Below are 57671 nucleotides of genomic sequence, written 5' to 3'. Positions count from 1 at the left end.
TATTTTTCATTGAAGTAAGTTGTTTTTGAAGTAAATCTTCGATAAATTAATTAAAACTTGTCGCAAAATGCACAGATTTAAGATACATGATGACATGATGTGTGAATTAAGATTTTCAAGATTAAAAAACCACAAATCCTACATCAAATACCGTCTATCTTAAATCCTCATTTAATATCCAAGTATTCTTAGCATATCCTCCGCTGTTTGCTGTGGCGCATGTTGCCAATGTCGAAGTTGGCCATTTTCATCTAAATCTGCAATGATGTGCTGAGGAGAAGGAATCAAGCAATGCTGAACGCCTCCATAACCACCCAAAGCTTCCTGATATGCTCCAGTATGAAAAAAGCCCAAATAAAGTTGTTCGTCAGTCCCTTTATACCGAGGCATATATACCTGACCTACATGCACTTCTGAATTGTAGTAATCTGCATTGTCGCAGCTCAAACCGCCAATATTGACCCGACCAAATTCATTGTTCCACTTATTGATAGGCAATAAGATGAAGCGTTCGCCAATTCCCCAAGTATCTGGGAGTGTGTTGATTAGCGAGTTGTCAATCATATACCAAAGTTCAGAATCATTTTGTTGTTTCTGTCCTAAAACCGAAAAAATCGCTGCTCCGCTTTCTCCAACGGTATATTTGCCAAATTCGGTAAAAATCTCGGGATGAGGGATATTTTCTTCATCACAAGCATCTTTGATTTGTGACACAATTTCTGAAATCATGTATTCGTAATCGTATTCAAATCCCAAAGAATTTTTGATGGGCATACCACCACCAATATTGATAGCTTTTAGAGTAGGACAAACTTTTCGCAAAGCACAATAAAGCTTCAATGTTCGCTTGAACTCCCCCCAATAGTACATGTTGTCTCGAATACCTTTGTCCACAAAAAAGTGCAACATTCGCAAGCGAAACTTGGGATTGTTGGCGATTTTGTTTTGATAGAAAGGAATCACTTCTGAATGTCGAATCCCCAAGCGAGAGGTGTAAAATTCAAAATTCGGTTCTTCTTCTGTTGCGACTCTCAACCCTACATTGCAGGGAGATTTTTCGACCATCTGCTCATACGCATTCAATTCTTCGGCATTGTCGCAGACAGGCACAACATTATAAAAACCATCGTTTATTAATTCACTGATTTTCCTCAAATAACGCTCATTTTTGAAGCCATTGTTAACGATAATCGTGTTTTTTTGAACCTTCCCTTCTATATAGAGTTTTCGCAGCAAATCTATATCAAAGGCAGAAGAAGTCTCCAATTGTACACCATTTTTCATCACCTCTTCCAAGACATGCTTAAAATGACTACTTTTGGTGCAATAACAATAGCGGTAATTCCCTTGGTAATTGTGCTTTTCGATAGCTTTGTTGAACAAGCCTTTGGCTTTCTGTATCTGACTGGTAATCTTTGGCAAATACGTCAATCGAAAAGGTGTGCCATAGGTATCTATGAGTTCCTTCAATGGCACATCATTGAAGTACAAGTATCCATCTACTACTTTGAATCCATCTTGTGGGAAGTAGAAAGTTTGGTCAATTAAATCGGCATATCTATTTATCATTGCAAATATTCTAAGTTTTACTACATTAAGGGGCGCAAATATCCATAAAACCACTTGAATTGAACACATTTATTATGATTAATTCCACTTCAAATTTCATATTTTGTTTGCTACTAATAGGAATGACTTCCTGCAATCAACCTGTTTCTGAGAGCATTCCACTCGAACAAATAAAAATCGTCAGAGACCAATGGGGCGTGCCGCATATATTTGCCCCAACTGATGCGGAGGTCGCTTATGGTTTGGCATGGGTACAATGTGAGGACGACTTCAAAACGATGCAGGAACAAATGTTGGCCATCAAGGGAATGTTGGGCGAAGTGAAAGGACAAGATGGTATTGTTGCGGATTTTGGCGTGAAATTTATGGGTTTGCGTGAAATCGTGGAAGAACGCTATGAGCAAGACTTGGCGGCAGATTTTCGGAACGTGCTGCAATCTTTTGTGGATGGTGCAAACGCTTATGCCGCTTTGCATCCCGAAGAAATTTTGTTAAGTGATTTGTTTCCGTTGAGGGGACAAGATGTAATTATGGGTTATTTGCTTGGCATGGTGGACATTTCGGGTGCAGGCAACGATTTGCAGCGAATTATGGGCGGCAAAATCAAAAACGATATCAAATCCCTTCCTTTGGAGGGGACAAAAGGGAGGCCTAAAGGCTCAAACGCCATCGCCATCAGCCGCAAAAAAACCACAGACGGCAAAACCTATCTCGCCATCAATTCACATCAACCCCTTGAAGGTTGGTACTCTTGGTATGAAGCGCATTTGGTGAGCAATGAGGGCATGAACATTTTGGGCGGAACTTTCCCTGGTGGTGTGAACATTTTTCACGGCACAAATGAAAACTTGGGCTGGGCGCATACGGTCAATCATGCTGACTTTTCGGATGTCTATCAACTAACTATGAACCCCGACAATGACCTTCAATACCGCTTTGATGGTGAATGGCTCACCTTGGAAACAACACATTATTGGTCGTGGCTCAAACTTTGGAAATTCATCAAAATTCCCATCCGAAAGACCATTTACCAAAGCAAATACGGGCCGACTTTTGAGACCGATGACGGCTTTTTTGCGTGGCGATATACGGTCAATCTCGACATTCGTGCTGCCGAACAATGGTACAGAATGAACAAAGCGAAAAATTTTGCGGACTTCAAAAAGGCTTTGGAGATGCAGGGAATCCCGTGTACCAACATCGTTTATGCCGACCGAGAAGACAATATTTTCTACATCAGCAATGGTCGAATTCCCGTCCGCAACCCCAACTATGCTTGGCAAGAAGTATTACCTGGCGATACTTCTGCTACACTTTGGAAAACAAATTACTATCCTATTGATAGTTTGCCACAAGTTTTGAATCCCGCTTCGGGCTATGTCTTCAACACCAACAATACGCCTTTCTCTTCAAGTGATAGCATCGGCAATCCTGTAGAAACGCCTTTGAATAAACTCATGGGCTTCCAAGCGACTCATGCCGAAAACAACCGTTCGAGCCGATTCATGGAATTGATTACACAATATGACAGCCTTAACTATGAAGATTTCAAACGCATCAAATACGACCAGCAATATCCTTCAAAACTCACTCAACCGACCATTCAAAACCTCGAACTCCTCCTTCAATTGGACGCTGCAAAGTTTCCCAATATTGCAGATGCCATCCGACTTTTGAATCAATGGGACAGAAAAAACAATATCGAAAACACGACTGCTGCGCTTTTTATCTTGTCTTACAACAATTTGAAGGATTCTCTAAAGGCGGCAGATAGGTTTGTCATTGGCAATGTGGTCAGCGAGGAAGAATGTGCGGCTGCGGTTCTAAAGGCTAAAACGGAATTGTTGGCGGACTACCAAAAGCTGCAAATACCTTTGGGTTCGCTGCAAAGGCATATTCGAGATGAGGTGAATATTGCGCTCGGTGGTGCGCCCGATGTGCTGGCGGCGATGTACTCCAAAAAACAGGAGACTGGGCAGTACAAGGGCTATGCGGGGGAATCGTACATCGAGTTGGTGCGATTCAGTGAAAATGGGGTCGAGATTGAGAGTGTCAACGCCTATGGTACTTCGGCTAAACCGAATCGTCCGCATCACACTGACCAGATGGAAATGTTTGCAGAACAGCGATTGAAGGTCATGACTTTGGATAAAAAACGGGTATTTGAGGAGGCAGATACGGTGTATGTGGCGTTGGGAATTCGATAGCTGTCCTTTCGTTCAAATGTCGGCGAACTTTTCAAGTGTCGCCGAATTCGCACTCTATGCAGTGTAAATGTTCTATTGGCAGAACTAATTTCTATATTTTCAAGTTGAATACTAAAAACCTTGTATTATGCTAACTATTGAAAGAACAAATCAAGAAATCATTATCAGATTGCCTTTGGATTTAGAAGTGAGTGATATTCAAAGAATGTTGGATTATTTATCTTACAAACAAGCCATCAAAAACAGTAAGGCTACTCAAAATCAAATTGATGATTTGGCTAAAGAAGTAAAAAAAGGTTGGTGGGAGAAGAATAAACACAGATTTCCAGGTATTGAAGAATCTTAAATTGTGAAACATGAAAATCATTATTTTAGACACCAATATTGTTTTCAGTGCAATACTCAACCCCAAAAGTAATATTGGTGAAATCATCTTCAACAATAACGAGCAGCTTGAGTTTTTTTCTACTGAATATTTGAGGCAAGAAATTGATAGGCATAGAGATAAGATTTTGAAATTGGCTAAAACTTCTGAAGAAGATGTTGATGAAGTAATTTTTCAAATTTACAAGAAAATTGATTTTATCTCTGATATACAAATTCCTATGAGAATTTGGGCTGAATCTGCGTCCCTTGTTCGAGATGTAGATATCGATGACCTACCTTTTGTAGCGGTAACAAAATATTTGGATGGTGTTTTGTGGACAGGAGATTTAAAATTATTGAGGACACTCCTTTCAAAAGGATTTCTAAATTGTATTACAACAGATGAATTAATGGAATGGATTGAAAAAAGAGAGATAGAAAAATGAAGTAGTCCTAAAAAAATCGAGCCTCGCTTCGCTCGGCAGTAAAAGAAAAAAAGCGGAAAAGGGTAAAAGTGAAAAAGAGCCAAAGCTAAAAGTACCAGGATAAACGACATCCGATGTTGTAGCTTCGAATGTAGTGGATGTCCCTGAAGCGGTTAGCCACACGGCAGCTGTGGTCATCGTTGATCCAAGACCCGCCACGAACCAAGCGCTTACTGCCTCTTGAAGTCTCTACCCAAGCCCTTCCATCCTTCGGAGCATGTTCATAATTCTCATGCCAATCGTCTGCACACCACTCCCACACATTTCCGCTCATGTCGTACAAACCCAATTCATTGGCTTTTTTTCTGCCAACAGGATGTGTTTTATCACCCGAATTTTTACCGTACCAGGCCACTTCTTCCATATCATTACTTCCTGCATACACGAAACCTCTACTTTTGTTCCCACCTCTTGCTGCAAATTCCCATTCTGCTTCACTCGGCAGTCGAAAGTTTTTGCCCGTTAGTTCGTTTAATTTCTGAATAAACTCTTGGCAATCGTCCCAACTCACCCTTTCCACAGGACAATCGTCACAGCCTTTGAAGCCCAGTTTAGGTGGGTCGCTGCCCATCACTGCCCGCCATTGCGCTTGGGTGACGGGGTATTTTGCCATTCCAAAACTGGGTACGGTGACAGTATGGACAGGTTTTTCATCTTCATATTCTTTTCCTCCCATTTGAAAGCTACCCCCTTCAATGGCTACCATATCTTGAAGCAGTTTTTGGATTGGAAGCGGGAGTTGGGAGAGTTTTTCTTGTTCCTTCAATCGTTTGGCTTCTTCTACCGCTGCTTTTCGCTTCGCTTCCCTCTCCTTTTGAAGTTTTTCCTCTATTGCAGCCTTTTCTTTTGCCTTCAATTGTTTGGTTCTTTCTTTTTCTTCCTCCGCTTTTCGCTTGGCTTCTCTTTCCTTTTGAAGTTCCTCCTCTGTTGCAGCTTTTTCTTTTGCTTTGAATTCTTTGATAGAGAGGTGTATGCCTCTGACTACATTGTGGTAGGCTTTGTTGGGTTTGTCCCAGTCTTCGATGGGAATACCATCTTTGGGAAGGGCTTGTAGTTGGGCAAGGGGCGTGAAGTCCCACATACAGTGTTCGAGAATAACGGGAATCACAATTACTTCGCCCTTGTTGTGGCGCTCCAATGCCTGTTTCATTTCTTCTTCGTAGAAATATTTGGAATTGAGCGAATTAACGCTGACCAAAAGCAGGATGATTCTCGCTGCTTTTAGGTTGTTTTTGATGTGTTGTTCCCATTTTTGACCAGGAGCGATCACTCCATCGTACCAAACTTCAACTATTCCGTTCAGTTCCAGTGGATAGAGATGCCTTCTTAGTTGCTCCAAATAGGGCGTGTCTAATCGGGCGTAGGCGATGAATATTTTGATGGGAATGGCTTGGCTCATCTTGTATTTTAAACTGAATAATTGATGAATATACAGCAAATATAAGAAGTTTTGGCATTTTTGAGACATCGGAAATCTTGAAGGCTTCCGATGTCTTTATCCGATGTCCGATGACAAATAGAGTGGAGTCTTCTTTTTCTTGCTTTTGTCATGCTGCAAGCATCTTGTTGAAGGAAATGACGGTTGTGAAAAATGCTTACAACGATGTACTTCAAAAAACAAGAGAATGGGTAGTACAAGGGTTATGCAGGGGAATCGTATATCGAGTTGGTGCGGTTCAGTGAAAATGGGGTCGAGATTGAGAGTGTGAACGCCTATGGTACTTCGGCTAAACCGAATCGTCCGCATCACACCGATTAAATTAATCCAAAGCTGATAATGCTCACAAATCATAGCCATCAAGTTTAGTAATTAACATAAGCATTAAGTATTGAACAAGAACAAATAATAGAAAGGGAGTTTTCTTATAGTTCATGTGTATAGTGTGCTTCTTTTTTATTAAAACTTCCTGTTCAATGCTGTATGAGAAACAAGCAAACCTTAGCTTGATGGCTATGGCTCACAAATACAAGTTTCTGTATTGATGATATTCCGTAGTAATAGGAAGAATTGATTCCGTTTTAGCTCATTTTTGAATTTATTTTTTCACCATAGAGGATAGAAGGTGGATAGTAACAAAAAAATTGTATTTTAGAGCAATATAAAAATCTTAAAAAAGAAAATTATGAACAAAATTAGATACATAATAATCAACTCGCTCATAGCTGCAATAGGCTATGTAGTATGGCAAGCATGGAGAAGCAAACAATACGACGAAACGGGAGAAGAGGATATAGATGATTTTATTGGTGAGCCATCTCCTATCTTTGAAGAAGATGACGAAGATTTTTCTGAAGACTTTGAAGACTTTGATGATTTTGATGATTTTGATGACGATTTACTATTTGACGAAATAGAGGATGAGATTTTAGAAAACGAAATATTTGACAGAGGATTAGATGATGATGACGATATAGAGAACGAAGATTTCGACATGTTTGAGGACGATGAAGAACCAGAGGCTGCTGCAATGGAAGATGAAGATTGGGAGGAAGTGCCTCAACCGTCGGAGGATAGGGAGATTTCGGAAGAAGACGAAGAACCTGTTCCTGCTCCTGATATCGCTTTAGAAGAAGGGCTGGCATGGCAGATTGCAGATTACCATATCAACGAAATATGGGCAGACGCCAAAGGCGAAAAGGTGAAAGTAGCGATGTTGGATTCGGGAATATGTTTGACGCATCCTGACCTAAGCTTTGAAGCGACCAAAGATTTTACTGCTGACACTGGAGATGCCAACGACAATGACGGTCATGGAACGCATTGTGCAGGAATCGTTTGTGCAAAAGGGCAAGAAAATGCAGAAGTGCTGGGCATTGCGCCAAAAGTGAAACTCTATGTAGCCAAAATTGCAGAATCGGATTTTGATGTGACCAATGAACGGATTTATGCAGCTTTGAAATGGGCCATCAATGTAGCGAAAGCAGATATCGTGTCCATGAGTTTTAGCGTGCGTGTCGAACACGATGGCATCAAACAGCTTTTGAATAGAGCCAAAGACAGGGTGATTTTTGTAGGGGCTACCAGCAAGTACCCCTATCCTGCTACCTATGACAACTGTATTGGCGTGGCAGATATGGATCAAGAATGTCAAACCAATGAAAATTTTCACAAATACAAAGCAGTGGACATCGTTGCGCCTGGCATCAACATCCAATCCACTTTCACCGACCCACCCTACAAATTGGATTCTGGCTCGAGTATGGCAACTGCTTATGTGACAGGTGTTTTGGCATTGCTGAAAAGTTATGCCATAGCCAACAATTTGGAGGTCAGCCCCGAAAAATATGCTCAAATCATCGAAGAAACAGCTACTGCAAACAATGACTTCAAAATCGTCAATCCTTTGGCTGCTCTTAACCAACTCAAAACCCTAATCGCATGAAATCCTACTTCCTACACTTCAATTTTTTTCTTGTACTTTTTCTCTGCCATGTCCATCCTTCAATGGCTCAAAATGCGTATTACGATGCCATTGAACTCGCCAAATATTTGAAAGAAGATGGCTCAGGTTTTCAGACCAAAGACGTGGCAACCGTTGAAAAGTGGTCATCAATACTGGCTAAATACTTGGATACCAACGAGGATTTGACCACTGAAATGGTGGTGGATTCTTATACAGGATTTGGCGATGCTCCGTATGATGTCAAAAATCCATTTTTAGAACCATTAATGCCCGAAGGACTTTTAATGAGCAATGCCGAATCAGCAGAGGCAGTTTTGAAGGTCAATCGGCAAAAAAAATCTGCTTTTTCGGCCATTGGCGGCATGAAAGTGAGCCGTTTTGCAGACGGGTTGGCGCAGTTTTTAATTGAGCGTTCTAAAGAAGAAATCTATGTGTCCTATTTTGAACGGCTGCAAGAAACCTTCAAAGACTATCCCGAATTTCCGCTTTTGCTGTCCCAATCTTCTGAATTTCTGCAATTGTTTGAGTCCTATCAATACGCTGCAATGGTGCCTGCACTGCGAGAAGCGGTCAAAAAAGACATGGAAAACATTCCGAATAGATTGTTGTCATTGAAGCGTTTGACCGATTTTGACTGCGGCAATGACGAACCGAATTGCAAGGAACGCATGGCAGAATACCAACGTTTTTTTGAGCAAGGAGAAAGCAAGTTGTTCATTGCAACGACTGTTTTGTTGAATCAATTCATTGAAGGAGCAAACCCTGCGGAGATGTTGGAGGTGTTGGCAACGCATGAAGATTTTACAGAAGTATTGGAGAATCCTGCTTCTGAAAATTTTGTCAATGGTATCAAAATGCTGCATTTTTTTTCTGACAATTTGCGGCAAGCAGTGGCAGGTGAAAGTTATGAAGAAGATGCAGAAACAATTGAAGTTGAACGGCTATGGATTACCAAAGCAGATTGGAAAAAACTCGACCGTCCGACCCTTCGAATTTTCTTGGGCTTGATGTATCAAAAATCAGAAGCGGCTACTATTGAGTTTTTTGTGGAGGGCGAAGCCAAAAGTTTGCAGGCCATTTTGGGGGGTTTTGCGGAGGACTTCAATCCCATCGAAAGTTTTTTGACGGGCATGGTGGACAGAGTGGAGATTTTGGACAATCACCTGAAAACGGTGAGGGAGAAAAAAGCACTTTCGGAGGATTTTTCTTACCGTGACTACCACACCTATTATGCGGCTACCGTCAATTTGTTGAAGCACTTGCTGACGATTGACAAGGCGGTAAGCGGCATCAATGTAAGTGGTGAAGTCCACAATTTTGTGGACTTGGCGGACATTGGCGGCGAGGTGTATTACGATTTGCATACCCGCAATTTTAGTACGGCGGTGTTGAATTTGATTGTGATGTTGGACAAAAGCATGAAGGACGATTTTGAGAACTCTCAGTTTAGAAAGCAGTTTTTGAAGTATGGCACTTTCATGGCGGCTTTGGCGGAGGCGGAGGATGCTGTGGGCGTGAAAACGGTAATCGAGGCAACGGTTTTGCCTGTGGGTAGTGCCCGCATCAAAAGAGATACGAAAAGCAATGTGGCCTTGAATGCCTATTTGGGCGGTTTTGTGTCGGGTGAATATTTGACCGAATTGAACCAATGGAACAGCACGATTGGCATTTATGCTCCTGTGGGCATGAGTTTTAGCAAGGGAATTCGCAAGCGCAAGGAGGGCTTGGACTCCAAAAAAGAATACAAATCGGGTGGTTCTTGGTCTGTGTTTTTGTCGGTGATTGACATTGGTGCAGTGACGGCGTTCCGAATGAACGACGATAGCACCGAAGCTTTGCCCGAATTGCGGCTGGAAAATATCTTGGCTCCTGGGCTTCAAATCATCAAAGGTTGCGCCAAATCTCCGATGTCGTGGGGCATTGGTATTCAAGCAGGGCCGATGTTGCGGACGATTCGAGGCGAGGAAGGCATCAAACCGTCTGCTATTTTCAATGACAAACTGAACTACCGTATTCAAGCGTTTTTGGCGGTAGATATTCCGTTGATTAACTTCAAAACTGAGCCGTGGTAAAAGATGAACACGGAGGCACTGAGATACAGAGGTTTTTGTTTTTTGTAGGCAAAACTTTTGAAGTTCTACAAACAGAGTCAGGAGCTAGGCTCCTGATACGCACTTTCTTAGGAGCATAGCTCCGACCCTGTTTGTAGAGCCTATAAGATAAAAAGTTTTGGTTCTTTGACAATTTTTGTGGGAGCGCTAAAGACTTCGGAAGTTTCATTTTATAAGAGATTCATTTTTAGCGAAATAGTTTACTGATTTTTTAAGCGGCAAACTTCCGAAGTCTCAAATCACAGATTTTGTCAAAGAACCAAAGTTTTTAAGGTGCGTAGCACCGTCACCAGTTGCCAAATAATTTTTCAAAGCATGACAATTTAGGATGCACCCGGTAGATTGAACACAGAGTTGTTTGGGAAATTTCATTAACGGATTACATCAAAAGTACCAGATATAGGGAGATACGTTTCACTTCCATAAACTTTATCTCGTACCTGCCCCTTAAAAGTACCTCTAATTCTGCCTCCTAAATTTTCGCTAAAGTGGGTAATTTCCATGCTTGTAGTAGATTCAATAAAAAGGAAATTATAAATTATAGTTGCCGAATTATTGCTAACCACAGACCCCCTGACATTTTGGTAAGTACCTGTACCTGTTACATTATCAATTTCTATCCTTATCCCGTCGTAGTAGTGTTCAGTACCCAATCCTTTAATTAAAATGGAATAACCTCCTATGTCACTGGGAGTAACAACCGCTGTTGCCAAATCAAAGTAAAACTCTAATCCACTACCAATTAAGGCTACAATACTAGGAGGAAGTATTTCTTCGCAAGCTTCCATTTCACCTATATTCGTGGGATTGGAAAATAAGGAAATTGGTTGAAATCCATTAGTCTTATTTGTGGTCAAATCCACCAAACTAATCTCCCCTTCCGTTTCATTACATACATTCACCACAAACTCAAAAGCGCCATCTTCTTTCAATGGATACAACAAAGTAGAATTTCCATTCAGCTTAAATAGCACATAACCATCCGTCACCACATTCCCATCACAACCCACTCCTGAACCTGTAACTGTCACAAAATTATTAGGTTGTGCCAATACCGCCAATGTTCCCAAATCTGTATCTACTGAGAAACCTTCAAATTCTTCTTCAAAAATCACTTCTGCACATCGGTCTAAAACGGTCAAAGTGAAAGGTGTATTTGAAGGGAAATTGTAAAACTCAAATTCACCACTTTTGTCCAAATATCCGCCATATTGCCCCATTCCTTCAATTGTGACCAAGACCTGCAAATAAGGTGTCACCAAATCCACTTCATTTATTTGGGTAAAAACTGTTCCTCTCACTGCGATGCGTTCTGTTTTAACATCCACATTCCAAGAACTGAAATGACTTACTTCACCAACATAAAACCCATCTTGCAGTGTTGCAGACCCTTCTTCGACCCACGTTCCCAATTCTTCGTCGTAGTACCAAAGTGGAATCGTGGGAGGGGCTTGCGCCAAAATTTCGGTGGGAACAGGAAACGAAAGCATGGCAGTTTTTCCTTCCTTCAACTGCAATTCTTCACCATTGTTTGCCAACAATTCTACCGTCAACATCCCAAAAGTCTGCAATGCAACTTGTTTGCCATCTGAATCTATGCCACTCAAATCACCCACCATTTGAGTCGTCAAATCCTGTGAAGTTGGGTCAATCCAAGACATGACCACTTCCACACTTCCAGTATAGGTTGCTCCATTTTGATAGCGAACTCCATTGGCGGGAAGCTCTATTTGTGCGCCACTTTCATGCGTAAGTTTTCCTCCTACAATTGAAGTCACCGAACCCACCGCTTTTTTATCCAACAGTTTGATTTTGGTGTAATTGTAGCTGTTTTCGGTCACATTTATTTTCCGAAAACCTTCAAATTTATCTACCTTGCGAATTTTCACAAAGGCCCCTTTTCGCAATACGAGCGCATTGAAGTAGGTAAAGTTTCCGAATTCATCGGTTGTTGTCGTTTTGAAACCGTTGATTGTTTTCAACAAAACTTCGCAGTCGCCAATTGGATTTTCGTTTTCATCGACCACCAAACCGAAAATATTGGTGTAAATGAGTTGGTCATCATCAGTTGGAGTGATGTAACTGTTGTGTACCGCAGAGCTTTCTTTGATAATGTCTTGCTCTTTCACACAGGCATGAAAAATTGCAGCAGTGCTGAGGAAAACGAGGAGGATTAGTAGCGATTTTGAAGGAGAAAAGTAGGGAGTTTGCATAAGATTTGTTTTTGTGTATTGTAAGGGATAGCAATATACAAAAACATTTTGACTCAACAAACAAAAAGATTGCCACACATCTACTTACAGGGAGATGGCGGCAATCTTTCGTATTCTTTACACATTTTTGTTTGTTGTGGGGCTTTTCTCAGAATTAGCCTTCGGGTAGTTTCGTGTCGTTTCAAACGATAAGCTACCGAAGGTTTTGATCCAAAGTTCGCTTACAACTTATACCTCAATCCCACTCGCAAACCCGCCAAGTTGTATTTTGCAGAAAGTGCGTAATCATCTTGCATCCAACTTTTTGGATAAATACGAACCGTCGGATTGAAGTAGAGTTCTATGCTGTTGCCGATGTTGCGACCGAGGTGTATGCCAGCAAAGGCAGAAGCACCAAGTTTGTTTTTGTAAACGGTTTCGTAGTTGTCTGCATCTAAGGTGACGAAGGCATTGCTGCTGTTGATGATTTTTCCTTCAAACTTGTGGGAAAGGTTGAGGTTTACCCCTCCAAAAAGTCCGATGTTCCAGTTGTTGGCGTGTATGTTGTAGCCCAACATGATAGGCAAGTTGAGGATGGTATGTTCTTTCCCAGATTTGACGCTGCGCTCATAGATGGATTGTGTGGTGACGGAATCGGCTACAAAAACTTGATTGCCTGCACCGTCCAAATAGAAATAGGCTTCTTCGGACCAAACAGTAACCCTTTGAATCACGGTTTGTTGGTACTCCAATTTCTCTACTGTTTTTTGGTATTCCAGCCCCAAACCTGCATACAGTCCATTGTCGAACTCGTAACCCAACAAAACACCCAGTTCATAACTTCCGAGAGGAGTATCGGTATCGTTCCATGCGTTTTGGTAGGCATTGGTTTCGCTGTTTTGCGATTTGATGGTAGTCATGTTCACATCTCCTTCGCCATACAGGTCAATGAACCCATGCCCTTTCATTTGTGTGCGTTTTTTGCCGCCAAACAAGGGGCAATCCAAATCACCATCTCTAAGCATGGTTTCTTTTTGCAGCAAATTAGGGCTTGTCATAGCAGCATTTGCAGCCAAAGTAGGCAACAGACTGATGTGGTTTTGAAGTCTTTCGGCATTTTTTTGCACCGATTTTATTGCAGTCAAATCACCTATTTTTGCATCCGAAGCAAACATTTGACTGGATTTTGGCGAAGGTTTTACTGCTGCAAAAGATGGCTTAGGCTTAGAAATAGGTTTTGAAGCCTCCTCTCCTACTCTTTCATAGGCGGAAATTTCTTCACTGGTCAAAGTTGTGTTTTTCTCCAAAAGGGAATTTTCGGTATTAGATGGAATTGACTTCCCTTCTTTTTTGGATTGAAGTGCATTTGCAGCATTTAGGTCAACTGCATTGCCGTCTGCGATTGCAGTAGCATCTATTTCAGTTGCTTTTTCAATCACCACATCACGCACAAAGTTTGCTTGTGTAGTGTCGTGATTCACCCACAAAGCACCTGCTAAAATGCTGACCACAAAGGCACTTGCCAGCGCAAAGGCCGCTATTTTGGGTTGCGACTTTTGGGGCAAGGTGGCATCAAGACTGTGCCACATGGCAGCTTGGTCAAAATCGTGTTGGTAATCGTCGAATTGACTTTTATACTGCTGTTCTATGTTGTCGGATATTTTTTTCATATACGGTTTCAGTGATATTTAGTAATTGTTTAAGGGTGTTTTTGGCTCTCGTTAGTTGCGAACGAGAGGTGCTTTCGGTGATGTTTAAGGTTTTGCCAATTTCTTTGTGCGAAAATCCTTCGATGACATAAAGGTTAAAAATCACTTGATAACCTTGTGGAAGGGTTTGCAGGGCTGTGAGTAAGTCCTGCGTGTATAATTCGGACAAAATGCTTGGGTTTTTGGAGGTGTAAGCTTCATTGTGTGTGCTTTCTTCGACTTCCAAAAAATGGTTGTTGTATTTTTTGAGCCAGCGAATGGCTTCGTTGATGGTGATGCGTTTGATCCAAGCCATGAAAGCGTTTTCGTTTTGATAGTCAAATTTTTGAATAGAGGTGAAAATACGCAAAAAGGATTCTTGAACAATGTCTTTTGCGCTGTTTTCGTCTTTCACATAGCGAATCGCAATCCCCATGAGGTATTTGGAGTAAGCAAAGAACAATTGCTGCTGTGCTTGCCTTTGTCCTTTTCGACATCCATCTATTATTTTTTTTAGCTTCAAAGGGTTGTTGTTTAATGGTTAGATGCAATAATTCGTTTAAATGCTGCCTGTGTTTCTAAATAAAGAGGAATGAGAGAAGTCAAGCTCCCCCCATTCCTTGCAAACTAAATTTAATATCACTGTAACATTGTATTCCTCACTGGCATAAAGACTTTTGAAGTTTTCTTTTGAGAACATACTGATTTTCAAACTTTCTATCTTTTTGAGAATAAACTTCAAAAGTCTAAATCGGAAAGACAAAAGATATAAATGTTTGACTAACAAAATCTTAAAATCTTACATCTTTAATCTTTTGTCTAAAGTCTAATTGCTTCAAAGTCTGCAATCCTTATTGTCGTATGGCTTTGAAAGTACCCGTTGCAGGCACAAGAACCGTAACTCCATTTTGAATACCAGTTACCTCCGCTTCAAAAGTTCCCCTGATGATGTCGCCAGTGTTCAAGCCAAATTCGGTAATCTCCATTGTTCCCGACTCAAATTGATAGAATTCGTCTTGGGTTTCGATTCCGAAATAGCCACTTACATTGGTGTATGTACCTACTCCTGTCACATTGCCCACATTGATATTCGCAAAGTAGTATTTTTGGCTCGTTGTGTCAGATTGTTCAGAAGATATGGCCAGAAAATCATTGCCGCCTTGAGAGGTGATGTTGGCTCTGACATCAAAGAACAATATGAAATCTGCTCCATCTAGGTCAATGTCAAGGAAGGAAGGAAGTTCTTCACAAGCTTTTAGAATACCTGCATTTATCGGATTATTGGTGAGGTCTAAAGCCATCGGCATACTTGCTTTTTCGTTGGCTATGTCAATCACATTGATGTCGCCAGTAGTTTCGTCGCAGACATTGACCACGATTTCAAATGTGCCATCTGATTCCAATGGATAAATCATGTTGAAGTTGTCCAATTCAAACTGTACATATCCATCTGCAATGGCATTGTCATCGCAGTCCAAGGCGGTGCCTGTGATGGTGATGAAATTGTCGGAAGTAGCTTGTACGATGATGGTTCCCAAGTCGGTATCGCTGGCAAAAGGGCCAAATTCTTGCTCAAATATGATGTTGTCGCATCGGTCTTTGATGGTGAGGGTGAACACCTCGTTGGCGGGGAAATTGTAGAATTCAAACTCACCGCTGTTGTCTAAATAACCGCCTCTTGTCAAAATTCCTTCAACGGTGACATAGATTTGAAGGAAAGGCGTTTCGACATCTTGTCCCATGCTGTTGCGAGAAACAACCTTGCCCGTCAATGAAATGCGCTCGCCTTTGTAGTCGCAGTTCCACGAACTGAAATGCGCTACATCACCCACATAAAATCCTCCCTGCAAAGTCGCACTGCCTTCTTCGAGCCATGTGCCGAGGTCTTCATTGTAAGACCAAAGGGGAATCGTGCTTGGTGCTTGACTGCGAATTGAAGCAGGTACAGGGAAAGAAAGCGTTGCAGGGCTGCCGTCTTTTAGCTGCAATTCGTCGCCATTGTCTGCCAACAATTCTACGTTCAACATGCCGTAAGTGCCTAAATAGACTTCTTCGCCCACATTGTCAACGCCACTCAAATCGCCGACCATTCTTTCGGGTAAATCGCTGGCTGTTGGGTCAATCCATGACATTGCTACATTGACATTGCCTGTATATTCGCCTCCATTTTGGTAGCGAACACTGTTGGCAGATAACTTCAATTGTGCATTGCTCGAATGACTGACTGTTCCGCCTGTCGTTGAAGAAACAGTACCCACGATTGTTTTGTCCAAGAGTTTGATTTTGGTGTAGTTGTAGCTGTTGGGTGTGACATTCATTTTGCGAAAACCTTCAAATTTGCCCGCTTCTCGCACTTTGAGGAATGCGCCTTCTCGCACGACTCGCACATCGAAGTATTTGAAGTTGCCGTTTTCGTCTGTCGTTGTAGCTTCAAAACCATTGTCGGTTTTCAGCAAGACTTCACTGTTGATGACTGGCGCATCGTTTTCGTCAACGACCAATCCAAAGATGCTGGTCGTGATCATTTCTTTTGCACTTGGCAATACAATGGTGTCTTTGGTGATGTAGTCCTCTTCTTTGACACAGCTATGGAAGAAGGTAGTCACCGCTAATAGGAACAATAGGGTGAATGTTTTTTTGGAGTTGGAGAAAAAGTTTATTGTGTTCATAAGTCAATGTGTTTTTGCGTTAGTTGTATATGGGTATAAAAGCCCCAATGGCGAAAACGCTGCATGGAAAGTGGCTTTTTTTTCTTTTTTGTGTATTTTTAGGCTATGAGTACTTCTAAAAACGTCATTATCAGTCCGCTTCAACATCGAGGCGAAAAACGCATCAAGGTCGTATTGCCCTACGAAAAATCGTATATTCAGAAAATCAAGCAGATTGAAGGGCGAAAGTGGAGTCAAACGCACAGTTGTTGGCATCTGCCCTACAATAAAACTGCTTGGCAAGAACTTCAAACGGTTTTTGGCAATTTATTGGAAGTGGAAAAGACTCTGAATAAAAATCCTATTGAGCCTTCAAAATCTCCAATAGTAAATGAATCGCCTGTAAGACAAGAGGATACCCCATTGGAGTTGCCAAAATCCAATCCCCAAAAGCTTCAAATTGCAGAGCAGGCTTCTTTCCCAAGGAGATTGCTTGTTTTGATTCCTCACGAAAGGATAGATTGGGTCAAAGCGATTAAAACAGTTGTAGGAAGAATGTGGCATCCTGAACAAAAATTTTGGACAGTGCCTTACACCAAAGATACGCTGACAAAACTGCAAGGTTTATTTGGGAGCGAATTGGAACTGACCTTTAGACCTAAAACAACTATTCCCGATTCCTATACTGCCCCTCCCAAAAAAGAAAAACCCAAAGCAAAGAAAAAGGCAAAGGAAAAACTTCCTCTCAAACATCCTGAAGCATTGATTGCTTTGGAACAACAACTGATGTTAAAAAGATATAGTTTTGCGACAATCAAATCTTACAAGTCGCACTTCAGTCTTTTTCTCCTACAATACAATGACACGAAACCTGAGGACATTAGCGAGCAACAAATCATCGAATATATCCTCCAACAAATAGAGGAACGCAAAATATCGGAATCTACTCAAAATAGCATTATCAATTCGATTAAGTTTTATTATGAATCTGTATTGAACAATCCTCGAAAAGTATATAAAATCCCAAGACCGAAAAAACCCAAACAATTGCCCAATGTATTGAGTGAGCAGGAGGTAGTGGAATTGATTAGAGTAGTTGATAATCTGAAACATAAGTGTATTTTGTTGTTGATTTATTCAGCGGGATTGAGGCGAAGTGAAGTCATCAATCTAAAGGTAAAGGATATTCAAAAAGCACGAAATTGTGTATTTGTAAAAGGCGCGAAAGGAAAAAAAGACCGATATACTTTGTTATCTGAAAAAGTTTTGGGATATTTGAGAGAATATTATAAACAAGAGAAGCCTGTGGATTGGTTGTTTGAAGGTCAGTATGGTGGACAGTATTCTCCTACTAGCGTTCAGAAAATTTTTACAGCAGCCAAACTAAAATCAAAAGTGAACTCCTATGCTACGGTGCATACACTTCGACATAGTTTTGCGACTCATTTGTTGGAAAGAGGCGTAGATTTGCGGTACATTCAAAAATTATTGGGACATGATTCCATTAAAACGACAGAAATTTATACCCATATTACCAAAAAAGGAATGGAAAAACTCCAAAGCCCTTTGGATAATTTGGACATATAGAAATATCAACTATTTGAGGTTTTTTCCTCATTTCTTTTTATTGATATTGTTGATTGTCAAAAAAGTACCCAACAAATATCAACTAAATTGTCTAAAAATCACTTGCGATATATGTGCACCTAGGTGTACATATTGACGAGTTCTCTGCAAGCAAAAAAGAAAATCCAACCAAAACCAATAGGATTATAAAAAGAAAACTCAGATTAGAAAACTTTTTTTGCATATCTTTGTTAGTGAATACTAACTAACATATTTTAAATATCATAAATTATGAATGGAAAAAATAACATTGCAATCGGCTTCATGACTATGGGGCTATTTATGGCTTACGGTTTCTTGCTTATCTATTTAAGAGACTTTGCTCCCAACGCCAAAGAATGGGCAGAATCTTATAGTATAGGAAAACACTTTGAAGCTCGATTGGCTCACGTGCATGGCAACTTGTTCGCCTTTCTAAACATACTGATAGGCTACTTGCTAATGCACTTTAAAGACAAAATTCAAAATACCAAAACTATCTCTTGGTTGGGACTTACGGGATTGCTTATGCCAATTGGAATCCTTGCGGAGGTATATCTCGGATTGCCGCCTTACTTAGTTTTGTTAGGTGCTGTAGCCATGACTGTATCCGTCGTTTGGATGGGTATTTCTTTTTTAAATTTTAAAACAATAGAAAAATGAAAAGCAACACAAAATTACACTCGCTTATCAAATTACGCCATTTGAAAAAAGCTTCTCAAAATAATTGGGAAATGTTGAATAACACCAAACAAATGGTAAGGGGTATCGTTTCAGATGTAAAAAAAATAATGGAAGAATATGGTCACGATGAGGCAAAAGCTCAATTTTCAAGTGACACGAAATTATTCTTTGGACATATTGATGAGATGCAAAAATCCCTAAATGCGTTTGGACTTTTTTTGCAAAAAGAGAAATCCATAAACATTAGAAAGTCTTTTGAAAAATTCAAAGATACCATAGAAGCTATTAGCAACCTTTTTGACAGAATAGCGTCCTATCCCGATTCTTACTTTGAAAATCTTGAAAAAAATGAATGGCGAGAAATATGGGAAGTGATAAAGTCAAATCTTTTCGTAGTGCAAGGCGTAGGAGAATCTGCATATATAAAATCATTAATGATTGAAAATTTCACAGATTTAGAAACAGACTTGCTTACAAATGAAATTGTAAAGCATATTCCTCAATCATTTAGCCTTTTAGAATCTGATAAATACAAACAAGAATATCTACAAGCTGTGGAGGAAATAGAACAAGAAAGCAATGCAAAAGATAATCTTTGGGACAGATTTCTTAATGTTTTAGCAGGAAATATTCCTTTTCAACAAACCCCAGAGGAACGGGTAATGATGAGAAGGTGGCTTGAAGGTGAAAAAGGAGAATTATAATAATCAAAACTAATAATTATGAACACAAACAGAATAGGTCTTGAAAAGGCACAGGCTAAAAAATTAGCGGAGCAACTCAATGTATTGCTTGCCAATTACTCTGTATTTTATCAAAATACAAGAGGCTATCATTGGAATATCAAAGGTGAAAAATTTTTTGAACTGCATCTGAAATTTGAAGAATTGTATGATGACTTACTTCTAAAAATTGATGAAGTAGCGGAGCGAATCCTTACTTTGGGACAAACTCCTGAACATAGTTATAGTCAATATGCCAACTTATCGACAATAAAAGAAAGTGAAAAAGTATCTGATGGCTTAATAGCGGTTGAGCAGATTTTAGAAGCCTTCAAGACAATTATTTTACTGCAAAGAGAAATTCTTAAATTTTCAGCAGAAGCAGATGACGAAGGGACAAATGCTTTAATGAGTGATTATATCCGAATGCAGGAAAAATTGGTTTGGATGTATTCTGCCTTCCTAAACTAAGACCAAATGACCAATACAGATAGACAACTTGAAATCATTGAGGCAGCAGGCAGAATTATGACCGATGAAGGCGTTAGCGGTTTGACCACGAAAAAGCTATCCAAAGAAATGGGTTTTTCAGAAGCTGCTCTTTATAGGCATTTTAACAGTAAAGAAAATATTATTGTTGCTATGCTCGAATATGTGGCTAAAAGAATGGATGAACAATACACCCTTGCTTTGTCAAAGAATGAGAATATAGAGCAAAAATTCATTTCGATTTTTCAGAATCAATTTACCTTTTTTGCTCAAAATCCACATTTTGTAATTGCTGTCTTTTCAGATGGTTTATTAGAGGCAAGCCAATTGATAAATCAAGCGATACTGAAAATATTGGCGGTAAAAGTCAAACACCTCAAACCGATTATATCGGAAGGTCAAAAGAAAGGAGTTTTTACAAATATCATTGAGATAGATGATATACTTCACATTGTTATGGGAAGTGTTAGACTCCTGATGTACAAGTGGCGTGTAGCTAATTTTCAGTTTGATATTTCCCAAAAGGGTGACGAACTAATCAAATCATTATTAAAACTTATAAAATCAGAATTATGAAAATCTATATTATTTCTATTGCCGTGCTTATTGCACTATTGGCTACAAGTTGTGGGAACTCCCACAAAAGCCATAATCAAGAAGCTGTACAAATAGAGTTAAACAACGGGCAAAAATGGAATGTAAATTCTGAAATGACACCGTATATTTTGGATGCAGAGCAAATACTCATGAATTATAATGGCAGCAACCCCAAAGGACTTGCCGAGCAGTTGAATGCAAAGAATAAAGGTTTAATTAAGAGCTGTACCATGAACGGTAAAAGCCATGAAGAACTTCATAAATGGCTACACCCTCATATGCAATTAATAGAAAATTTGGACGATGCGGAAAACACAGAAGAAGCTGACATAATAATTGATGAACTAAAAACGTCTTTTCAAAACTATCATAAATATTTTCAATGAATATAAAGGCATTACATACTATAAATAAAGAGGTTTCAGCAAAACCTCTTTTCAAAGGTGAAATCGGTTCTGCAACTGTAATTCAACTACAAGAAAATGGCATTTTAAAAGAACATATCACTAAAACCCCTGCACTTTTGTTGTGCATTGTTGGAAAAGTAATTTATCAAGATGAAACTGAAAAAATTATTGAATTAGCAGGAGGAGATTATGTGAATATTCAGCCTAATATCAAACATTGGTTAAAGGGACAATCTAATTCTCACTTAATCCTGTTAAAGTGATATTTAAAATAAAACCATTTGGAGCGAATGAAAGCCTGCAGAGAACAAAGGCTAAAACGGCAATAGCCCCTATGCGGGGCTACTGCGTTTGCACCGACCGTTCTCTGCAAGTAAAAGGAAAAAAATCACCAAAGAATAAATTATCCATGCTAAATATAGAATGGTCTATGTTTTAGAATACTTGATGGAAGTAATTTTGTGAATAAATAATTAAAACAATTCAACATGAAAAATTTAAAAGTTTATTCACTTGTTTTTGGAGTTGCAGTTTTTGGACTCCTTTCACTTTTTTCTTTCACAAATCAAAATTTTAAATCAATGGAAAATTCAGAAAAATTAGGATTATTTGTAATTGTCAATGCTAAACCTGAAAAAGCAAATGATGTCAAACAATTCCTAATGGGAGCCTTACCTCTCGCCAATCAAGAATCGGGCACAAAATCTTGGTATGCTTTCCAAATTGACGAAACCACTTTTGGTATTTTTGACACCTTTGCAGATGAAGATGGACGAAATGCTCACTTAAATGGAGACATCGCAAAAGCTTTGCTGGAAAATGCGGACGACTTATTGGTAGGTTTCAAAGTAAGCGATATTAACAAGCATGAGATTATTGCTGTAAAGTAGGATTTCTCAAAACATTTATTGCATATCTGGAGTAAATTCAATTGCTCCAGATATGATTTTTAATTTTAATACATATGGGATTTCAAAGCATCAATTCTACAATTCTTACTAAGAGTACCAATGAATTAGCGTTTAAATTAACTTCGTTTAAAAATTTAGATGTCTTTGACCATTTGGTCCGTTATAATTATTATTCCATCATATTAATCGAAAAGGGTGGTTTTCAGTTAAAAATAGATTTGGACACTTACGATGTTCTTCCTGAAACAACAATCTGTCTTTCTCCCTATCAACCCTTCATGATGACAAGTAACGAAGAAACTGTTGGGTATATGCTAAATTTCCATCCTGATTTTTTTTGTACTTATCGTCATCAGAATGAGATAGAGACAGAAGGGGTGCTATTCAATAATTTTTCTTCAGAACCATTTTTTTCAGTTAATAACATATCCAAATTCATTGGACATATTCACAATATGAATTCTGAGATTAAAGAAAATGGAATTGGAATCCATGAAGTGCTTATTTCATCTCTAAAAATATTTTTAATCATTCTTGTTCGAGAAAAACGAACTTTTGATAAGACAAATAATTTATCCAAGGTAAATGAAAAACCAGCCTTGATGCAGAGTTTGGTTGATAGTATTGAAAAGAATTATAAAAGTTTGCACACCGCAGGCGACTATGCGAAGATTCTTTTTGCTACACCTCAACAATTAAACAAGGTGGTAAAATCAAATTGTAACATTTCCGTTTCTCAAATGATAGTAAACAGGATTATGATTGAAGCCAAAAGAGAATTATATTTAACTTCAAAAGCCGTAAAGGAAATATCTGGTGACTTAGGATATAAAGATGAATTCTATTTCAGTAGAGTGTTCAAAAAACAAGTTGGTGTCTCACCAAAATTGTATCGTGATACAGTTGGCTTTGCTAAAATGGAATAAAAGTCGAGTAGAGCGGGGAACTGACTAAAACAGTTCCCTACCCTCTCACAGAACCGTACGTGAACCTCTCGATTCATACGGCTCTTCAGGATTAGAAACATATCAGGGAGTATAGCCGTACTGCCAATGCACAAACAAGTTCGGAAAATCTTTGGCGATTTCCTTCAATCTTGTTCGTGCTTCTTTCATACGCCTTCGGTATCGCTTGTACTTATTGGTGAGCCAACGTACCAATCGCTCATTCAATGCCGAAAATACCTCTCGCAATGCAGACGGTCGAAAACGTCCATAGTAGTATATCCATCCTCGTACCATTGGAGCGATAGAGTGGGCAATATCTTGCAACTCCGCCCCTGTCGCTCGGTGGATTTTACGTTTACGAACCTGTGCTTTGAGGTGTTTGGATGCCTTTCTACTGATGGCAGCGGCAAAACCCAACCATCGTTTACCCTTCTACTTCCCCTTTGAATGGTACATTCGTCGGGGTTGAAAAGTGAAGCCCAGAAAGTCGAAGCGGACACTTTTGTTGCCCCCTCTACGGTTATTCTGCATCACCGATACAGCTACCTTTTGGGCTATCCTGTCCGTCACAATTTATTAATTGCTGCATCATCGTCATCCACCATCAAACACATCAAACCTGCCAACAGCATCGAAACACCACCGATAATCAGGGCATAAATTGCCACATTTCCAAAAAAGCTTTTGAGAATAAACCCCAAAATACCCGCTGCTACAATTTGCGGAATAACAATAAAAAAGTTGAAAACCCCCATGAAATAACCCATTTTTTCGGCAGGTAAACGGCTCGAAAGCATGGCATAAGGCATAGATAAAATACTCGCCCAAGCAATTCCAACGCCTACCATAGAAACAATCAACAAATTCGGGTCAGAAATGAAATAAACCGAAATCAAACCAATCCCTCCACAAAACAAAGCCACCAAATGCGTCATTTTTCGGCTAATGCGCTTCGCCAATATAGGTAAGGAAAAGGCTGCAAAAGCAGCAATACCATTGTAGGCTGCAAAACAGATACCTACCCAATCGGCACCTTGATTGTAGAGTTCAGAAGTAGTATCAGAAGTTCCATAAATATGGCTTGTGACAGCAGAAGTGGTGTAAATCCACATCGCAAACAAGGCAAACCACGAAAAGAACTGAACCACGGCTAATTGTACCATTGTTTTGGGCATGGTAAAAATACCCTTGAAGGACTCAATCAATCCTCCAAATATGCCAACAGCGGCATTTTCTTCTTTGAGTTTTTCGAGGTCATCAGGTGGATATTCGTCAGTTTTCACCACCGTCCACAAAACTGCAAAAAAGTAAGCAAAACCTCCCACGTAAAAAGACCATTTGACCGAATCCGAAATCACTCCTTCTGCTGCTGTATTGCTGACTCCGAACCAATTGGTAAAAATATAAGGTAGTGCAGATGCCACAACTGCTCCCACTCCAATGAAAAAACTTTGCATCGCAAATCCATCTGTTCGTTGTTCGTTGGGCAACATATCACCTACAAATGCACGAAAAGGTTCCATGCTTACGTTTATGGAGGCATCCATGATCCATAGCATCAATACTGCCATCCAGAGGGCTGAGGAATTGGGCATCATAAATAAGGCAATCGTTGCCAGAATTGCTCCTACAGCAAAAAAGGGTCTTCTTCGTCCCCATTTTGGGTGCCAAGTTCGGTCGCTGTAATAGCCGATAATCGGTTGGATCAACAAACCTGTCACAGGAGCAGCCAACCACAGAATAGGGAGTTCGTCTTGATTGGCACCGAGTGTTTCAAAAATTCGACTAACATTGGCATTTTGCAGGGCAAACCCAAATTGAATGCCCAAAAAGCCAAAACTCATGTTCCAGATTTGCCAAAATGAAAGATGCGGTTTTTTTGAACCGATTGATACTGATTGCATTGGTTAAAGTTGTTGGTGAATGAAACAATAATAATACAAAACTTTGTGACTGCTCCCGCCACTAACCTAACGGTATAGTGGGGCATCATAGGCATATAGCCCTAAACTCTCCAGTCCGAGAGTCAATATGTTTATGGCTGCATTGTGGTCACGGTTTGCAGTAAAACCACACTCATTGCAGCTATGTGTTCTAACTGATAAGGCTTTCTTTACTGTTGCGCCACAACCACTACACTTCTGACTTGTGTACTGTGGCGCAATAGCTACGACTACCTTTCCAAGTTCCTTAGCCTTATTTTCCAAGATTACACGAAAGGAGTACCAACCTGCATTTGCAATAGATTTACTAAGTCCCGATTTCGCTTTTCTGCCGTTGCGAGTAAAATTACCTTCTTCGTCTTGCTTAGGCTTGGCTTTGCGAATCATGTTTTTAATAGCCAAATCTTCAATAGCTATCAAATCATAGTGTTTTAACAACCAATTCGCTACTTGATGATGAAACTCTTGCCGTTGCATTTTGACACGGTAATGCGCTTTCTGAACCGCTTTAAGTAGTTTGTAATATCTTGCGCTTCGTTTCTTAGCCTTGGATAACTTGCGCTGCACCTTAGCCAAATGCTTTTCTCGTTTTCGGTAAAACTTGGGTAGTGGTTCTGATAAACCGCCACTGGTATAAACAAAATCATTCAAACCCATGTCTATTCCTACTGAATGTGTTAGCAAGTCCTGTTTAGGCACTTCTTTAACAGCTTTTTCAAACTGAAAGGTGAAACAGGTAAACCACTTGCATCCATCCTTGATGATGGACATGGTTTTCACGACTGCTCCTTTGGGGAGTTCTCGGTGCCGTTTTATTTTGACAAAGCCTATTTTTGGAACAGGGATATGGTTATTCGCTTTTTCTTTACCGATTTTGCGATTCATGGTAGAAAAGTAACTTGGCATATTTCTGCCGTAATCGGTATAGTTCAAGCTATTCCACTGTCCTTTTTTCTTGTATTTAGGAAATCCTGTATCGGTGTTTCCCTCTTTCTTGGATTTAAAAAATGTAATGAGTGCTTTGTGTAGTCTTCTATTGGCGTCTTGCAGCACCATGGAATAAACATTCTTAAACCACGGCTTTTCTTCCTTTAGTTTAGGCAGTAGGTTTTGTTGTTCAATCATCGAAGGAAAGGTTTTGCTATCCTTGTACTGCTTCATCATTCCGCCTAAATGCCAATTCCAAACATACCGACTCATATTCATGTGGTTAGTCATCCTACTTTCTTGTTTTTGGGTAGGATAAATTCGGTATTTGTATGTTTTGGTGATTAGCATAAGATGGTGTAAATTTACATAAAATAGATGTTATTAAAAAATACATCCAATCACAAGGTCAATAATGACGTAGCTAAATTCCTCCCTCCACTAACCTTAGGTATAGTGGGGGAATCCTTTAGCTGTTTTGTTGAATTTTCAGCGTTTTATCTGTGACTTTTGAAGTTTAACCTACTCCTTATATTTAAGTCCTAACAGGTCTCATTCTATATTTTTCAACAAAACATCGGAAAGAACCGATTATATTTACAAGACATTGCAAAAACAAATTCAAAATAACATGAAGAATCGTCCTTTTTCCAATATAGCACTCATTTTCACTGCAATAATTTGGCTAACAACTGCTTGCTCCTGCAAAAGCCTTGAACCTACGCAGCCCGAAGCAAAGTATGATGACTATGAAGCACCTGCTTCCATTGTGAATCTGCCTATCAGCATTAGTATCAAGGACATTGAGAAAAGCATCAATGCTCAAATGACAGGTTTGATGTATGAAGACATGAGTTTTGAAGACAATGGAAACGACAATTTGATGGTCAAGGTATGGAAAAAAGATGCTATCAAACTGCGATTGCAGGGAAATAGCATTGGCTACAGTGTGCCATTGAAGTTGTGGTTGAAGAAAAAAATTGAAATCAAGCAGTTTGGTTTGAATTTATCGGATGTGAAGGAAGTCGAAGGAGCGATTCAATTGAATTTTGTGAGTGATTTCCAAATCAATCCAGATTGGAGCATTGCTACCAAAACGAATGCGGAGGGTTACAAATGGCTCGAAACTCCGAGTATCAAAGTAGTCGGATACAGTTTACCTGTTACTTTTATTGCAGATATGTTGATGGAACAGAACAAAGAAAAAATTGGAGGACAGATTGATGCGTATGTGAAAGACGAATTGAATCTCAAAAAATACCTGACCGATGTGTGGGGAAATATGCAAGAACCAATGTTGGTGAATGACTATTACAATTTGTGGTTATCTATTGTTCCTCAACAAATTATGCTAACTCCCTTCAACAACAGCTTGGACAGTATTCGGATGAAAGTCGGCATCAAGGCGGTTTCGGAGGTCACGATGGGCGAAAAACCGCAGGTGAAAAAAGACAAAAATCTACCGCCTCTCAAAATGATGGCGAAAATTCCCGATGATTTTTCGGTCAATATTGCGGCATCTATTCCCTACAAATTGGCTGCTGAGGAAGCCAAACGCACACTTGTCGGACAGACCTTTACTTCTGGCAAACGTTCGGTAACGGTAAAAGATATTGATATTTGGGGGCGAAACAAAAAGCTGGTTATCAAAGCCAAAGTGGAAGGAAGCATTGACGGTCATGTGTATATGACGGGTACACCTGTGTATGATGCCAAAAAAGCAGTGGTGACACTCGACAATTTGGACTTTGATTTGGAGACCAAAAATGTGATCCAAAAAACAGCAGCTTGGCTCTTCAATGCCAAGATTACCAAACAGATGCAGCCGTATCTTGTGTTTCCATTAGAGCAAAGCATTGCAGATATGCGGAGTCAAGTACAAGAACAATTGACCAACAGTAAGTTTGACAACGGCGTTTCACTAACAGGCAAATTGAACAAGATGGACATTGAAGAGATTTTTTTAACTCCTACTGCCATCAAAGTTGTAGTGGGTTCGAGTGGGAATTTGAAGGTGAATTTTGAAGGATGGGAGAATTAAATTCCCAACAATTCATAGGCAAGAGCAATCACTCCATCTGTATTCAAATGATGGTGATCGTAGTAGTAACAATTGTCTAAATAAGCTTCCGAAAAATCATGGTAAGCAACATTTGTATGGCTTTCCGTCAAGTTTTTCAACATTGAAATGGTTTCTTCATGCCCCTTCCATTTACCGAATCTTGCTGGCGGAATCAAAAACACAACTTCGGAATGGTGTTGTACAGCCATTTCAATTAACTCCTTCAATAACTGCGTATTACTCTCCAATATAGTCGGATTGAAGCCATCGACATACGATAATTCTATGCCTCTCAATACCTTCAAACTATCGAACTGGGACAAACAATCGTAATTGCCATTTTTTCTATTGGGTGAAGTTTGCAGCCATTCAAGGGTCATTTTGGAGCGTGCATATTGGTAGAGTTGCTGCACATAATTATCGCTTCCTCTCCACAAATTTAATGCGAAAAAACGTTCTTCAAAAGGCTCAGAATCAAATGTAATGCTGACTTCATCCCAACTGGTGCTGAATACCAAAGAAGGGTCTAAAAAATACACGATTTTGGAAGTAGAATTTCCTGTATCATAAAAATAACGCAAGTATAAATATTGATTTCGGATGCCACCTCTACCTCTTCCTTGTGCCAAATTTGCCATTTTGATGTCTAAAATATCTTCAACCAACAGATGGTTTTGGCTACGAGTCAATTCCCTCGCATGAGAAGCTCCCAAAACTGTCCAATCGTAATCTTGATGGTGCGGCAAAAAAAGCAAGTTGCTTTCTGTTTCCCAATTTTCAAAATGCTGTTGGGCAATATAAAAAGAGCTTCCCTTCAATATTACCCATAGTAGGAACACATTGAAAGTCAATAATCCAGCGAATTTTGTCAATAATTTTTTCATTCAGAGATCTGCTTCAAAAATTGAAGTAAATGAATACCTTTTCTTCAAAATTACCCATCAAAAAAATACTCCAAAGCAATACCGAATACAAACTCCAACGTACATATATTGGTTGAGAAGGCAGCCATGTATCAATAGGCTTCAATGCATCTGCTAATTCTGCCAATATCAGACCAAACAACAAGAGCAACAACGTACCTATTTGGGTAATGGAGAAAGGGATGAATTGGTGTAAAATATCGGTAAATGTTTGATAGGAAATAAATTGAAAGCTAAAAGCTGCAATGGATTGGAAGATGGTGAAAACTTGTTGCAGCAATTCGGGACTGCAAATTTGGCTGTAAATCCACCAACTTTCCTGCAAGTTGTTCGCCCGAAAAATACTCCAAGTCCAAAAGATAGCAAACTGAGTAGCTGCAATCGCCAAAATTTTCCTCAATAAGGGACGGTGTTTCAAATTGCTCCAATGATAGAACCTGTCAATACTTTCCCTCAAAAACATATAAGCCATGACCAGCCCACCATGTGCCATTCCCCAAACCACATACGTCCACGCTGCACCATGCCACAAGCCACTGATAGCAAAGGTAATGAATAGGTTATAATACCATCGCCATTTTACTACACGATTGCCGCCCAATGGAATGTAGAGATAATCTTGAAACCAAGTTGAAAGCGAAATGTGCCACCGTTTCCAAAACAGGGCAACAGAAGTGGCGAAAAAAGGTCGCCGAAAGTTGGTCATTAACTCAAAGCCCAATATCCTCGCTGCGCCAATGGCAATGTCTGAATAGCCCGAAAAATCACAATAAACCTGAAATGCGAAAAAAACATTGGCTAAAACCAATACAACAGGCTCATAGTCGGTAGGTTGTTGGTAAACTGCTGTGACAACTACCGCCAATCTATCTGCAATGACCACTTTTTTGAAGAAGCCCCAAGTCATCAGTAACAATCCGCTTTTTACTTGTTCATAATCGAAGACCACAACCTTCCGAAATTGAGGCAACAATCGCTCTGCTCTTTCGATAGGTCCTGCCACCAATTGTGGAAAAAAGGAAACAAATAAAGCAAAGATTCCCAAGTGTTTTTCGGCTTTCAAGCGGCTGTTATAGACATCAATGGAATAGGCCATGGTTTGAAATGTGTAAAACGAAATCCCCAGTGGTAGGAGCAAATCGAATACAGGTAAAGCGTATTGAAGCCCAAAAAAATCAGTGATTGCTTGAATACTTTCTCCGAAAAAACCAAAATATTTGAAGAAAAATAGAATGCCCAAATTGGAGCAAAGGCTGATGTAGAGGTAGGGTTTTCGATTTGTTTTTTCTTCTATCGTGCTCATTTTCAATCCGCACCAATAGTCTATCATGGTAGAAAACAACAACAAGCAGATATAAACAGGCTTCCATGCCATGTAAAAATAGTAGCTCGCCAACAACAAAAATATCCATCGAAAACGGTGGGCAAGCAGGTAGTAAATGCTTACTGCAATGGGAAAAAAGAGCAGAAATTGCAGGGAATTGAACAGCATAGAACAGTGATAGATTGATTAGTGACTGTTTCTTTGTTTTTTTGACATCATTTGTGATGGAAAGTTTTTGAAGTTTATTTTGTTGAAAGATTATTAACCTTCTGCAAAGGTAAACAATGAATGAAAACTAAATTCCTATGAATTTGGACGAAAGACATAAGTAGAAAGACAAAAGAAGTAATTTCTTTGCTGTCAATGATTTAAAACTTTTTGTCTTATGTCTTTAATCTTGCGTCCAAAGTCTAAAATGAATGAATCTAAAACAGAAACAGTATTGCGGTATTTTCTTCCTTCAATCCATAAAATTGAAGTAAAGTTAACAAGCATTTTGCAGTTTTAAAATCAAAATCGCATTCTGTTTAAGTATTTGACTAAGAGATTTTTACTAAATAAAAATATCCCATTAAACACTTAATTCACACCTTTTTTTGGTTTGCACCGCCTTCTTTCTTCCCTTATTTTTGTCATCGTCATTCAGCAACAACCGCGCTACAATGACGCTAAATTCAATTTATCTTTTTTACCTCAAAAAACATTAAAACCATGAGAATTTCTGTCATTATTTTAATCCTCTTCCTATTCACTTCTGAGTTTGTATCTGCCCAATCCTTAGTCGGTAAATGGACTGCACCTCCTGCTGAAGGTCAAGCTTTTGAGCAAATCATTTTAAACATGGCAAAGGACGGGCGTTATACCGTTTTGACACAATATGGCTACAATTTGGAGAACGAATACGATGTAGGAACTTACAGCCTAAATGGCAACACACTTAACTTTTTCAGCACGAGATATGGCAATGTAACCAAATATCAATTAGACTCTTTCAATGGCAATTCCTTCAATCTCAGTCATGACCAATTGGGTTTGACTTGGAATTATAGCCTTCGAGCTGCAGGAGAATTTGACCAATCAGAACTCACGACTTTGAAGGCTTGGGAAAATTACCGAGCAGTGGAAGGACAGTGGAAATTTCCTGATGGAATGGTCAAATTTTTGCCTGCCCATGGACTTGCCTTTATTCACTACAACAATCAATTGTATTTTGGTGAATACGGTTTTGACGGCGACCACTTGACCATCAAAGAGGTAAGCGCAGAGAAAAATACCATTTATTCGGGAAAAATTCACTCCATTACTGCCAAACAATATCAAATGGTCAGCGATGCAGACAATGAAAATACAGTTTATAACTTTGCAGGAAAACTGGAATTGACGGAAGATGAAATTACTTTGACGGGGCAATACCTAACGACCATGCACCGCCTCAATATGAGCATTATTGGCAGCATGGGAAATGATAGAATGGTGTGGAAAAAGGTGGATAGATATGGGAATTTGATTGATTGATAGCAACTTAAAAAAGACTTCGGAAGTTTTAGCTCAAAAAGGTTTGACTATTAGTAAAATAGGAGTTTTTTCTAAAAACCAAACTTCCGAAGTCTCATTTCACTTTCTTTATTCCTTAGTTGCGAACAGTTACCGATACTTTGCTTTTGTCTTTTGCAACGACTTCTAAGATACCCACCTTTTGCAGCTTACTTTCTATCCAATCCAAAAAATTGAAGGAATTAAATGCTTGACTTTCATACGGATCTTTGGTAAGCTCGCTTAATTCACGGTGTAAGTTTCGCAAAGATTTGTTCAAATCTTCTTGTGTCAATAAATCAGGAGTGCGTCGCAAAAATCGCAAAATGAATTCTTCAACTTTGTACAATTGTTTGTGTCGCAGCAGAAAACGGTAAGTATTGCGGATATTGTAGGCAACCATCAAATCGTTTTGAAGTTCAAAATGAAGGATAAGATAGACAATGCGAATGAAACAAGCCAAATCGGATTCTTCTTCAAATTCTTTGTCGTCCATCAAAATTTGAATTTCATCTAATGCGACTTCAAATTGGCCATTGTAAAAAAAAGTGAGAACAATCAAATATTGGTTGAGCCTAAGAATATTCTTTGAATGGTGGTATTTTTTAAAATTGGCTTGCAATTTTGGAACGATTTGCAAAGCCTTTTCATATTCCTTCCATGTGATGTAAGTAGATAACATAGAGGCTTCTAAGCCATAATACAAACCAGGATATTCCTTTTGCAGTTTTTTGATGTAGGGATGTTCACGAGCTTTGCGAAAAGTAGCAACGGTTTCTTCAAAGCCTTCTACGTCGTGCAAAGAAGGATAACAGTGCAATAAGGCATCTAAGGCCATCAAATACCCAATAGGTTCCATCTGAATGTGTTCGGGTTCTTCTTCAAATAGGGCAACCATTCGTTTGGCATACTGCAATGCCATTTTGTGATTATTTAGGCAAATATGGTATCTGCAATGTATTTCATTAAATTGGAAGCGGGTATTGAAGGTAAGTGCATTGCTTTCGTCTTTTAGTAGAGGGTCTTGTAGCAATTCTTCTAAGGGCAATAATTTATTCTCCTCTCTAAGTGCAGAGCCAATCTCCTGTTCTGCCTTCAGCCACTTTACATACAGCTCATTGTATGCCCTTGCTAATTCTATTCGGTCATGAGTCTGCTTCATTTCTTGGTAAATAACCGTTCGCTTTTCAAAATTTTCTTTGGTAAATGGGAGTAAAAACAATTCTGATTTCAGCAATTGTTGGTAGAGGAATGCTTTTTTCTCCTTCAATGCTATCTTTTTAGCGGCTTCCAGTTTTTTGTAGGCCTGTGCGTGCAAAGAGCGTTTGCGGAGGGCATTAATTTCTTTGATGGAGTCCATCAATTGAGATTCTATATCTTTGCTTTGGTCATAGTCAGTCAAACTGCTCAATATCAGTCCGTAGAGATAATTTTTTGCAGCCGAAAATTGTTTGGTAATCTTGTGTCCTCGAAATTTCTTCAACAATTTTTCTTCATCATATTCTTCTTGTTTGTCAATTGAATCAAAAAGCTGCCAATACACATTATCGCCATCTTTGTCTTGTTTGTAGCCATATTTTTTGATGTATGCCTTTTCGGTGCGACTGAGTGTTTGAATGAGGTCAAAAAGGTCGGTAGAGTATGCCATTGTTTTGTTAAATTGTTTTGAAAATTTTTACTCAAGGCAAATTAAACAGCTCGTTTACAATTAATTATTTGAATTTACCTAAATCCATACCGCAAAAATCTCTTTGCCCTTGTGAACAATCCGTTCTTGCCGCCAAGTTTTGGCAGTGCGGTATTCAAAAATCACCAAAAATCCCTTTGTTTCGTTCTGTCTATCCAAGTAATCGCTGAGTTGATTCAAGCCTTCTTCGTGCAGTTTGTCGCCATACCAACGCTTCAATTCAATGATGTATTTGCGTTCAAAGTAGGTCACCACAATGTCTAAGCGTTTCTCATCCGAAATTTGTGGTTCTTTGAAGTCGTGACCTTTGCCGTTGATGATGGGTTTCAAAAATGCCAAAAAAATCAGCCTCCATTCTCTTTCCAAAAACGATTGGTCTTGACCACTGTATTGTTCCTGCATAAACTGCTGAAATCGAAGCAAAATGCCTTCAATATTCAGGGTGTTGTCTTTGTTCACATAGGCAGTATGAAAATCGTATTGACGTATCCGAAAAGTGGTGGTTCGGGTTTTGGAAACCATGTAATTGTAAATAATCTGTTCGTAAATTCGGTTGTGAATTTGCAGCATCCTATCAGGCTTGAAGATGCCATGCAGTACGCCTAAGTGAATCGTTGGGTCGTGTTGATTGAAAGGGACATTTTCGCTTTCAATAATCACATTGAAGACCAAATCATACAAATCCGAATGTCGCTCCAAAGTCTTTATCAAACTGTCAAAATTGGTGTTGTTTTCTCTCAAAAGCAATTGAATGGCTTCTTCTACCTCCTCCAATGTCCAAACTTTCTCTGTTTTTGAAGGAAGAATATCTTCTGCAATGGTTTTACACAATTTACTCACCAAAAATGGATACCCCGATGTATGGTAATACAACCGCTCTGCAATTGCAGAAACATCCATTTCAACACCTTCTTCTTCAGCATATTCCACCAACATAGGTGCAATTTCTTTGGGATTGAAACTCATTTCTACTTTAAAATCAGTTGCAATATTCCACGGACTATTGTAGCGCACCTCATCCCCCAAGCGAATTTTGTACTTCAAAGTTTTCACATCATGCACACCTACAAGCACCACACTATGGAAAGTTGAACCGCCTCCATTGTAACGTTCCAAATATTTGGAGCGCAATACGCCCAAAAACTTGACAAAAATTTCATAGTTCCCGCTTTCGTCCACTTCGTCTATCAACAAGACCACTTTTTTGCCAATCGCATCCACCATTTCGGAAATCACACTTGAAAAAGACTCTAAATCCACTGTATTTTTCCACTTCACCTGCTCTAATACAATGTCTTGACGCTTCAATCTTTCTTGCAGTGTAGTCATCAAAAATTTGGTGTAATTTTGTTCAGATTCATAGTGAATATTGGACACTGCTTGAAAATTGGTATGGATGGTTAGATAATTTTCTGACTGTTTCAGTAGATTCACTATTTCGTACAGTGTAGTTGTTTTTCCATATTGACGAGGGCGGTTAATTGTGAAATATTCGCCGTATTCAATAAAGTTAATGACACCTTTTAATTTTTCCTTATTGTCCATCATATAGTGCATTGAAGAAACGCAAGTGCCAGTTATGTTGAATCTTTTTTTCATTTTCGATGTTATTTCCTACAAATATAAAGTATTTTGAGGGCAATAGAGGTAAGCCACAAACTTAAAAAATACTATCTTTAAGGCTGACTCAAGCGCAATACCTAAAAACAAAAAGAACCAAACATATTCTATGTTAACATTTGTCGTCAATCTTCACCCAGGAATCCCGAGCATGGCACTTGCCGAACCTTTGCTCTACCCTCTTCTGAAAGAAGGAAAAATGCACCTGATTTTTCCTTCAACTGATAAGATAGAACACCGTCTTGAAGATGCAAGCGGAAAAGTGCAGAAATATCTGGAGCGTTCTCCTTTTATCAAGTGGCAGGTGGTTTTTTTGGTGCAAATTGCAGCGGACATGAAAGATGTGTTTAGCGAAAGTCTATCGGCGCAGATGTTATTGATTCGCAAATTGTTCTTAGAGAGTGAAATACTGAGTTCTAAGCCCAGCAACAATTTCATGATTGCGATTGACGAAATCAACGAAGACGAAGCGATTCCTGCCGTCAATAAAAACAAAAACTACCGAGATGCTTGGGAATTGGACACCAAAGGTTTTATCCGAAATGACCGCAATTTCTTCATCAAAGAGGCAGATATCAAGGCCTTGGATAGTCTTTGGACTTCAAAAATCAACATGGACAGCAGTACCATCGTCAATTTGGGTTTTGAACGATTGCCCACTGAAGTGAAGCAAAATGTGAATCTTGCCATTGCAGACATCACCAAACGCATGGAGGAACTGCTCAATCCTGCTATTATCAATTACAAAAATTATGAAGTAAACAAAGGGATTCGGTACATAGATGAAAATCTGGTCAATGGCATCAAAGAGGAGTTTTTCAAACGGCTGCAAAACACCAAAAACGACCCCTCTCGCTACAATGCTTTTTCACCATCTGCAACACTTCGCACTGCAATTGCAGAAAAGCTGGGCATTTTTTCGGAAGACAACGAATATACCTTCAAATTAATTCGTTTTCCTTTCCAATATACACATGAAGATATTTTGCAGAGGTACTTAATGAAACTATCTATATTGCTTACCTTGATTGCAGAAAATGAACCCATTATCCGCAGCCTTCAACAAAAAAACTACGTAGCCAAAATAGACTTGGACGATGCCGAAGTACAGCAAGTCGTCTATAACTACATGCAACACCTTCACAACACTGAACAACAACTCGACAACCGACTCAAAAATACCCCTCCAGTTTCGCTTGCACTCTACAAAGACTTAGACTGTGCGTGTAACGAGACTTTGGACAAACCCAATGCCGAAAGTTTGGACTTTGGTTTTCTGCGTCGAAATGGAGATTTGCCACGATGGAACAACTGGAATACGGTATATGAAGGGCAGTTGGAGAACTATGTAGAACAAGCTCGTGGAAAGATGCAAATCTGCATTGACAAAACGAGTTTTGTGAACGAAAATCCTGCAAAAGCGGAAGATGTAAGTATTGATTTGAAAGTGAGTGAATTGGACAAAGAACAACACAAACTGCAATCGAAAGTAGAACACAATTTTCTTTCTCAAACCTATGCCTTCAATTGGAAAGACTACCAAAAAGAGCAGGAAAAAATATTGAAACCCAAGCTATTTAGCCGCCCCAATACCAACGAAATTTCGATGCTTTTGGCAGCAGCTACCGTCATTTTTGCTATTCCTTTTGTGTTCTTCAAAACGGCGGATGGCGAAATGATATTGAACATGGACATCGGAACGGAGTTCGTCTATTTTTTGGCGGTATTGTTGGTGATGGGTATGGTAATTTTTGCAGCCCATGTCATGGCTAAAAATAACTATTTGAAAGAGTTGGAGAAGGTTGTGAAACAGGTGTTGGCAAAAGCACAGGAATTGAGAATGACCATCAACGATGAATTTGAACGCCAAAAAGACTATCTCAAATCACTCTGTCACCTCAGCACCGTCCGCAAAAACTACGAAATCGCAAGGGAAGCCCAAATCCACAAAAACAATAACAATGTGATGCTCGACTATCACCGCCGCAAACTGGAAGACCACAAAAATACGGCCCGAAAAATCATGCGTATCTTCAAAGCCAACGAACAAAATCTCAACAACAATTACAACGACAAACTGGCTCCTCTCGATGTCGAAAAACCGCCTTATGCCAATGACATCTATGCTATCAATACCTTTATCAATCCGCCAAGTATGGATGATAGAGAGGTGGGTAAGATTGAAAATATCAAATATGCCATCGAAAACGATATCGAACATTTGGTGACATTGATTAGCTTTGACAAGGATAGGATTTATGAGAAAGGGGAGGTTTAGTATTGAAGAAAAAATAAACAATCAATGTCCAAAAGAGATAAATATCATACCAACATTAGGGAAGCCTTAGAAGATGATGATTGGGAAATAACTGACGACCCGTATATTTTGAGAGTTACGGATGAACAAAACAAAGCCAAAAGTTTCTTTGTTGACTTAGGGGCTGAAAAGCTAATTGCTGCGAAAAAGGATGAATCAAAAATAGCGGTTGAAATCAAAACTTTCGAAGGTTCAAGTTTAATCAACGATTACCATAGAGCTTTGGGGCAATATATGGATTACTTAGCAGGGTTGGAATTACAGGAACCAGATAGAGAACTCTATTTAGCTGTTTCCAATTAAGCATATAAAGATTTAATGGAAAATCCGCTATCCAAACTATCCTTAAAAAAATACGAAATACGTATAATAGTTGTAGATATTACAACCAATAAAATAGTCAAATGGATAGAATAACTTTTTTCCAAAATACAATTATTCGCCTCTTAAATGAGAATGCTGATTATTACAAAGGGACGACCAATCCTTTGAATGTATGGGTTCTTAAAGATTTGAAGGGCAATCATTTTCAATTGTTAATGCAAGGTTGGCACAAAGACCAGTATGTTTTCCAATGTTTGCTGCATTTGGACATCATCAACCATAAAATCTGGATACAATGGAATGATACAGATTTGTCCATTGAAGAAGAACTAGTTAGGGAAGGTGTTCAACCAAATGAAATTGTGTTGGGTTTAAAACATCCTTCATTCAGGAAACACACGGATTTTGCCATTGCATAAGTTAATCAAAAGCAAAATAGTAATTTGTCCATGTCATTCCAATGGAATCTTGTTTGTTGCTTACAAAAAATAGAACTACAGACATAAGTTGCTCAAAGAAAACAATTTATTTTAAAATTGTCGAAACTAAAAACAAGATGCCAAGGCATGACAAAAATGAGAATGCCCATCTACGAATCACAATATATATGACCAACAACGATATCTTCCGCCGCCTCCGCTATATTTTCGACTTCAATGACTCCCAAATGATTGAGTTGTTTCGCCTTGCAGAGTACGAAACCACACGAGCCGAAGTCAGCGATTGGCTGAAAAAAGAAGACGATGAAGCATTCCAAGAATTGAGTGATGAAAATTTAGCAGTTTTCTTGAATGGTTTGATCAACGATAAACGGGGCAAGCGGGAAGGCCCTCAGCCCAAACCCGAAACATTTTTGGACAACAACATGATTTTGAGGAAACTAAAAATCGCCTTGAACCTGCGGGATGAAGATATGTTGAAGGTTTTTGCATTGGCAGATGTAAAGGTGAGCAAACACGAATTGAGTGCCTTTTTCCGCAAACCAAACCAAAGTCAGTACCGTATTTGCAAAGACCAATATTTGCGAAATTTTTTGAAGGGTATGCAGGTGAAGTATCGGAAGGATGTGTGAGTAAATGCAATGATTTTTTGACCACTAATACCTGTTAACCAATAACTAATCCACCAATCACTACTTTCTCTTCTTAGGCTTCTGCCCCCTTGTTTGCGGTTTTCCATACTTCAAGTGCATTTTTTCTGCCCGCCGCACCTTGTTGTTTACCTTTTTGTTTTTGTCCTTTTTTTCGTGAAAAGCTCCCCTCGGTTTTGCTGTTTTGATTTTTCGGTTGTCAAAAGGAACAATCTCAATCGGTTTTTCGAGGTCAATCAACTCATCTGAAAGCACCAAATCATCAGGCGCAGCAAGCACAGGCACTTTCAAATCCATCAAAACTTCAATCTGTTCCTTGTAGCTTTGTTCTTCCTCCGAAACAAAAGAAATCGCTTCTCCTCTGTTCTCTGCTCGACCCGTCCGACCAATGCGGTGAATGTACTTTTCAGCAACATCGGGCAGGTCAAAATTGATGATGTGTGTGACCTCCGAAACATCCAAACCTCTGGCAATGATGTCCGTAGCAATCAAAAACCGATATGTTCCATCATCAAATTTATGGACGGTATCAAAGCGGTTGTTTTGGGATTTGGAGGAGTGAATCAAACCCATGACCTCCTCAAAACTCGGCAATAATCGCTCATACAGTGCATCCGCCATTTTTTTGGTACTCACAAACACGAGCAACTTGGTCATTTCGGGTTTATCTCTCAGCAAAATCTCCAGTAAATTTGCCTTAGAATTGAAGTTCGGTACTTCGTAGGCGTACTGCTCAATGTTTTCGAGTGGCGCACCAGAAGGAGCGGCCTCTATTTTCTCAAAAAGGATGGTAAACTCCTTGATAACCTCCTCGACCTCCTCCGTCATTGTTGCCGAAAACATCAAATTTTGCCTTTTACTGGGCAGAAAATCAAGAATGTTTCGCAATTGTGTTCTAAATCCCAAATTCAACATTTCGTCCACTTCGTCAATAATCAAACGGTTGATTTTCTTGGTCTTCAATACACCATCCAACATCAAATCCACCAATCTTCCAGGTGTTCCAACCACTACGTCTGCCCCACCTCCAACGCTTTCTTTTTGTGTGCGGATGTTGGTGCCTCCATACACGCCCACTGCTTTCACATTCATATAAGCGGTGAGTTTTTCTATTTCTGCCACTACTTGCGCCACCAATTCTCTGGTCGGCACAATGATGAGGATTTGGGGGGCAGGAGAATTGGAGAATTTCCACAGCTTCAAAGTGGGTAATAAATAAGCAAATGTTTTGCCCGTACCCGTTTGAGCTATGCCTACCACATCTTTTCCCGCCATAATCGGAGAAAATGCTTTTTCTTGAATAGCAGTGGGTTCAGTAATGCCGAGGTCTTCTAAAGCAGAATATAAGGGGCGGTTGAGGTTTAGGTCGTGAAAGGTCATGGTGATTAATGATTAGTTGATTGATTATTATTGGATTAGAACTATTTGAAGTGAGAGTTTTATTTTGCCTTATCACCAGTCACCAGCTTACTAATCACTATTCCTCAAAGCTTCAATTTCTTCAATGGTTTTAGGAATCGGTTTGCCCAAGACCTTTCTACCAGTGGCAGTCACCAAAACATTGTCTTCAATGCGAATTCCGCCAAAATTACGGTAATTTTCCAAAGCAGCATAATGGATGTAGTCTGCGTGTCTGCCCTCTTTTTGCCATTGGTCTATCAATTCAGGAATGAAATAAATCCCAGGTTCTACGGTGATGACATGACCCTGTTGCAGCTTTTTGCCAAATCGAAGCGAGCTGTAACCAAATTTTGTACTTCTTTGAACTGTATCATCATAACCCACCAAATTTTCACCCAAATCCTCCATATCATGTACATCCAAACCAATCGCATGACCCAATCCATGTGGCATAAACAAAGCCACTGCTCCCGCTTCAACAGCTTCGTCCACATTTCCCTTCATCAGCCCCAAAGCCTTTAATCCTTCTGCAATGACCTCCATCGCCAATAGGTGAATTTCTTTGAAAGAAATGCGGGGGCGAATCGCTTCAATAGCAGCCATTTGGGCATCCAAAACGATTTGGTAAATTGCTTTTTGTTGGTCAGTAAAATGTGTGTCAACGGGAAAAGTTCGGGTGATGTCACTCGCATAACTCGACTCCAATTCTACTCCAAAATCGCCCAAAACCAACTGTCCTTTTTCGAGTTTATTGCCGTGATAATGATTGTGCAAGGTTTGCCCATTGACGGTCAAAATAATAGGGTATGCCATTTGACCGCCTTCTCGAAGGGCAATTCCCTGAATCGCTCCAACGATTTCACGCTCCAAAACGCCTGCCTGTGTAACTTCCATAACGGTCGTATGCAAATCTGCAGTGACGTTCAAAGCTTTTTCTATTTCCGCAATTTCCTCCTCGCTTTTGACCAAACGCTGGTTAACAACCGCTTCAATCAGAGGAATTGATTTTTTATCTGTAATTTCTTTCACAGGAATTTGCAGCCATTCGTGCAGCTTCAAGGTGTTTTTGGCTCGGTATGGGGGAAGGTAGTGAATAGCTCGTCCGCCGCCTGATTGTGCTTTTTGCAGTACTTCTACAATTTGATTTCGAGGAGCAACATAATTTACTCCCACTTTTGCAGCCGTTTCTTTGAGTGAAGGTTGATTGCCCATCCACACAATATCATCCACCGTCATTTCATCTCCAAACAAAGTTGCAGTTCCTCCGTCAATATCTATCATACCAACCAATCCAGCCTTGTTGATGCCGAAATAATACAGAAAAGTGCTGTCTTGCCGAAAGTGGTAGGTATTGTCGGTATAGTTCATTCCTGCTTCTTCATTTCCAAGCAGTACAATAATTCCTGATTCTATTTGTTCGGCAAGTTTTTGTCGTCTTTCGATATAGGTGTTTGTGGAGAACATAGCTTTTATTGAAGGTTATTTGATTTTTGCAAGTAAGGGATATTTCTTCAAAAAAGCAAAGGTTTTGATGGGTTTATAGAAAACATTCGAGGTTGTGTCAAAACAAAAACAACCGTTAGATTTCAAAAATCTAACAGTTGTTGGCTGCATCAAATCAAAGTTTATTCACTAATTCCTCGTTATTGTTACTCTTCCACATTTACTTGGCGGACAGCAATAACTCACTGTTACAGTGAAAGTTGCCACATCTTGATTACATTCTACAGGTGCGTCCAAAGTCGTAACGGTATAGGTGAAGGTATAAATGCCTTCTGACACGCCATCTGCATCAAAAACGGCTGTTGAAGTATTGAAGCTACCCGAGGGTGTGCCTGTTGTTTCCGCCCATGTTCCACCTGCGTCTGCGCCCAAAAGTGCGGTGTTCAAATCTATGGTGGTAGAATTGCTACTTAGATTGTTGCAAAGAGTCAAAGTAGCATCGTCGTCTCCTGCATTGGGTGATTCGTAAACGGTGATGGAGCGAATGGCCATCGGCAAACAATGTGGGTCGAGAATGTTGGCATTGCCGCTCCCCAAAATCGCATAGACGTAATACGTTCCTGCGCTGTTGGGAATGGTGAAAGCTTGAGTGGTGGAAGTTGCGTCTAAAGCAGGGGAAATAGGGGCTGCAATCAAAGTTGCTCCGCCATTGCCTGCGCTGTATAAATCGGCTGCTGTAAGGGTGGAAGTGCTGTAATAGAGTGCCAAATCACCAGGGTTTGCATCATGTTGAATCGTAATGTTTACATCATTAGTTCCCAGACATACATCGGTTGGTGTGCTGGTTAGGGCGGTGATTTCGGGGCAGACAAAGGCGTAAAATCCGAAGTCAACGGTTTTGTTGGTTTTTGGGTTGTTGTCGCCATCTGCATTGGCATCAGAACCCGTATCATCTGTCAAGGAAATCGCTTTGCTGGCAATACTGTTGTTTATGGAATATCCATTGTCGTCGTGGTCGGTATCAGGGTTGGGGTCAGGGGCTGTATTGTCGCCTAAATCGTTGCCTGTACTGCTGATTAAACCGTCCAAGTCTTCATTTGCAGCAAAATTACTGGCATCTATTTCGACAATGTAATCCCCAGCAGGGAGGTTTTCAAAACAGTAATAACCCTGTATTCCTCCGTTTGTGACAGTCGTAGTTGTGGCATAAAATACATCTCCACCACTGAAATCACCGCTTCCATCCGAATCCACATAGAGATTGACTTTCACGCCATTGATGCCTTGTTCTCCGTCCAAATAATCATAGACTCCATCGTTGTCCGTGTCTTCCCAAACTCTATTTCCCAATGCCAAATCACTGGAAGGCACGACAATTCCTGCATCCCAAGCATCATCATATACACCGCTGCTGACATCTATTACGCTTGTTCGGGCAATCAATGGGTCGCCTGTCACTACAGCATCCGAGTCATTGGTATCGCTTCCACCTGCACCTTGCTCTGGTGTGGTAAATGCAGGGTCAGTCAATCCACCACCATAACTTTGGAGTACAAATTCTACGAAATAATTGGTGTTGGGGTCTAAACCGTCGAAAACATAATAGCCTGGATTTCCATTCAAATCATTGGCGGTGTAAACAGTATCGATTGCAGTGACTCCACCTTCTTCGTAGAGCCTCACTTCAATGCCATTGATGCCCAAATTGGCGGATTCGTCTTGCAGTCCATTGCCGTTTTCATCGTTCCAAACATAATTTCCCAAAGCTGCTACGGGTGGCGTGTCTTGGTACAAACCCAAATCCCATGAACGGTCGTCTTCTGTTATGTCAATATGTGTAATCGGTGTAATCGCTACTTGAAATGCGCCAATTGTAGCGGCTTGTCCGTCAGAGTCCAAATCGGTACTATAACCAGCTTCACTTGTGTTTTGAAAGGGCGATAAATTGTAAGTAGGCGGCAATTGAAAAACGGCATAATAATCATCTGCATCCAAGGTTGGAAAGAGGTAAAAACCACCATTTGCAGTAAGAGTAAAACTCACCAACTCATCGTCTGCAATGTCTGCAATGCCATCTCCATTGTCTTGATACAATTCTACTCGCACATTGTCCACACCTACTTCTCCTCCATCTTGCAGTCCATTGGCATTGACATCCAACCAAACAAAATTACCATAAGCTCCTGGCTGAACGGGTTCGATTTGTATGCCTACTTTGATGGGTTCGGCAGGCAATAAGGTGACATCGTTGTCAGTTCGAGTGGCAATGTAACCGAATGAATTCCATGCAATTTCGCCTTGGTCGGGTGCATTGGCGGGCGCACGCATGGGCCACTCCAACATCAATTCGTCTCCAGGATTGATAACCGTGCTGCCAAAGTCAAACTTCAAGGCTTGCACATCGGTTACATTTTGCGGCAAGGCAGTAGTCCAGTTGGGTGGGTTGCAACTTGCAGGCACACCTGGAGTCAGTTCATCTCTACAAGGATTTCCTTCTGTGCTGTAATAGACCGTCACACCACTTGGGGCCTCTACTGCTCCCACCAAATTGGGTCGCCATTCGGAAAGCCTGTCGGACAAATCTATCACGCCTTTGTCGCCTATAAAGGGCAGAATGTCAATCACTATTACATCGGTCATCGGAACGGTTCCAACATTGCGGACAAACAATTGGTAGTCTGCAAGTCCTCCTGGAGTTGTCACTCCATTGTCGGGAAATTTGGACCAGTCATCATCCAATTCTCCTTTGACCAATTTTTCGGACTCCAAAGCGGCAAGACTTGGAATGGTAATAACGGCATCGTTGCTATCATAACAAAATATTTCTGTTGTATCTCCATCATCGTCCAAATCGTAAATATCTAGCTCGTCGTCTTCGTCGCAATTATAGGTGTTTTCGCTTGTCATGTGCAAACGGTTGATGATTTCTCCTGCTATTACGCTTTTGGCAATCACTACATCAAATTCTATATAGACATCATCTCCTATCTGAAAATCAGAAGCTGCAGTTCCTGTCCAATCCCATCGAAGCAAAGTTCTTCCCGTTCCTTTGTAGTTGGTTTCCAAATAGAAGTTGGGGATAGCTGCATCTGCATCATTGTCTGTGATTGTCCAACTTCCCACCAGGTACTCCAATTCTTCGGGCAGTAAGTCCATTACAGTAGGATTCACCATTATTCCTGTTGAACCGTCATTGTTTTCTATTTCTATTTCAAAAGTGACGGTATCGCCTGGATAATAGAACGTTTGTTCATCTACAATCAATTTGGCAGGGTCTAAATCGGGTTTGGGGAGAGCAACAGTAGTAGAGGCACATTGACGTTCAGTATAAACTATCCCGTTGTTTTCGCCCGACAAAAACACGCAGTTTTCTATTTCATCTCCCACATTCACTGGGTCTCCATTGTGGTCTGTCGCCAAAAGTGTTCCTGTCACTCTTGGGCGGTTGCCATCTGAATCAAAACCCACAGGCACATTTCCAAAATCCCACTGTACCATAGTCACATAATCACCCGAAGCCAAGCCCAAAGCACTAACAGATAGTTGTGCATCTTCGTCTCCTAAGAATGGACTGCCAGGCCAATCAATCCATGCGCCATTGTTGAGGTTGGTTTGATAACGGACATAAACATTTGTGAAAGGCGCATTCGTCCAACCACCAGATTCTGTTTTTGTGAGCAACATTGCAGCAGGAATAGTATCTGTCATTACAAAGTTGGCAAAGGGTGTTCCTCCTGCATTAGCAGGGTGTACGTAATAATTGAAAGCCTGCCCAATCACTCTTTCAGCATTTGCAGCCCCTTTTTCCAGCCATAATTCGGCTGCACTTGAGGTGCCAATCGTAACCGTTGTTTCATCAGATTCTTGTGTTGGAGTACCATTGTAATCATAATCCACATAGGCTGTATTGGTGAAAGTATCTTCAGGATTGACCGCATTCCCACCATGATCGGGATTAATAATTTCCCCAATAAGCCCCAAATCATTCCAAGAATCAAAACCTGCAGGCATGTAATCAAACTCCCATTGTACCATGGTCACATAGTCGTTTACTACTAATCCCAAATCGCTTACCTTCAATGTTTGTTGACTTTGCCCTGTAAAGGGGCCTCCTACCCAATCTATCCATGTGCCATTGTTTTGGTCGGTTTGGTAGCGAATTGTAATATTTAATGTATCATAAGCTCCTGTTTTAACAGCCAATAAATTTATGGGGTCGGGTAGTGTATCTGTAACTATAAAGTTACTCACGTCAAAATCACCAGGATTTTCGGCTTTAATGACATATTCTATATATTCTCCCACCAAACGAGTCGAGCTGCCTTCTACTCTTTTGTCAAATTCTATCAAGACCACAGGGTCTGCAAGGGTGTGGTTCAAGGTAAAGCTATCCAAAGGACCATTCGCTTCTCCTATACATGTACCAGAAAGTGAAGCAACATTCGCTACGCTCTGCCCATCAGAAAAAGTTCCCGATGGAAAATTAACCGTAACGGTTCGTGTATAGCAATCATTGTAGCTTAATGCTCCCAAATTCCAAGTGACTTCCCCTCCACTTTCAGTACCTCCATCACTGGCAGATACAAAAGTAGCTCCTGTAGGCAAATTGTCTATCAAACTGGAACTACTCAGGTTCAAACTGCCATTGCCGCCTTCTTGACAAACTTCAATGACATAGGTGACATTTTCTCCAATAACAGGCGTTCCTCCACCTTGTATGATTTTGGAAACTGTCCAATCACAATTAGCTGTTGAAGTCGTGGTAACGGGGTCGCTCGTAATCGGAGCTACATTGTCGTCGTCAATCGTTGCCGTATTGACAGCTTGTGTGCCATCGGGAGTCGTTCCATTTGGAAAACGAACAGTAATGAGCAATTCACCCGTTGAACCTGCATTGACCACACTTTGGAAGGTAAAAGTCACCAATCCGTTGTTTTCATTAACAGCCGTTGTATGTATCGAACCAAATGCTGATACAAATTCAACTTCTGGTGGCAATTGGTCTGTCACCACCATGTTGTCACATTGTCCTGTAATACTTGAGCAGGAATATTGAAGAGTATAGGTAAACGTTTCGCCTGAAGCGGCGGTGAGTTTGTCACAAGTCTTTGTGATACTCATCTGGGCATACGAAAAGAGAGAAAGGCATAGTAATGCCCAGAAAAGTAGTACTTTTTTCATGGGGGGATATTTCAAGATAGAACGTTGTTAAAGAAAAGATGGATTTTATACTGTTTAGTTTTTTTAAAACGTCAGAAAATGTAGTTTAAAAATGTTAATGTGATGTTCATAATCAAATATTATACCAGATATTAATTTTTTCTAATAACAAAATACTTGACGAAAAAGAAACGAAATCCAACACATAATTCCCAAAAAACATCTATTTTTGTGAAACTTATTTAAAAATCATTTCTTATGGCAAACCCTACAACACAAGAAATCACCAAAACAGTGGTGGATGAACTATTGGAAACAGTTATTGGCAAACAATGTAACTTAGTGGTTCACAACGATGAAATTAATACATTTGATTGGGTAATCGAATCACTGATAGATATTTGTAACCATACTCCTGAACAAGCAGAACAGTGTGCATTGATTATCCACATGAAGGGACAATACTCTGTTCGACATGGTGTAGAAAGCAAGTTAAAGCCTATGCGTGAGGCACTTGTAGATAGAGGCATTGGTGCTACTATTGAATATCAATAAGCTTAGAGAAGATTTTTTCAATATGTGAAATCACTTCAATTTTTCTCATGCCTATCTACGCCTTAGACAAAACCTATCTGGCTTTTCCTCCTCCCAATATGGCTGAAGACGATGGAATGTTGGCTATTGGAGGTGATTTATCCTCTGAGAGGCTGCTATTGGCTTACAGCATGGGCATTTTCCCTTGGTTTTCAGAGTATGAGCCGATTCTTTGGTGGTCACCCGATCCAAGATGTGTATTGTATCCCGAAGATTTGAAGGTTTCTAAAAGCATGAAGCAGGTATTTCGTAAGGAAACCTTCACGATAACTGCCGATCAAGATTTTAGAAGTGTCATCACTGCCTGCCAACAACAGCCGAGGAGAGGTCAAGACGGTACTTGGATTACCTCCGAAATGTTGGAAGCCTATTGTAAATTACATGAAATGGGGTTTGCCCACTCTATTGAAGTCTGGAATACGCAGCAAGAATTGGTGGGCGGTTTGTATGGCATCTCTTTGGGAGGGGCTTATTTTGGTGAGTCCATGTTTACTTATCAAAGCAATGCCTCCAAAGCAGGTTTTATTACCTTGGTGTACAACCTTCAAAAATGGGGATTCAACCTAATTGATTGTCAGATACATACGGATCATCTTGAGAGCTTAGGTGCTATTGACATACCCCGCAAAGCGTATTTAGATCTATTGAATGAATCCCTTACTTCTGAAAGCGTACGTGGAAAATGGACATTGGAGGCAATCTCTTTTTGAAAAAAGGATTTGATGTATCAACTCACCAATTCTGGAACAATTGCACTATAAGGAACCTTCAATTTTTCGCAATAAGTCTTGACCGCACCTACTCTTACTGTATCTACATTGCTTTCGATACGTCTAATCAAACTACTTGGAAGCCCCGTTATGCTCGTTTTTTCGACCAAAGTAAGTGGCTCGTCCAGCCATTCTTCAATAATCAGTAACCAACGTATGTGTCTATATAGGTTTTTCCAGTCAAAATCTGCAATTTGTAGTTCTGCAAGCTGCAAAATAGTCTTCAATAAGTACGTTCCCAATAGGTTCAACAAACTATATTCGTCTGATTCCAGCAAAGCGTCATAATCTACTACCACCACAATTTTCACCATTTTTTTGGCAAATACATATTCCTTCACACTGGTATCGGGGAAAATCGAAGTATTGGGCATTGCCACAAATGCACATTGTATTTGGTGAACACCAATTCCATAGTCACTTAGATCGATATAACGATTCAGGCTTTTTTCTATTTGGTAAAAATGCGACATTTTTTTGCCCATAGCCAACCAATCTGTTCCTCCAATACCAAAATCAAGCAAAAACTGTTGCTTCATCGAAATATTAGGCCCTAACCATTTTTCTTTGACCAATAGGGTTTTTGTATCAATATAAAAAATCTGCCAGTCAAAATCTGGTAAATCCATGTCGGCATACAATGCAATTGACTTCAAAAACAAGGCTGCCATCAACTCTTTTATGGTGTGTTCATCTGTCGAAGCAACTTGTTGATAAGAAAGGGATAATTTGATTTCCAAAGTTTTATCTACTTCAATATAGTTTTGTTGTTCCTTTCCTTCTAAAGAATCTTTTTTTGAAGTGGCAAGGAAGGTAAAAACGATTTGTTCTACACTTGTTCCATAATCCGAAAGCTGAATATATGTATTGAATAAGACTTCAAAAGTGTAAATGTCTAATTTTGAAGCAAGGGATGGCTTGCATATGCTTTTGAAGATAAAAAGGGGTTTTTGTTCCATTTCGTTAATTTTTTGTATTTTTACGGCATTATCGCTATTTTTTAAACAAATATTCGACTAATATCTGTTTCGCCACAAATTTACGATATATTATTTGTTTTTTCGTATTTTATCGACAAATTTCTTCAATAAATGTATCTAAGTAACAATATTCGCTATTTTAGAAAAAAATTGGGCTTGAACCAAATTGCTTTTGCAGATTTGATTGGGGCAAAGAGGAATACTATAAGTGATTATGAAAGAGGGAGATCGAATCCAAGCATTGAATTGATACGCAAGATGGCAGAATTGTTCAAAACCAACTTGGATGATTTGATAGAAAAAGATATGTCGCAATTTTCGACAGAAAAGTTGAGTGTGGAAGCATTGAAGGTGAACAAACTGGAAGAAGAAGGAGCTACGTATTATTCAAAGGTAATTAATGAATTGGATGAAAATATTTTGGCAGAAGTTTCTGAACAAAACCGCCTAAAAATCAAGCTTTACATTGATCATTTACAGATGAATATACAGCAATTGAAACAACAAAATGAAAGCAAGGATACAGAAATCTATTACCTCAAAAATCTGATTGCAGCAAAGGAACAAACTATCCAAAATTTGAAACGCTTGATAGATTTTTTGGAGAAACAAGTCAAGAATTGAGGAGTTGTGAAATGGACAAAATGAGGAATTTCAGAACTGTATTGTTGTGAAAATGACAATTTCCACTTAATGCAAATGGATTCTTTTTAAATTTTATTTATAAAGCTATTTTTTTATTAATCTCGTATATGATGGCATTAATAAATATATAGGTCTTCATATTAAAAAGGAATAAATCGCAACCCACCCCTGCCCCTCCAAGGAGGGGAATACTTGTACCAAGTGGGAAATTCCCCTCTTGGGAGGGGTAAGGGGTGGGTTTAAGTAATATAAACAATCAATGCGGAAACCAATACCATTATAAAAACAATAATGCCAGAAATAAAAAATGAATTGATAAATTGGTTTTCAGAAAAATCTAAGGATTTTAATAATGGCAGAAGGAGGAAAGGAACTATTATGGATAAAGTATAAATAGCTGACCAAGTGACCAAGTATTGTTTCCATCGGACAGGTACTTTTTGAGTTTGATTTTCTGTCAGAAAAAGGAAATCTAAACCAGTTTTAATATAATATTTGTCGTCTTTGGCAAAAAAAGGTTTTACTTTATCAATTAAACTTTCTCATACATCAGATTCCATCCAATTCCTTAGATTTTCAATTGTATCGAATCTGATGATATAGGTCTTCACATTAAAAAGGAATAAATCGCAACCCACCCCTGCCCCTCCAAGGAGGGGAATGCTTGTACCAAGTGGGAAATTCCCCTCTTGGGAGGGGTAAGGGGTGGGTTTAAGTAAAATAAACAATCAATGCGGAAACCAATAACAGTATAATCATACGTTAAATTGGGTATTGGGCGGATTATTTGCCAATCAATATTGCCTTTTGAATTTCTACAAATTGGGCCTATTTCATTTAGCCAATTTTCGTATTCTTATTTTTTTTCGTATATAATATGATAATTAATAATCACTGATGCTCCCAGATACTCCATTTATCAGATGAATTTGTCTATGTTTTGTTACTTGGTTGCGCTTAATATGAATGAGTTTATCGTACCGACTTTTAGCCGATATGGATCTACTCGTATTTTGGTGTGCTTAGAATGGTAAATATAGCGAAAAATTGGATTATTGCCCCAGTAACAGCTTCATTTTGTGAAGTGAAAGCAAATAGCTCGCCAAATAATTAGCGAAATATGGGCAACAAGCCTCGAGTTATTTCCTGCACAAATGACTAAAGAATTTGTTAATCGCTGCTTCGTTAGGAGGTTATCGTAATCTCAGCAATCCGTTATAATCAGGAAAATTTACTATTCGCACAATTTAATGAAGATGTTAGGAATGAATGAAAAAAGGCCCATAGTTGTTTTTAGTGGAGCAGTTGAAGACTTCTGAAGTTTCCTTTTGTAGAGTATCCTGATTTTCAAATCTTCCATTTCCTTAAAAATAAACTTCAAAAATCTCAATCCACTAAAATTTTCGATAAACCATTTTAATCTTGACAAATCAGTAGTCGCATTCCAACGATTTTGCATACTACCTCTTTAGCAGATAATTTTGCACATAATCTTTCACCCCTTCTTCCAAAGAATAAAATACTTCATCATAACCTGCTTCCTTCAATTTGGCCATATTGGCTTCAGTAAAATACTGGTATTTGTCCCGAATATCCATCGGAGTATCAATGAATTCAATGTAAGGAGTTTTATCCAATGCGGCAAAAGTATTGGTCACCAAATCCAAAAAGGTGCGGGCTTGACCAGTACCTAAGTTGTACAAGCCAGATGCAGGTATTTGTTGCAACAAAAAGTACATCACTTTTGCTACATCTTTCACATAGACGAAATCTCTAAGTTGTTTTCCATCTTCAAAGTTAGGATTGTGAGATCGAAACAATTTCATCTTATCTGTTTCTTGAATTTGTCGAAAAGCATGAAAAATAACCGAAGCCATACGTCCTTTATGGTATTCATTGGGGCCATACACATTGAAAAACTTCAATCCATACCACATTGGAGGACTCGCTGTTTGCTGCAAAGCCCATTTATCAAAATCATTTTTGGAGCGTCCATAGGCATTTAATGGCTGCAATTGCTCAACAATATCGTGTCGGTCTTCGTAGCCTAATTCCCCCAAACCATACGTTGCAGCAGAAGAAGCATAGACCAGTGGAATTTGGTATTTGGTACACAGTTTCCACAAATTTTGGGTATAATGTAGGTTTAGTCGGTCAAAGATAGCCGTATCAAATTCAGTGGTATCAGTTCGTGCGCCAATGTGAAAAATAGCGGTGATGTTTTGGTAATTAGATGGCAACCACGCAATAAAAGCATCTCTATGCACCCATCCCAAATGTTCAATCCCCTTCAAATTGGGTAATTTATCCTCTCTCGAAAAATCATCTACCAATATCAAATCCTTAATGCCTTTTTCATTCAAATATTTTGCAAAAAAACTACCGATAAAACCTGCTGCGCCTGTGATGATGACCATAAATATTAAGTTCAATTTTTGGTTCCTTGACAAATTCATTGGAGGATAAAAGACTACGGTAGACTGATTTTACAATAGCCACCTAATTTTCAAACGAATAGACTACCGTAGTCTTCTGGTCAAAGAAACTAATTTTTTAAAAGAACCCAAAAATAAGCAATTACTCAGAGTCGAAGGCTTCAAAGTATGTGTTCTTTGTCCTGATAGAATTTTGCAGTTTATTATTCCATTTTTGGTTCTTTGAAAATTTTTGTGGAAGCCATAAAGACTTCGGAAGTTTCATTTTATAAGCAATTAATTATTAGCGAAATAGTTTGTTGATTTTTTAAGCGGCAAACTTCCGAAGTTTCCTATCACAGATTTTGTCAAAGGACCTCATTTTTTAGCCTTTTGTGCTTTATTGAAGGTCGAAAAGTCCTTGCTTTTTCTAAATTAGCAGCAAGGGTTAATTCCTGATAAAATATTTTTTGAAAAACAGGTAGTTTCAATAAAATACCACATGAATGGGATTTGTGAGAAAAGAAATGTTACCTAAATGTTAATTTAACATTAGAAAAAATTTACAAAAATAAATAAATTCTTCAATTTATTTTAACTTGGGAGCTTGATTGGTTTCATCAAGTTTGAAATACTCTACAATATAGAAACCTTCAATGAACCAATTTTTTTCAATAGATTGAAATTAGTTTTTTTTTATTTATAAATATTTTATATGAAACAATTAACAACAATTTTTCTAGCATTATTATTAATGCTTCCGTTTGCGGCAAGTGCACAAACGATTTCAGGTAAGATAATGGATAAGGACGGTGAGCCTCTTATTGGAGCAACTGTTTTAGTTTCTGGTACTACTACAGGAACGATTACAGATGCAAATGGTTCTTATTCTCTCAAAGTAGAACCAGGTAGCATGAAGGTAGAAGCAAGTTACATTGGTTTTGAGTCACAATCAAATACTATAACCTTGTCATCAGGTCAAACTATTACTTGGAACATCACAATGGAAGAAGGTTTGACATTTGCGGATGTAGTCGTAACGGGTAGTCGTACAGCTCCTCGCTCTTCTACAAGTACGCCTCTACCCATTGACGTAGTTGGAGCGAAAGAGTTAGCTATGACAGGCCAAAACAGTTTCGACAAAGCATTGACTTATCGTATTCCATCATTTAACTCAGTGAATACGCCTGTAAACGATGCGACTTCGCTATTAGACCCTTACGAAATCAGAAACATGGGACCTTCTCGTACCTTGATTTTGATCAACGGAAAGCGTAAAAACACCAGTGCATTGCTTTACACCCAAACCTCTCCAGGTCGTGGTGAAACGGGAGCTGATATTTCTGCAATTCCACAAGGAGCTATTAAGAGAGTAGAAATTCTGAGAGACGGTGCTTCGGCTCAATATGGTTCCGATGCAATTGCAGGAGTAATGAACGTTATTTTGAAAGACGATGCAGAGAATGGAAGTGTCACCATTTCTGGAGGTCTTACCAGCGAAGGCGATGGAGAAACCTATGGTATTACTTTGAACAATGGTTCAAAACTGGGCGAAAACGGCTTTATCAATTATACCATTGATTTCTCTCGCAGAGACTTGGCAAACCGTCCTGGTATGGTAGATGCAGAAGGTGAAGCAGGTGACTTTGGTGCAGATATTGCAGTTGTTCAGGCATTTTTAGCCACTATGCCAGATGCAGGTAACATCAATGGATCTCCAGAAACTACTTCTGCTAAAGGGTTGGTTAATTTTGGTTCTAATATTTCTGATAACACAGAAATATATGGTAATGCAGCTTATGTTTACAAAAAAGTAAACAGTTTTGCCAATTACAGAACTCCTTATTGGAGAACCTTAGCAGACTTTCCTTACTTAGCAGACTTCTTCCCAAATGGACCTAATGGTGAATATGTTGGATATGTGCCTACTTTCGATGGTGATTTGAATGACTACAATGCCACATTGGGCTTCAAAACAACCAAAAATGACTGGATAGCAGATTTGAGTTTTACCGTAGGTGGAAACGAACAAACATACTTGGTACGCAATTCTCACAACCGCAATGGTACTTTGAATCCTGATGGCACTTTCAAATACCGTGAAAACAGTCCACTTATTTTTGATGTAGGAGGCACAAGATTTTCACATGCAGTAGGTAACATTGACATAAGTAGAAGATTGTCCGAAACAGTAGGAATTGCGTTTGGTTCGGAGTTTAGAAGCGAAACTTTTACTGTTATTCAAGGTTCGGAAGCATCTTATGAAGATGGTGGGCCTGACTCTTTTGCAGGTAATGACCCAAGAAACTCAGGTTCTTTCAACCGTTTCAACTTTGGAGGATATGCAGATATCGCATTGGATTTGACCGACGACTTTTTGGTCAACGGTACGATTCGTGCTGAAAACTACAGTGACTTCGGTAGTGCCTTTGTTTGGAAGGTAAGTTCTCGCTACAAATTGGCAGACGACAAAGTGACCGTTAGAGCTTCTGCTTCAACAGGTTTCAGAGCACCATTGCTGCACCAAATCTATACCCAAAAAGCACAGTATAGTTTTATTCCAGGTGAAGGTATTCAAGTAGGTGGTTTGATCAACAACGTTTCGAGAGAGGCCCGATTGTTGGGTCTTCCATCTTTAAAGCCAGAAGAATCTACCAACATCACGGTTGGTATCGGTGTTAGACCAAACTACAACTTTAGCTTCACTTTGGATTACTACAATATTGCAGTAACAGACAGAATCATCTTGAGTACCGAAATTGGTGCAACAGAAGCTGGAAACACTTCTTTGGATGCCATTTTATCTGCCAACAACCTTTCTGATTTGAGTTTCTTTGTGAACGCTTTGGATACCCGTACTTCTGGTATTGACTTTGTAGCCAACTACAAAGGTATTGAATTGGGTAAAGGTTCAGTAGCTTTGAATCTTTCTGGTAACTATACCCTTCAAAACGAAAGAGATGGAGATGTGAAAAACCCGACTTTGGTAGAACAGGCTGGTAAAACCGTTTCTAATGCGACACAAGAAGCCTTGTTTTTTACTTCTCGCCCTAAATTCAAAGTGATTTTTGGTATTGACTACACACTTGACAAATTTAGCTTAGGTCTATACAACACTGTATTTGGTCCTACCGAATTTAGACAACAAGGGTTAGATTCACGTCTTTACACAGAATTTGCCACAAAAGTTGTGACCGACCTGAATTTGAACTATCAATTGACCGACAAAATAGGTTTGGGAGCAAACATCAACAACTTGTTGAATGTATTGCCTGAATGGGAATTCAAAGCAGATGCAGGTTCAGAAGCACTATTGAATGATGCTGCTTTCTTGAAAAACCAATCCAATTTGATTACCTTCAATCAGCGTTATTCTCAAATGACCTATGATGGATACCATTTCAGTCAGTTGGGCACAATCTTCAATTTTGCATTGAACATTCAGTTGTAATAATCAATGGTTGATTGCTCAATCAGTGTACTAATTAATTGATGCACCATCTTGTTGCTACATAAATTAGAGCCATCGAGAGAACAACATTTACTTCAATATTTGATTGAAAAAAATGTTCTTTCGATGGCTTTTTGTATTAAAAATTATCCCCATGAACTCTAACAGAATCCAACTACTCCATTATTTTTAGGAATATGGGAGGGAAGGATAACAATAGGTCTTCGCACTAAAAAGGAATAAATCGCAACCCACCTCTACCTTGTACTGAAAAACATTAACCGTTCTTAACAAACAATCCTAGCTCCTTCAATGTTACCCAACCTCAGCAATAAAACAACACAACCATCCAACAATATGTGGAAATGGCTTTTCAAAATGGCATGGCGAGACAGTCGTCAAAGCCGTCAGCGTTTACTCCTTTTTACTTCTTCCATAATAATCGGCATTGCCGCTTTGGTAGCCATCAATTCCTTTAGCCACAATCTTCAAAAAGATGTGCAGCGACAATCCAAATCCTTATTAGGAGCAGATTTGTCCATTGGCAGCCGCAACCCTGTGACAAGTTCGCAAGACAGCTTGTTTCGCAGTTTTGGAGATGAACTCTCCGAAGAAAGTTCCTTCGCTTCAATGGTCTATTTCCCCAAAAGTGGCGGCACGAGATTGGTACAAGTGCGGGCATTGGAGGGCGATTACCCTTTTTATGGTGAAATTGTCAGCGAACCACGGACAGCGAGCCAATCCTTCAAAACAGGAGGACACAAAGCATTGATAGACCGCACGTTGATGATGCAGTTCAATGCCAAAATTGGCGATAGCATACAATTGGGGGAAACCAAATTTAGGATTGAAGGAGAATTGACCAAAGTGCCTGGACAGTCAGGCATTGCAGGAACCGTTGCTCCGCCTGTGTTTATTCCGCTTCAATATTTGCCCGAAACCAATTTGATACAGCGGGGCAGCCGAGTGTTTTACAACTACTACTACCGCTTCAATGAAACAGCAGAATCCGAAAAAATTGCAGAACAACTCCGTCCAGAATTGAAAGAAGAGGGAATGTTCATCGAAACCGTTGAAGGACGGCAAGAAAATGTTCGAGATGCATTTCTGTCCATGAACCGTTTTTTGAATTTAGTAGCGTTCATCGCACTTTTGTTGGGTTGTATTGGTGTAGCGAGTTCGGTGCATATTTATATCCGTGAAAAGCGAAAAACCGTTGCCATTTTGCGCTGTTTGGGGGTCAAAGGCACACAGGGATTTTTGATATATCTGATTCAGATTGCAGTTATGGGGCTGCTGGGTTCTATTGTTGGAGCATTTTTGGGTAGTATGATACAGGTGCTTTTGCCGAAAGTGGTGGGTGATTTTTTACCCGTTGAAGTCAGCCTGAGCATTTCGTGGGCCGCAATTGGACAAGGGATTCTGATAGGTGTGAGCATCTCTATTTTGTTTGCACTCTTGCCTTTATTGGCTATTCGTAAAGTTTCACCGCTTCGCACCTTGCGGGATTTAGGAGATTCGGGCAACGATGTAGAGGCGCAAGACAATTGGCGATGGTTGGTGTTTGCACTCATTGGTTTGTTTGTATTTGGCTTTACCTACTGGCAAATCGGCGACCTCAAAGATGCAGCGTATTTTACGGGCGGAATTGTGGCAGCCTTAGTAGTGTTGGCGGGCATTTCTAAGCTATTGATATGGTCGGTGCGCCGATTTTTCCCGATGCAATGGAGTTACGTCTGGCGGCAAAGTTTGGCGAATTTGTACCGCCCCAACAATCAAACTTTGACGCTGATGGTGTGTATTGGTTTGGGTACGGCTTTGATTTCTATACTGTTCTTTACTCAAAGCTTGCTGCTCAATCAAGTATCGATTGCAGGCAATAATGACCGCCCAAATATGATTTTGTTCGATATTCAAACCGACCAAAAAGAAGATATGGCAGCATTGACCAAAGCCAATGGCTTGCCTGTGATGCAAGAAGTGCCTGTGGTGACGATGCGTTTGGCAGGCATCAACGATTCAACGGTGACG

At 39.6% G+C, this 57671-nt stretch carries 45 protein-coding genes (2 of these 45 running past the window's edge); 26 read left to right on the top strand and 19 right to left on the bottom strand.

The genetic code is table 11. The annotated features are described in order from the left end of the window. Together R3E32_28695 and R3E32_28690 are read right to left on the bottom strand one after the other, a co-directional pair. A protein-coding gene (locus R3E32_28695) for a deoxyhypusine synthase family protein (protein ID MEZ4888739.1) crosses the window boundary here: on the bottom strand, positions 1-10 show its start. It extends 974 nt beyond the left edge of the window; 10 of the gene's 984 nt are visible here — the first part of the coding sequence; it begins with the start codon at positions 8-10; its stop codon lies off the left edge, out of view. A gap of 161 nt (positions 11-171) precedes the next feature. Beyond that, positions 172-1569, bottom strand: coding sequence for an arginine decarboxylase (locus R3E32_28690; GenBank protein ID MEZ4888738.1), 1398 nt, complete (start codon positions 1567-1569; stop codon positions 172-174). 107 nt (positions 1570-1676) lie between these two features. On the opposite strand from R3E32_28690, the gene R3E32_28685 reads away from it, so the two are divergent. The 3 genes from R3E32_28685 (at position 1677) to R3E32_28675 (ending at position 4588) form a co-directional block, all read left to right on the top strand. Next, the gene (locus R3E32_28685) at positions 1677-3776 is read left to right on the top strand and encodes a penicillin acylase family protein (protein MEZ4888737.1); all 2100 of its coding nucleotides are present in this window, start codon (positions 1677-1679) and stop codon (positions 3774-3776) included. Positions 3777-3903: 127 nt separating this feature from the next. Then, complete coding sequence (locus R3E32_28680; protein MEZ4888736.1) at positions 3904-4122, top strand: hypothetical protein; 219 nt, start codon at positions 3904-3906, stop codon at positions 4120-4122. 10 nt (positions 4123-4132) lie between these two features. Further along, on the top strand, positions 4133-4588 hold the full coding sequence (locus R3E32_28675; GenBank protein MEZ4888735.1) for a PIN domain-containing protein: 456 nt from the start codon (positions 4133-4135) through the stop codon (positions 4586-4588). 85 nt (positions 4589-4673) lie between these two features. Here the strand turns inward: R3E32_28675 and R3E32_28670 are convergent, their stop codons facing one another. Continuing rightward, positions 4674-6026, bottom strand: a complete 1353-nt coding sequence (locus tag R3E32_28670) for an SUMF1/EgtB/PvdO family nonheme iron enzyme (protein MEZ4888734.1) — start codon at positions 6024-6026, stop codon at positions 4674-4676. A gap of 110 nt (positions 6027-6136) precedes the next feature. Here R3E32_28670 and R3E32_28665 point away from each other — a divergent pair, with 110 nt between their 5' ends. The 3 genes from R3E32_28665 to R3E32_28655 all read left to right on the top strand — a co-directional run bounded on the left by R3E32_28665 (position 6137) and on the right by R3E32_28655 (position 10103). Next, on the top strand, positions 6137-6310 hold the full coding sequence (locus tag R3E32_28665) for a hypothetical protein (GenBank protein ID MEZ4888733.1): 174 nt from the start codon (positions 6137-6139) through the stop codon (positions 6308-6310). A 440-nt stretch (positions 6311-6750) separates the two neighbouring features. Next, on the top strand, positions 6751-8010 hold the full coding sequence (locus R3E32_28660) for a S8 family serine peptidase (GenBank protein ID MEZ4888732.1): 1260 nt from the start codon (positions 6751-6753) through the stop codon (positions 8008-8010). Beyond that, positions 8007-10103 (top strand): hypothetical protein, encoded by a 2097-nt coding sequence (locus R3E32_28655; GenBank protein MEZ4888731.1) that lies wholly within the window; start codon positions 8007-8009, stop codon positions 10101-10103. The genes R3E32_28660 and R3E32_28655 overlap by 4 nt, the downstream gene beginning before the upstream one ends. A gap of 410 nt (positions 10104-10513) precedes the next feature. On the opposite strand, the gene R3E32_28650 is transcribed toward R3E32_28655, so the two are convergent. The 4 genes from R3E32_28650 to R3E32_28635 all read right to left on the bottom strand — a co-directional run bounded on the left by R3E32_28650 (position 10514) and on the right by R3E32_28635 (position 16691). Continuing rightward, a complete protein-coding gene (locus tag R3E32_28650) occupies positions 10514-12355 on the bottom strand; it encodes a hypothetical protein (GenBank protein ID MEZ4888730.1) in 1842 nt (613 codons plus the stop codon). 221 nt (positions 12356-12576) lie between these two features. After that, positions 12577-14004 (bottom strand): hypothetical protein, encoded by a 1428-nt coding sequence (locus R3E32_28645; GenBank protein ID MEZ4888729.1) that lies wholly within the window; start codon positions 14002-14004, stop codon positions 12577-12579. Beyond that, positions 13967-14545, bottom strand: coding sequence for an RNA polymerase sigma factor (locus R3E32_28640; protein ID MEZ4888728.1), 579 nt, complete (start codon positions 14543-14545; stop codon positions 13967-13969). The genes R3E32_28645 and R3E32_28640 overlap by 38 nt, the downstream gene beginning before the upstream one ends. Before the next feature lie 328 nt (positions 14546-14873). Next, the gene (locus R3E32_28635; protein MEZ4888727.1) at positions 14874-16691 is read right to left on the bottom strand and encodes a hypothetical protein; all 1818 of its coding nucleotides are present in this window, start codon (positions 16689-16691) and stop codon (positions 14874-14876) included. A 105-nt stretch (positions 16692-16796) separates the two neighbouring features. On the opposite strand from R3E32_28635, the gene R3E32_28630 reads away from it, so the two are divergent. The 9 genes from R3E32_28630 (at position 16797) to R3E32_28590 (ending at position 23011) form a co-directional block, all read left to right on the top strand. Then, positions 16797-18257: a tyrosine-type recombinase/integrase gene (locus R3E32_28630; protein MEZ4888726.1), complete on the top strand. Its 1461-nt coding sequence runs from the start codon at positions 16797-16799 to the stop codon at positions 18255-18257. Positions 18258-18527: 270 nt separating this feature from the next. Then, positions 18528-18938: a hypothetical protein gene (locus R3E32_28625; protein ID MEZ4888725.1), complete on the top strand. Its 411-nt coding sequence runs from the start codon at positions 18528-18530 to the stop codon at positions 18936-18938. After that, positions 18935-19663, top strand: coding sequence for a hypothetical protein (locus tag R3E32_28620; GenBank protein ID MEZ4888724.1), 729 nt, complete (start codon positions 18935-18937; stop codon positions 19661-19663). The genes R3E32_28625 and R3E32_28620 overlap by 4 nt, the downstream gene beginning before the upstream one ends. Before the next feature lie 18 nt (positions 19664-19681). Further along, complete coding sequence (locus R3E32_28615) at positions 19682-20152, top strand: Dps family protein (protein MEZ4888723.1); 471 nt, start codon at positions 19682-19684, stop codon at positions 20150-20152. A gap of 6 nt (positions 20153-20158) precedes the next feature. Further along, a complete protein-coding gene (locus R3E32_28610; protein MEZ4888722.1) occupies positions 20159-20746 on the top strand; it encodes a TetR/AcrR family transcriptional regulator in 588 nt (195 codons plus the stop codon). Next, positions 20743-21153, top strand: coding sequence for a hypothetical protein (locus R3E32_28605; protein ID MEZ4888721.1), 411 nt, complete (start codon positions 20743-20745; stop codon positions 21151-21153). Before R3E32_28610 ends, R3E32_28605 begins: the two co-directional genes overlap by 4 nt. Next, positions 21150-21437: a hypothetical protein gene (locus R3E32_28600; protein ID MEZ4888720.1), complete on the top strand. Its 288-nt coding sequence runs from the start codon at positions 21150-21152 to the stop codon at positions 21435-21437. The genes R3E32_28605 and R3E32_28600 overlap by 4 nt, the downstream gene beginning before the upstream one ends. A 318-nt stretch (positions 21438-21755) precedes the next feature. After that, positions 21756-22064, top strand: a complete 309-nt coding sequence (locus R3E32_28595; protein MEZ4888719.1) for an antibiotic biosynthesis monooxygenase — start codon at positions 21756-21758, stop codon at positions 22062-22064. A gap of 74 nt (positions 22065-22138) precedes the next feature. Further along, on the top strand, positions 22139-23011 hold the full coding sequence (locus R3E32_28590; protein ID MEZ4888718.1) for a helix-turn-helix transcriptional regulator: 873 nt from the start codon (positions 22139-22141) through the stop codon (positions 23009-23011). Between the two features lie 102 nt (positions 23012-23113). Here R3E32_28590 and R3E32_28585 read toward each other — a convergent pair whose 3' ends face one another. From R3E32_28585 to R3E32_28575, 3 genes are all read right to left on the bottom strand, one after another. After that, the gene (locus R3E32_28585; GenBank protein MEZ4888717.1) at positions 23114-23449 is read right to left on the bottom strand and encodes a group II intron maturase-specific domain-containing protein; all 336 of its coding nucleotides are present in this window, start codon (positions 23447-23449) and stop codon (positions 23114-23116) included. Between the two features lie 149 nt (positions 23450-23598). Next, positions 23599-24936 carry an MFS transporter gene (locus R3E32_28580; protein MEZ4888716.1) on the bottom strand — a complete coding sequence of 446 codons (1338 nt, stop codon included), beginning with the start codon at positions 24934-24936 and terminating at the stop codon, positions 23599-23601. Positions 24937-25002: 66 nt separating this feature from the next. Beyond that, positions 25003-26253, bottom strand: a complete 1251-nt coding sequence (locus R3E32_28575; GenBank protein MEZ4888715.1) for a transposase — start codon at positions 26251-26253, stop codon at positions 25003-25005. A gap of 280 nt (positions 26254-26533) precedes the next feature. On the opposite strand from R3E32_28575, the gene R3E32_28570 reads away from it, so the two are divergent. Next, a complete protein-coding gene (locus tag R3E32_28570; protein MEZ4888714.1) occupies positions 26534-27943 on the top strand; it encodes a DUF4403 family protein in 1410 nt (469 codons plus the stop codon). Here the strand turns inward: R3E32_28570 and R3E32_28565 are convergent. Together R3E32_28565 and R3E32_28560 are read right to left on the bottom strand one after the other, a co-directional pair. Beyond that, on the bottom strand, positions 27940-28848 hold the full coding sequence (locus tag R3E32_28565; GenBank protein ID MEZ4888713.1) for a hypothetical protein: 909 nt from the start codon (positions 28846-28848) through the stop codon (positions 27940-27942). The two genes, R3E32_28570 and R3E32_28565, sit on opposite strands and share 4 nt — an antisense overlap. Positions 28849-28861: 13 nt before the next feature. After that, the gene (locus R3E32_28560) at positions 28862-30379 is read right to left on the bottom strand and encodes an MBOAT family O-acyltransferase (GenBank protein MEZ4888712.1); all 1518 of its coding nucleotides are present in this window, start codon (positions 30377-30379) and stop codon (positions 28862-28864) included. Positions 30380-30922: 543 nt separating this feature from the next. Between R3E32_28560 and R3E32_28555 the strand changes: the two genes are divergently transcribed. Next, positions 30923-31726, top strand: a complete 804-nt coding sequence (locus R3E32_28555) for a hypothetical protein (GenBank protein ID MEZ4888711.1) — start codon at positions 30923-30925, stop codon at positions 31724-31726. A 115-nt stretch (positions 31727-31841) separates the two neighbouring features. Here the strand turns inward: R3E32_28555 and R3E32_28550 are convergent, their stop codons facing one another. Together R3E32_28550 and R3E32_28545 are read right to left on the bottom strand one after the other, a co-directional pair. Beyond that, positions 31842-33392 carry a hypothetical protein gene (locus R3E32_28550; protein MEZ4888710.1) on the bottom strand — a complete coding sequence of 517 codons (1551 nt, stop codon included), beginning with the start codon at positions 33390-33392 and terminating at the stop codon, positions 31842-31844. A gap of 78 nt (positions 33393-33470) precedes the next feature. Continuing rightward, entirely contained in the window at positions 33471-35030 is a 1560-nt protein-coding gene (locus R3E32_28545) for an AAA-like domain-containing protein (protein ID MEZ4888709.1), read from the bottom strand. Positions 35031-35160: 130 nt separating this feature from the next. On the opposite strand from R3E32_28545, the gene R3E32_28540 reads away from it, so the two are divergent. The 4 genes from R3E32_28540 (at position 35161) to R3E32_28525 (ending at position 38764) form a co-directional block, all read left to right on the top strand. Beyond that, on the top strand, positions 35161-37329 hold the full coding sequence (locus R3E32_28540) for a hypothetical protein (GenBank protein MEZ4888708.1): 2169 nt from the start codon (positions 35161-35163) through the stop codon (positions 37327-37329). A gap of 24 nt (positions 37330-37353) precedes the next feature. After that, a complete protein-coding gene (locus R3E32_28535) occupies positions 37354-37671 on the top strand; it encodes an element excision factor XisH family protein (GenBank protein ID MEZ4888707.1) in 318 nt (105 codons plus the stop codon). A gap of 101 nt (positions 37672-37772) precedes the next feature. Next, the gene (locus tag R3E32_28530) at positions 37773-38111 is read left to right on the top strand and encodes a XisI protein (GenBank protein MEZ4888706.1); all 339 of its coding nucleotides are present in this window, start codon (positions 37773-37775) and stop codon (positions 38109-38111) included. 188 nt (positions 38112-38299) lie between these two features. Beyond that, entirely contained in the window at positions 38300-38764 is a 465-nt protein-coding gene (locus R3E32_28525; GenBank protein MEZ4888705.1) for a DUF1456 family protein, read from the top strand. A 60-nt stretch (positions 38765-38824) separates the two neighbouring features. On the opposite strand, the gene R3E32_28520 is transcribed toward R3E32_28525, so the two are convergent. From R3E32_28520 to R3E32_28510, 3 genes are all read right to left on the bottom strand, one after another. Then, positions 38825-40162, bottom strand: coding sequence for a DEAD/DEAH box helicase (locus tag R3E32_28520; GenBank protein ID MEZ4888704.1), 1338 nt, complete (start codon positions 40160-40162; stop codon positions 38825-38827). Between the two features lie 90 nt (positions 40163-40252). Beyond that, positions 40253-41647: an aminopeptidase P family protein gene (locus tag R3E32_28515; protein MEZ4888703.1), complete on the bottom strand. Its 1395-nt coding sequence runs from the start codon at positions 41645-41647 to the stop codon at positions 40253-40255. A 168-nt stretch (positions 41648-41815) separates the two neighbouring features. Next, the gene (locus R3E32_28510) at positions 41816-46807 is read right to left on the bottom strand and encodes an SdrD B-like domain-containing protein (GenBank protein ID MEZ4888702.1); all 4992 of its coding nucleotides are present in this window, start codon (positions 46805-46807) and stop codon (positions 41816-41818) included. A 237-nt stretch (positions 46808-47044) separates the two neighbouring features. Here R3E32_28510 and R3E32_28505 point away from each other — a divergent pair, with 237 nt between their 5' ends. Beyond that, positions 47045-47341 (top strand): ATP-dependent Clp protease adaptor ClpS, encoded by a 297-nt coding sequence (locus tag R3E32_28505; protein ID MEZ4888701.1) that lies wholly within the window; start codon positions 47045-47047, stop codon positions 47339-47341. A 47-nt stretch (positions 47342-47388) separates the two neighbouring features. Further along, positions 47389-48090 carry a leucyl/phenylalanyl-tRNA--protein transferase gene (aat, locus tag R3E32_28500; protein ID MEZ4888700.1) on the top strand — a complete coding sequence of 234 codons (702 nt, stop codon included), beginning with the start codon at positions 47389-47391 and terminating at the stop codon, positions 48088-48090. Positions 48091-48107: 17 nt separating this feature from the next. Here the strand turns inward: aat and R3E32_28495 are convergent, their stop codons facing one another. Continuing rightward, positions 48108-49109 carry a hypothetical protein gene (locus R3E32_28495; GenBank protein ID MEZ4888699.1) on the bottom strand — a complete coding sequence of 334 codons (1002 nt, stop codon included), beginning with the start codon at positions 49107-49109 and terminating at the stop codon, positions 48108-48110. 132 nt (positions 49110-49241) lie between these two features. Between R3E32_28495 and R3E32_28490 the strand changes: the two genes are divergently transcribed. Then, positions 49242-49754 carry a helix-turn-helix transcriptional regulator gene (locus tag R3E32_28490; protein ID MEZ4888698.1) on the top strand — a complete coding sequence of 171 codons (513 nt, stop codon included), beginning with the start codon at positions 49242-49244 and terminating at the stop codon, positions 49752-49754. A gap of 1481 nt (positions 49755-51235) precedes the next feature. Here the strand turns inward: R3E32_28490 and rfaD are convergent. Further along, entirely contained in the window at positions 51236-52207 is a 972-nt protein-coding gene (gene rfaD / locus R3E32_28485) for an ADP-glyceromanno-heptose 6-epimerase (protein ID MEZ4888697.1), read from the bottom strand. Between the two features lie 697 nt (positions 52208-52904). On the opposite strand from rfaD, the gene R3E32_28480 reads away from it, so the two are divergent. Together R3E32_28480 and R3E32_28475 are read left to right on the top strand one after the other, a co-directional pair. Further along, the gene (locus tag R3E32_28480; GenBank protein MEZ4888696.1) at positions 52905-55640 is read left to right on the top strand and encodes a TonB-dependent receptor; all 2736 of its coding nucleotides are present in this window, start codon (positions 52905-52907) and stop codon (positions 55638-55640) included. A 357-nt stretch (positions 55641-55997) separates the two neighbouring features. After that, positions 55998-57671: the 5' portion of an FtsX-like permease family protein gene (locus R3E32_28475; protein MEZ4888695.1), read on the top strand. It continues 864 nt past the right edge of the window; only the first 1674 of its 2538 coding nucleotides appear in the window; it begins with the start codon at positions 55998-56000; the stop codon falls past the right edge of the window.

The organism is Chitinophagales bacterium (assembly GCA_041392475.1).
Lineage (GTDB): Bacteria > Bacteroidota > Bacteroidia > Chitinophagales > UBA2359 > JAUHXA01.
This window is presented reverse-complemented; position numbering and strand designations above follow the sequence as displayed.

Bases quoted from the DNA above. Each gene is read 5' to 3' on its own strand.
- R3E32_28495 (MEZ4888699.1), bottom strand. From the start codon at position 49,109: ATGGAACAAAAACCCCTTTTTATCTTCAAAAGCATATGCAAGCCATCC.
- R3E32_28550 (MEZ4888710.1), bottom strand. From the start codon at position 33,392: ATGGCATACTCTACCGACCTTTTTGACCTCATTCAAACACTCAGTCGC.
- R3E32_28620 (MEZ4888724.1), top strand. From the start codon at position 18,935: ATGAAAAGCAACACAAAATTACACTCGCTTATCAAATTACGCCATTTG.
- R3E32_28505 (MEZ4888701.1), top strand. From the start codon at position 47,045: ATGGCAAACCCTACAACACAAGAAATCACCAAAACAGTGGTGGATGAA.
- R3E32_28630 (MEZ4888726.1), top strand. From the start codon at position 16,797: ATGAGTACTTCTAAAAACGTCATTATCAGTCCGCTTCAACATCGAGGC.
- R3E32_28680 (MEZ4888736.1), top strand. From the start codon at position 3,904: ATGCTAACTATTGAAAGAACAAATCAAGAAATCATTATCAGATTGCCT.
- R3E32_28595 (MEZ4888719.1), top strand. From the start codon at position 21,756: ATGGAAAATTCAGAAAAATTAGGATTATTTGTAATTGTCAATGCTAAA.
- R3E32_28570 (MEZ4888714.1), top strand. From the start codon at position 26,534: ATGAAGAATCGTCCTTTTTCCAATATAGCACTCATTTTCACTGCAATA.
- R3E32_28690 (MEZ4888738.1), bottom strand. From the start codon at position 1,569: ATGATAAATAGATATGCCGATTTAATTGACCAAACTTTCTACTTCCCA.
- R3E32_28625 (MEZ4888725.1), top strand. From the start codon at position 18,528: ATGAATGGAAAAAATAACATTGCAATCGGCTTCATGACTATGGGGCTA.
- R3E32_28545 (MEZ4888709.1), bottom strand. From the start codon at position 35,030: ATGAAAAAAAGATTCAACATAACTGGCACTTGCGTTTCTTCAATGCAC.
- R3E32_28515 (MEZ4888703.1), bottom strand. From the start codon at position 41,647: ATGTTCTCCACAAACACCTATATCGAAAGACGACAAAAACTTGCCGAA.
- R3E32_28660 (MEZ4888732.1), top strand. From the start codon at position 6,751: ATGAACAAAATTAGATACATAATAATCAACTCGCTCATAGCTGCAATA.
- R3E32_28565 (MEZ4888713.1), bottom strand. From the start codon at position 28,848: ATGAAAAAATTATTGACAAAATTCGCTGGATTATTGACTTTCAATGTG.
- R3E32_28530 (MEZ4888706.1), top strand. From the start codon at position 37,773: ATGGATAGAATAACTTTTTTCCAAAATACAATTATTCGCCTCTTAAAT.
- R3E32_28670 (MEZ4888734.1), bottom strand. From the start codon at position 6,026: ATGAGCCAAGCCATTCCCATCAAAATATTCATCGCCTACGCCCGATTA.
- R3E32_28555 (MEZ4888711.1), top strand. From the start codon at position 30,923: ATGAGAATTTCTGTCATTATTTTAATCCTCTTCCTATTCACTTCTGAG.
- R3E32_28540 (MEZ4888708.1), top strand. From the start codon at position 35,161: ATGTTAACATTTGTCGTCAATCTTCACCCAGGAATCCCGAGCATGGCA.
- R3E32_28510 (MEZ4888702.1), bottom strand. From the start codon at position 46,807: ATGAAAAAAGTACTACTTTTCTGGGCATTACTATGCCTTTCTCTCTTT.
- R3E32_28535 (MEZ4888707.1), top strand. From the start codon at position 37,354: ATGTCCAAAAGAGATAAATATCATACCAACATTAGGGAAGCCTTAGAA.
- R3E32_28665 (MEZ4888733.1), top strand. From the start codon at position 6,137: ATGACAAATAGAGTGGAGTCTTCTTTTTCTTGCTTTTGTCATGCTGCA.
- R3E32_28650 (MEZ4888730.1), bottom strand. From the start codon at position 12,355: ATGCAAACTCCCTACTTTTCTCCTTCAAAATCGCTACTAATCCTCCTC.
- R3E32_28615 (MEZ4888723.1), top strand. From the start codon at position 19,682: ATGAACACAAACAGAATAGGTCTTGAAAAGGCACAGGCTAAAAAATTA.
- R3E32_28610 (MEZ4888722.1), top strand. From the start codon at position 20,159: ATGACCAATACAGATAGACAACTTGAAATCATTGAGGCAGCAGGCAGA.
- R3E32_28580 (MEZ4888716.1), bottom strand. From the start codon at position 24,936: ATGCAATCAGTATCAATCGGTTCAAAAAAACCGCATCTTTCATTTTGG.
- R3E32_28675 (MEZ4888735.1), top strand. From the start codon at position 4,133: ATGAAAATCATTATTTTAGACACCAATATTGTTTTCAGTGCAATACTC.
- R3E32_28635 (MEZ4888727.1), bottom strand. From the start codon at position 16,691: ATGAACACAATAAACTTTTTCTCCAACTCCAAAAAAACATTCACCCTA.
- R3E32_28590 (MEZ4888718.1), top strand. From the start codon at position 22,139: ATGGGATTTCAAAGCATCAATTCTACAATTCTTACTAAGAGTACCAAT.
- aat (MEZ4888700.1), top strand. From the start codon at position 47,389: ATGCCTATCTACGCCTTAGACAAAACCTATCTGGCTTTTCCTCCTCCC.
- R3E32_28575 (MEZ4888715.1), bottom strand. From the start codon at position 26,253: ATGCTAATCACCAAAACATACAAATACCGAATTTATCCTACCCAAAAA.
- R3E32_28480 (MEZ4888696.1), top strand. From the start codon at position 52,905: ATGAAACAATTAACAACAATTTTTCTAGCATTATTATTAATGCTTCCG.
- R3E32_28520 (MEZ4888704.1), bottom strand. From the start codon at position 40,162: ATGACCTTTCACGACCTAAACCTCAACCGCCCCTTATATTCTGCTTTA.
- R3E32_28605 (MEZ4888721.1), top strand. From the start codon at position 20,743: ATGAAAATCTATATTATTTCTATTGCCGTGCTTATTGCACTATTGGCT.
- R3E32_28560 (MEZ4888712.1), bottom strand. From the start codon at position 30,379: ATGCTGTTCAATTCCCTGCAATTTCTGCTCTTTTTTCCCATTGCAGTA.
- R3E32_28645 (MEZ4888729.1), bottom strand. From the start codon at position 14,004: ATGAAAAAAATATCCGACAACATAGAACAGCAGTATAAAAGTCAATTC.
- R3E32_28600 (MEZ4888720.1), top strand. From the start codon at position 21,150: ATGAATATAAAGGCATTACATACTATAAATAAAGAGGTTTCAGCAAAA.
- R3E32_28490 (MEZ4888698.1), top strand. From the start codon at position 49,242: ATGTATCTAAGTAACAATATTCGCTATTTTAGAAAAAAATTGGGCTTG.
- R3E32_28655 (MEZ4888731.1), top strand. From the start codon at position 8,007: ATGAAATCCTACTTCCTACACTTCAATTTTTTTCTTGTACTTTTTCTC.
- R3E32_28525 (MEZ4888705.1), top strand. From the start codon at position 38,300: ATGACCAACAACGATATCTTCCGCCGCCTCCGCTATATTTTCGACTTC.